Annotated in this window: 50 protein-coding genes and 2 pseudogenes (2 of these 52 cut by a window edge); 29 read left to right on the forward strand and 23 right to left on the reverse strand. The window is 43.8% G+C overall.

Going from position 1 to position 57,671, the window contains the following annotated elements; translation table 11 throughout:
- Together ACE1OE_RS19595 and ACE1OE_RS19600 are read right to left on the reverse strand one after the other, a co-directional pair.
- Positions 1–1,447: the 5' portion of an ABC transporter substrate-binding protein gene (locus tag ACE1OE_RS19595; RefSeq protein ID WP_449212034.1), read on the reverse strand. 152 nt of this gene lie to the left of the window's left edge; only the first 1,447 of its 1,599 coding nucleotides appear in the window; it begins with the start codon at positions 1,445–1,447; its stop codon lies beyond the left edge, outside the window.
- 705 nt (positions 1,448–2,152) lie between these two features.
- Positions 2,153–3,247 (reverse strand): DUF3179 domain-containing (seleno)protein, encoded by a 1,095-nt coding sequence (locus ACE1OE_RS19600; protein ID WP_449212035.1) that lies wholly within the window; start codon positions 3,245–3,247, stop codon positions 2,153–2,155.
- A gap of 168 nt (positions 3,248–3,415) precedes the next feature.
- Here ACE1OE_RS19600 and ACE1OE_RS19605 point away from each other — a divergent pair.
- Positions 3,416–3,740, forward strand: a pseudogene (locus ACE1OE_RS19605) (HD domain-containing phosphohydrolase); the annotation flags it as partial.
- A 282-nt stretch (positions 3,741–4,022) separates the two neighbouring features.
- Here the strand turns inward: ACE1OE_RS19605 and ACE1OE_RS19610 are convergent.
- From ACE1OE_RS19610 to ACE1OE_RS19620, 3 genes are all read right to left on the reverse strand, one after another.
- Positions 4,023–4,751 carry a 3-oxoacid CoA-transferase subunit B gene (locus tag ACE1OE_RS19610; protein ID WP_449212036.1) on the reverse strand — a complete coding sequence of 243 codons (729 nt, stop codon included), beginning with the start codon at positions 4,749–4,751 and terminating at the stop codon, positions 4,023–4,025.
- Entirely contained in the window at positions 4,751–5,407 is a 657-nt protein-coding gene (locus ACE1OE_RS19615) for a CoA transferase subunit A (protein ID WP_449212037.1), read from the reverse strand. The genes ACE1OE_RS19610 and ACE1OE_RS19615 overlap by 1 nt, the downstream gene beginning before the upstream one ends.
- Positions 5,408–5,504: 97 nt before the next feature.
- On the reverse strand, positions 5,505–6,716 hold the full coding sequence (locus tag ACE1OE_RS19620) for an acetyl-CoA C-acetyltransferase (protein ID WP_449212038.1): 1,212 nt from the start codon (positions 6,714–6,716) through the stop codon (positions 5,505–5,507).
- 202 nt (positions 6,717–6,918) lie between these two features.
- Between ACE1OE_RS19620 and ACE1OE_RS19625 the strand changes: the two genes are divergently transcribed.
- The 3 genes from ACE1OE_RS19625 to ACE1OE_RS19635 are packed head-to-tail and all read left to right on the forward strand — an operon-like array spanning position 6,919 to position 8,731.
- A complete protein-coding gene (locus tag ACE1OE_RS19625; protein WP_449212039.1) occupies positions 6,919–7,809 on the forward strand; it encodes a TIM barrel protein in 891 nt (296 codons plus the stop codon).
- Complete coding sequence (locus ACE1OE_RS19630) at positions 7,809–7,997, forward strand: hypothetical protein (protein WP_449212040.1); 189 nt, start codon at positions 7,809–7,811, stop codon at positions 7,995–7,997. The genes ACE1OE_RS19625 and ACE1OE_RS19630 overlap by 1 nt, the downstream gene beginning before the upstream one ends.
- A complete protein-coding gene (locus ACE1OE_RS19635; protein WP_449212041.1) occupies positions 7,985–8,731 on the forward strand; it encodes a sulfite exporter TauE/SafE family protein in 747 nt (248 codons plus the stop codon). Before ACE1OE_RS19630 ends, ACE1OE_RS19635 begins: the two co-directional genes overlap by 13 nt.
- Positions 8,732–8,777: 46 nt before the next feature.
- Here the strand turns inward: ACE1OE_RS19635 and ACE1OE_RS19640 are convergent, their stop codons facing one another.
- The gene (locus ACE1OE_RS19640; RefSeq protein ID WP_449212042.1) at positions 8,778–9,410 is read right to left on the reverse strand and encodes a GyrI-like domain-containing protein; all 633 of its coding nucleotides are present in this window, start codon (positions 9,408–9,410) and stop codon (positions 8,778–8,780) included.
- Between the two features lie 248 nt (positions 9,411–9,658).
- Here ACE1OE_RS19640 and ACE1OE_RS19645 point away from each other — a divergent pair, with 248 nt between their 5' ends.
- Positions 9,659–10,018 (forward strand): DUF4870 family protein, encoded by a 360-nt coding sequence (locus tag ACE1OE_RS19645; protein ID WP_372061174.1) that lies wholly within the window; start codon positions 9,659–9,661, stop codon positions 10,016–10,018.
- Between the two features lie 175 nt (positions 10,019–10,193).
- On the opposite strand, the gene ACE1OE_RS19650 is transcribed toward ACE1OE_RS19645, so the two are convergent.
- Both ACE1OE_RS19650 and ACE1OE_RS19655 read right to left on the reverse strand, forming a co-directional pair.
- Positions 10,194–10,817, reverse strand: coding sequence for an HAD family hydrolase (locus ACE1OE_RS19650; RefSeq protein WP_449212043.1), 624 nt, complete (start codon positions 10,815–10,817; stop codon positions 10,194–10,196).
- Positions 10,818–11,004: 187 nt separating this feature from the next.
- The gene (locus ACE1OE_RS19655) at positions 11,005–11,814 is read right to left on the reverse strand and encodes a sulfite exporter TauE/SafE family protein (RefSeq protein ID WP_449212044.1); all 810 of its coding nucleotides are present in this window, start codon (positions 11,812–11,814) and stop codon (positions 11,005–11,007) included.
- Positions 11,815–12,157: 343 nt separating this feature from the next.
- On the opposite strand from ACE1OE_RS19655, the pseudogene ACE1OE_RS19660 reads away from it, so the two are divergent.
- Together ACE1OE_RS19660 and ACE1OE_RS19665 are read left to right on the forward strand one after the other, a co-directional pair.
- Positions 12,158–12,550, forward strand: a pseudogene (locus tag ACE1OE_RS19660) (Crp/Fnr family transcriptional regulator); the annotation flags it as partial.
- Positions 12,551–12,663: 113 nt separating this feature from the next.
- Complete coding sequence (locus tag ACE1OE_RS19665) at positions 12,664–13,974, forward strand: anaerobic sulfatase maturase (protein ID WP_449212045.1); 1,311 nt, start codon at positions 12,664–12,666, stop codon at positions 13,972–13,974.
- Positions 13,975–14,083: 109 nt separating this feature from the next.
- Here the strand turns inward: ACE1OE_RS19665 and ACE1OE_RS19670 are convergent, their stop codons facing one another.
- Complete coding sequence (locus tag ACE1OE_RS19670; protein WP_449212046.1) at positions 14,084–15,181, reverse strand: porin; 1,098 nt, start codon at positions 15,179–15,181, stop codon at positions 14,084–14,086.
- Between the two features lie 485 nt (positions 15,182–15,666).
- Between ACE1OE_RS19670 and ACE1OE_RS19675 the strand changes: the two genes are divergently transcribed.
- The 9 genes from ACE1OE_RS19675 to ACE1OE_RS19715 are packed head-to-tail and all read left to right on the forward strand — an operon-like array spanning position 15,667 to position 28,301.
- Positions 15,667–16,827 carry an ABC transporter ATP-binding protein gene (locus tag ACE1OE_RS19675; RefSeq protein ID WP_449212047.1) on the forward strand — a complete coding sequence of 387 codons (1,161 nt, stop codon included), beginning with the start codon at positions 15,667–15,669 and terminating at the stop codon, positions 16,825–16,827.
- Complete coding sequence (locus ACE1OE_RS19680) at positions 16,824–20,174, forward strand: cellobiose phosphorylase (RefSeq protein WP_449212048.1); 3,351 nt, start codon at positions 16,824–16,826, stop codon at positions 20,172–20,174. The genes ACE1OE_RS19675 and ACE1OE_RS19680 overlap by 4 nt, the downstream gene beginning before the upstream one ends.
- A 51-nt stretch (positions 20,175–20,225) precedes the next feature.
- Positions 20,226–21,209: a LacI family DNA-binding transcriptional regulator gene (locus ACE1OE_RS19685; protein ID WP_449212049.1), complete on the forward strand. Its 984-nt coding sequence runs from the start codon at positions 20,226–20,228 to the stop codon at positions 21,207–21,209.
- Between the two features lie 10 nt (positions 21,210–21,219).
- Positions 21,220–22,473, forward strand: a complete 1,254-nt coding sequence (locus tag ACE1OE_RS19690) for an extracellular solute-binding protein (RefSeq protein ID WP_449212050.1) — start codon at positions 21,220–21,222, stop codon at positions 22,471–22,473.
- 9 nt (positions 22,474–22,482) lie between these two features.
- Positions 22,483–23,364, forward strand: a complete 882-nt coding sequence (locus tag ACE1OE_RS19695) for a carbohydrate ABC transporter permease (RefSeq protein ID WP_449212051.1) — start codon at positions 22,483–22,485, stop codon at positions 23,362–23,364.
- Positions 23,364–24,182, forward strand: a complete 819-nt coding sequence (locus ACE1OE_RS19700; RefSeq protein WP_102532318.1) for a carbohydrate ABC transporter permease — start codon at positions 23,364–23,366, stop codon at positions 24,180–24,182. The genes ACE1OE_RS19695 and ACE1OE_RS19700 overlap by 1 nt, the downstream gene beginning before the upstream one ends.
- On the forward strand, positions 24,182–24,667 hold the full coding sequence (locus ACE1OE_RS19705) for a hypothetical protein (RefSeq protein ID WP_449212052.1): 486 nt from the start codon (positions 24,182–24,184) through the stop codon (positions 24,665–24,667). The genes ACE1OE_RS19700 and ACE1OE_RS19705 overlap by 1 nt, the downstream gene beginning before the upstream one ends.
- Positions 24,664–26,847 carry a glycoside hydrolase family 3 N-terminal domain-containing protein gene (locus ACE1OE_RS19710; protein ID WP_449212053.1) on the forward strand — a complete coding sequence of 728 codons (2,184 nt, stop codon included), beginning with the start codon at positions 24,664–24,666 and terminating at the stop codon, positions 26,845–26,847. The genes ACE1OE_RS19705 and ACE1OE_RS19710 overlap by 4 nt, the downstream gene beginning before the upstream one ends.
- On the forward strand, positions 26,844–28,301 hold the full coding sequence (locus tag ACE1OE_RS19715; RefSeq protein ID WP_449212054.1) for a sulfatase-like hydrolase/transferase: 1,458 nt from the start codon (positions 26,844–26,846) through the stop codon (positions 28,299–28,301). The genes ACE1OE_RS19710 and ACE1OE_RS19715 overlap by 4 nt, the downstream gene beginning before the upstream one ends.
- 71 nt (positions 28,302–28,372) lie before the next feature.
- Here ACE1OE_RS19715 and hutH read toward each other — a convergent pair whose 3' ends face one another.
- The 5 genes from hutH to hutC form a co-directional block, all read right to left on the reverse strand.
- Positions 28,373–29,905, reverse strand: a complete 1,533-nt coding sequence (gene hutH, locus ACE1OE_RS19720; RefSeq protein ID WP_449212055.1) for a histidine ammonia-lyase — start codon at positions 29,903–29,905, stop codon at positions 28,373–28,375.
- 10 nt (positions 29,906–29,915) lie between these two features.
- Complete coding sequence (gene hutU / locus ACE1OE_RS19725) at positions 29,916–31,610, reverse strand: urocanate hydratase (protein ID WP_449212056.1); 1,695 nt, start codon at positions 31,608–31,610, stop codon at positions 29,916–29,918.
- An 84-nt stretch (positions 31,611–31,694) separates the two neighbouring features.
- Entirely contained in the window at positions 31,695–32,780 is a 1,086-nt protein-coding gene (gene hutG / locus ACE1OE_RS19730; protein WP_449212057.1) for a formimidoylglutamase, read from the reverse strand.
- Positions 32,770–33,990: an imidazolonepropionase gene (hutI, locus tag ACE1OE_RS19735; RefSeq protein ID WP_449212058.1), complete on the reverse strand. Its 1,221-nt coding sequence runs from the start codon at positions 33,988–33,990 to the stop codon at positions 32,770–32,772. Before hutI ends, hutG begins: the two co-directional genes overlap by 11 nt.
- 192 nt (positions 33,991–34,182) lie before the next feature.
- The gene (hutC, locus tag ACE1OE_RS19740) at positions 34,183–34,893 is read right to left on the reverse strand and encodes a histidine utilization repressor (protein ID WP_102532391.1); all 711 of its coding nucleotides are present in this window, start codon (positions 34,891–34,893) and stop codon (positions 34,183–34,185) included.
- A 369-nt stretch (positions 34,894–35,262) separates the two neighbouring features.
- On the opposite strand from hutC, the gene ACE1OE_RS19745 reads away from it, so the two are divergent.
- Together ACE1OE_RS19745 and ACE1OE_RS19750 are read left to right on the forward strand one after the other, a co-directional pair.
- The gene (locus tag ACE1OE_RS19745; RefSeq protein ID WP_102532390.1) at positions 35,263–35,877 is read left to right on the forward strand and encodes a fumarylacetoacetate hydrolase family protein; all 615 of its coding nucleotides are present in this window, start codon (positions 35,263–35,265) and stop codon (positions 35,875–35,877) included.
- Between the two features lie 225 nt (positions 35,878–36,102).
- Positions 36,103–36,369 carry a DUF5062 family protein gene (locus tag ACE1OE_RS19750; RefSeq protein ID WP_102532389.1) on the forward strand — a complete coding sequence of 89 codons (267 nt, stop codon included), beginning with the start codon at positions 36,103–36,105 and terminating at the stop codon, positions 36,367–36,369.
- A 7-nt stretch (positions 36,370–36,376) separates the two neighbouring features.
- On the opposite strand, the gene ACE1OE_RS19755 is transcribed toward ACE1OE_RS19750, so the two are convergent.
- From ACE1OE_RS19755 to ACE1OE_RS19770, 4 genes are all read right to left on the reverse strand, one after another.
- Positions 36,377–37,249, reverse strand: coding sequence for a DMT family transporter (locus tag ACE1OE_RS19755; protein WP_372061178.1), 873 nt, complete (start codon positions 37,247–37,249; stop codon positions 36,377–36,379).
- Positions 37,250–37,487: 238 nt separating this feature from the next.
- Entirely contained in the window at positions 37,488–38,063 is a 576-nt protein-coding gene (locus ACE1OE_RS19760; RefSeq protein ID WP_449212059.1) for a hypothetical protein, read from the reverse strand.
- A gap of 247 nt (positions 38,064–38,310) precedes the next feature.
- Positions 38,311–39,081: a glutathione S-transferase family protein gene (locus ACE1OE_RS19765; protein WP_449212060.1), complete on the reverse strand. Its 771-nt coding sequence runs from the start codon at positions 39,079–39,081 to the stop codon at positions 38,311–38,313.
- Positions 39,082–39,479: 398 nt separating this feature from the next.
- Positions 39,480–41,558 carry a DUF4962 domain-containing protein gene (locus ACE1OE_RS19770; protein ID WP_449212061.1) on the reverse strand — a complete coding sequence of 693 codons (2,079 nt, stop codon included), beginning with the start codon at positions 41,556–41,558 and terminating at the stop codon, positions 39,480–39,482.
- A 533-nt stretch (positions 41,559–42,091) separates the two neighbouring features.
- Between ACE1OE_RS19770 and coxB the strand changes: the two genes are divergently transcribed.
- The 4 genes from coxB to ACE1OE_RS19790 all read left to right on the forward strand — a co-directional run bounded on the left by coxB (position 42,092) and on the right by ACE1OE_RS19790 (position 46,542).
- Positions 42,092–43,264, forward strand: coding sequence for a cytochrome c oxidase subunit II (gene coxB / locus ACE1OE_RS19775; RefSeq protein WP_449212062.1), 1,173 nt, complete (start codon positions 42,092–42,094; stop codon positions 43,262–43,264).
- A gap of 5 nt (positions 43,265–43,269) precedes the next feature.
- Positions 43,270–44,940 (forward strand): cytochrome c oxidase subunit I, encoded by a 1,671-nt coding sequence (ctaD, locus tag ACE1OE_RS19780; RefSeq protein ID WP_449212079.1) that lies wholly within the window; start codon positions 43,270–43,272, stop codon positions 44,938–44,940.
- Positions 44,941–45,035: 95 nt separating this feature from the next.
- Positions 45,036–45,668, forward strand: a complete 633-nt coding sequence (locus tag ACE1OE_RS19785; protein ID WP_372061183.1) for a cytochrome c oxidase assembly protein — start codon at positions 45,036–45,038, stop codon at positions 45,666–45,668.
- The gene (locus ACE1OE_RS19790; protein WP_449212063.1) at positions 45,661–46,542 is read left to right on the forward strand and encodes a cytochrome c oxidase subunit 3; all 882 of its coding nucleotides are present in this window, start codon (positions 45,661–45,663) and stop codon (positions 46,540–46,542) included. The genes ACE1OE_RS19785 and ACE1OE_RS19790 overlap by 8 nt, the downstream gene beginning before the upstream one ends.
- A 37-nt stretch (positions 46,543–46,579) precedes the next feature.
- Here the strand turns inward: ACE1OE_RS19790 and ACE1OE_RS19795 are convergent, their stop codons facing one another.
- Complete coding sequence (locus ACE1OE_RS19795) at positions 46,580–46,804, reverse strand: DUF2909 family protein (RefSeq protein ID WP_102532382.1); 225 nt, start codon at positions 46,802–46,804, stop codon at positions 46,580–46,582.
- A gap of 49 nt (positions 46,805–46,853) precedes the next feature.
- On the opposite strand from ACE1OE_RS19795, the gene ACE1OE_RS19800 reads away from it, so the two are divergent.
- The 5 genes from ACE1OE_RS19800 to ACE1OE_RS19820 all read left to right on the forward strand — a co-directional run bounded on the left by ACE1OE_RS19800 (position 46,854) and on the right by ACE1OE_RS19820 (position 51,360).
- The gene (locus ACE1OE_RS19800; protein WP_449212064.1) at positions 46,854–47,600 is read left to right on the forward strand and encodes an SURF1 family protein; all 747 of its coding nucleotides are present in this window, start codon (positions 46,854–46,856) and stop codon (positions 47,598–47,600) included.
- Positions 47,601–47,650: 50 nt separating this feature from the next.
- Positions 47,651–48,217, forward strand: a complete 567-nt coding sequence (locus tag ACE1OE_RS19805) for a hypothetical protein (RefSeq protein WP_449212080.1) — start codon at positions 47,651–47,653, stop codon at positions 48,215–48,217.
- 94 nt (positions 48,218–48,311) lie between these two features.
- Entirely contained in the window at positions 48,312–49,643 is a 1,332-nt protein-coding gene (locus ACE1OE_RS19810; RefSeq protein ID WP_449212065.1) for a COX15/CtaA family protein, read from the forward strand.
- Positions 49,640–50,563 (forward strand): heme o synthase, encoded by a 924-nt coding sequence (gene cyoE, locus ACE1OE_RS19815; RefSeq protein WP_449212066.1) that lies wholly within the window; start codon positions 49,640–49,642, stop codon positions 50,561–50,563. Before ACE1OE_RS19810 ends, cyoE begins: the two co-directional genes overlap by 4 nt.
- A 179-nt stretch (positions 50,564–50,742) precedes the next feature.
- Positions 50,743–51,360, forward strand: coding sequence for an HAD family hydrolase (locus ACE1OE_RS19820; protein WP_449212067.1), 618 nt, complete (start codon positions 50,743–50,745; stop codon positions 51,358–51,360).
- 25 nt (positions 51,361–51,385) lie between these two features.
- Here ACE1OE_RS19820 and ACE1OE_RS19825 read toward each other — a convergent pair whose 3' ends face one another.
- The 4 genes from ACE1OE_RS19825 to ACE1OE_RS19840 all read right to left on the reverse strand — a co-directional run bounded on the left by ACE1OE_RS19825 (position 51,386) and on the right by ACE1OE_RS19840 (position 54,750).
- Entirely contained in the window at positions 51,386–52,222 is an 837-nt protein-coding gene (locus ACE1OE_RS19825) for an amino acid ABC transporter permease (protein WP_449212081.1), read from the reverse strand.
- A gap of 129 nt (positions 52,223–52,351) precedes the next feature.
- Positions 52,352–53,176 (reverse strand): transporter substrate-binding domain-containing protein, encoded by an 825-nt coding sequence (locus tag ACE1OE_RS19830; protein WP_449212068.1) that lies wholly within the window; start codon positions 53,174–53,176, stop codon positions 52,352–52,354.
- A 27-nt stretch (positions 53,177–53,203) separates the two neighbouring features.
- The gene (locus ACE1OE_RS19835; RefSeq protein WP_102532392.1) at positions 53,204–53,998 is read right to left on the reverse strand and encodes an amino acid ABC transporter permease; all 795 of its coding nucleotides are present in this window, start codon (positions 53,996–53,998) and stop codon (positions 53,204–53,206) included.
- 29 nt (positions 53,999–54,027) lie between these two features.
- Positions 54,028–54,750 (reverse strand): amino acid ABC transporter ATP-binding protein, encoded by a 723-nt coding sequence (locus tag ACE1OE_RS19840; RefSeq protein ID WP_449212069.1) that lies wholly within the window; start codon positions 54,748–54,750, stop codon positions 54,028–54,030.
- 300 nt (positions 54,751–55,050) lie between these two features.
- On the opposite strand from ACE1OE_RS19840, the gene hcp reads away from it, so the two are divergent.
- The gene (gene hcp, locus ACE1OE_RS19845) at positions 55,051–56,712 is read left to right on the forward strand and encodes a hydroxylamine reductase (protein ID WP_102532376.1); all 1,662 of its coding nucleotides are present in this window, start codon (positions 55,051–55,053) and stop codon (positions 56,710–56,712) included.
- A gap of 59 nt (positions 56,713–56,771) precedes the next feature.
- Positions 56,772–57,671 carry the 5' portion of a 2Fe-2S iron-sulfur cluster-binding protein gene (locus ACE1OE_RS19850; protein ID WP_449212070.1) on the forward strand. Its footprint extends 123 nt past the window's final position, so only the first 900 of its 1,023 coding nucleotides appear in the window; it begins with the start codon at positions 56,772–56,774; its stop codon lies beyond the right edge, outside the window.

The following is a 57,671-nucleotide window of genomic DNA, read 5'->3' on the forward strand; positions in this document are numbered from 1 at the left end:
TTAGTTCATACGACGTCTTAGGATCCGGCGAGAGGATGAGCGCTTCCATCGCTTGGTCCACTTCAGAATTGTGCCAATTCATGGCACCCCAATCACCACCTCCATGGGTAAAGTCGTTATTCATAATAGATAGAGGGTCGCCGGTTGTACCAAAGTTTCTAGCGATTAAAGCCACTTCTAAGGAATCATCATTGTGACCTGCTGGAATCATGCTTGAGTTAGTGACGTCAATTTTAAGCTTCACACCCAGTTTCGCCCATTGTGCTTGGATTGCTGTGGCAACGGCTGTTAACTCTGGACGATCTGCATACGTCATCATGGTGAGTGTAAATGGCATACCATTACGCTCTAGTAAGCCGGATGCATTACGCGTCCAACCTAAGCCAGCGAGCAGTTCATTGGCTTTATTTAAACTGTATTCATCGCGATCTGCCTCTTCTATATGCCACTGTGACAAAGCACTTGGCATAATTTGAACCGTTTCCGAATTGTTGGCATCGAGCACATTGCTGGCGATGGAAGAGCGATCGATTGCCAGGCTAAGCGCTTTGCGAGCGGCAATAGAGTCAAGACATGGGTGACTAGAGTTAAGCTTAACCATCAATGTACGAGGCATTATCGTGCTATGCAACACAGCTTCATCGCTCTCTTGTTGCCCAAGCATGGAAGCACCAAGGGTAAATACGATATCCGCTTCACCCGATTTTGCTTGTAAAATGCGGCTTTCAACACGATGGCCCGTTAGGTAAGTCGCATATTTGATCGTTGGCTTGTGTCCCCAATAGTCGTTGAACTTCTTAACGGTCAGCTTATGAGGCGGCGCGAACTCAGCCACCTGATACGGTCCCGAGCCGTACAATGTGCCAATAGCGCCATTGATTTTATAGGAATCGGGCGAGAGGATAGCCGTGGAATAGTGCGTTAATAGTGATGTGAAGGCCGTATATGGCTTTGCTAATGTTATTTGGACTTCATTGTTACTGACGGCGGAAATATTGGTTATCTCCGCCGTATTTAATACGCCATGCTTACGTTGGGCAAATTTTAAAGAATTTACAACCGCTTCAGCATCCATCTCTTGTCCGTCATGGAATTTTACGCCGCTTCGTAAAGTAAACCGCCAGATTAGATTATCGTCACTGCTCTGCCAGTTTGATGCGAGTCCTGCGATAATCGCTCCCTTGTCATTGATGTTAAGCAGTGTTTCGAGCACTTGCATTCTGGTGTAGATATAACCATGCAGAGATGGGTCGATAGAGGTGAATTCCCAAGGTCCACTGATAGCGAGCGTGTTTTTTTTTGAGGAGTCACTTAGATCGAATTCTGGTTTGTTCTCGCTGGTTGCTATGATTGCAGCCAGTGCTAAAGCAGCAGAAACGACAACTAATATGGTACGGCGTACACGTTGCTGTTTTTTTATCGAGTAAGCTGAAGATATGTGGTTCATAACCGACCCTTAATGGTTAAATTGATTCTGATATAGTGACAATGGCAAACTTGATAAAATGACGTTTAGTAACACCATGACTTCATTGGTATTAGGTTAATAATAGTTAAAGTGCATAGAGCAATGCTTAATAGGCACTCTTATAACGTTTATTATTCTGATCATTAAATATTCGATAGTGAGATAGGAAATCTGTTCATAATGTCATTTAGTTGCTCTGGTTGGCTGCTATTATAAGGATCAAGCGCTAGTCTCATAAAACCTACTGTTCGGAAGTTCAGAACTATTCCAATTTAATTCGCGAGACTCACGTTATAAAGCTCATGTTGTGATAAAAAACTTGTCTTTAGTCTGGTTAACCTTGAGGAGTAACGTAAGGGAATAGGTTTGTTTTTCAAGGGTAGAGTAATGGGGGGCGGTGAAGGTTTACCGCGAGTCACCGTGGTAGCGCGTGTGTGGGTTGTCGTGGCGATGATAATGAATTTGATGGTAGCGGCGTCACTGCCAACCTGTTTTAATTAAAATGGCCACAGAACAGGCGTTGTTTAGCTTGATCATGGTCTCTCAGCAGTTGAATAAATACATCGGCAGAGTCGTTTTAGCTTCTTTTATGATGATCATTTATAGGTAACCCACCCCCTTCTCAATATTATTTATTGAGAAGGGGGTGGGTTTACACTCATGGGTTATTACGAATATGTGTTGTTACGAATTTTCTCTATCAGTCGTTAATATGCGAGTTTGTGGGAAAAACTGGGTCCAAATACCATAGTGAACGCCGTTATGTGTGGCAACTTGTGTTCCAGTTTCATCTATGATTCGAACAACATGACCATCTGTATCGATAGTGAGCAGCTCCTCGCCTAAATAAAATTCAAAGCCGTCATTAACTCGTGCAAAGTTTGGGTCTATTGCGATTTGTTCAACGCCATTATCATAGCCAAAAATCTCTAACTTCGGGTTGAGACGTACATCCTCAAGGTTTAATGTGTCAAAGATGAAATCTGGATTATCAATGTTTCGTTGGTTCTTGAGTGGTTTTTCAAACAGGCCAAGAATGACACTATCAATCATCCGTTCCATGCCATATATGTACACCATTGCGTCGGGGTACATCTCTTTTGCTTGGCTCCAATCCATTTGTGTGTTTGGATGCACGTTTGTGTTGTGATCAGTGAACTCAGACTGCATGGTTATTTGTTGAATCGCCGTGCCATTATTGACGTCTTTAAAGATCAAGTTGTTATGTGTTTGCCCAAGAACTTGAAAGTCTGAATCACCAAGTCCGTAGTCTGTTTCAACGACCATAGGTAAGTTCGAGAGACCACAGTAAGTGACCGCGTATTCGGTACCACCAGACTCCCAGCCAGCAACATGTGGTACTTGCAGGTGATAGCGAGGGAAAATACGGGTCTCACCATTAATTTGGGTCACATAAACCCTAGGGTCTTCTTCCGGGATGACTTTGTCTGCATGTTCTACCGAGTAAAAATTAGCGCTGAACTGTTCGGTCGGAAACGCTGTTGGCATGGCGTAAGATTGAGCCCAGAATGTAAATGCTACACCAGCGGTCGCCGCATACATCCAAATGGGTTTCCAGAATTTTCCTTTAACGTTTATTAGCCATAATCCGGCAAGAGCCAGAGTTTGTGCTAACCAAAATACTTCCATATATCGATAGTAGTTAAGTACCCAGTCACGAGGGACATCAAGTTGTTGCCCAGGTTCAGTCATAAGTACCGCACAATAGATAGCAATACAAGCTAGTACTAGTGCGTATAGATTAAATAGTATTCTCATTGATTGACCTAATCTTCTTATATGGTTTGGTGGTGATAATCGTAACAACTATGTCTTGCGGTATGTATGGAGCAGGCTTTAGATAATACATAAGTGAAATTTATGCATAGGTGGTTACTGTAGCGCTAACGATAATAATGGTGACTTATACTGGCGGGCATTGTTATCACTGGTGAGCGTTGTTATCGCGTACCTGAATTAGGCATGATGTTAGACGAGGCGGCAGAGGTGTCTGACCTTGCGAGCTTTGCTTAGTTCAAATTCAATAATGACGATGAAAAGCGAGAGTTTCGAATCGTGGCATGGCTGCATGATTACGGCAAAATCACCACACCGGAACATATTGTCGATAAAGGGAGCAAGCTTGAAGCGAATTACCACCGTATTCATGAGGTTTGTACACGATTCGAGGTACTGTGGTGATGCTGAAATCATCGCCCTACAAAAACGATTAGACGGTAATCACAGCGCGGAGCTCATTGACTCTGAGTTGCTTGGACTTCACAAAACGCGTCTGACGTAACGAGATCGGGGTGCTAATAGGCTCTCGTAAAGTCTGGCTAATCCAGCTTTCGAACGGGTATGCCTATCATTGGTGATTCATATTCCGTTAGCAGCACGAAGGGCTATAATTCAAATAAAAAAGCCCATACCCCTTAACGAAAAAGGGTACGGGCAGCTATGGCGTGGAGCGTCATAGTAATTTACAGCGGGGTAAAGTTTAAAGCGGGACAAACAAGCCTTTTGTGACGTAGTTACTTGTAAAACTGAACTATTACGCCGGAAGCCGCATAATTTTTAATGGTTTGGGAATAACCAGTGCCGCTTCCGTAGCTCGTTGTACTTCTTCAGGTGTATATCCTGGCGCGATTTCGGTTAAGGTCATCTCTGAACCGTGAATAATTATGACGCCCATCTCTGTCACAACCATATCAACTTGGTTTAGCGCGGTTAACGGTAGTGAGCAGGCTTTTAAAAGCTTGTGCCTGCCTTTGGCGGTGTGTTCCATCGCCACAATCACTTTTTTGGCTCCGACCACTAAATCCATCGCCCCGCCCATTCCTGGTACCATTTTTCCCGGTATGATCCAGTTGGCGAGGTTGCCTTGCTCATCGACTTGTAGCGCGCCTAAGACCGTGACATCGACATGGCCACCGCGAATGATAGTAAAAGAATCCGCACTATCAAAGTAACTAGCACCAAGGCGAGCCGTAATCGGTTGACCGCCAGCATTGACGAGATCGGCGTCAGCATTACTGTCGTCGGCAATGGCATCGATGCCGAGTAAGCCATTTTCTGACTGCAGAATGAGTTCGACATCAGAATTAATATCATTAGCCACTAAAGAGGGCAGGCCAATACCGAGGTTAACAATGTCACCATCATGCAATTCTTGAGCAACACGCCATGCAATGTTGCGACGTATTACTGCTTTATCCGTTATTTTGCTGGCCAAAGGTGTATCGCCATAAACTGGGTGAGGTGTACAGAACGTCGTGGTCATTATTTTGCCTCCTTTTGATAAACATGATCGACGTAGAGCCCAGAGGTGTGAACGGACTCTGGCTCAATGCCACCGAGCGGGACAAGGGTTTCTGCTTCAACAATCACGAGATCGGCAGCCGTCGCCATTAATGGGTTGAAGTTCTGGGTGGTTTTTTTATAAAACACATTGCCTTTTTCATCGACAATTGAGCCACGTATAAACGCAAGGTCAGCACGAAGCGGCTTTTCTAACAAATAGTCTTTGCCATCAATGGTGATCACTTGTTTCCCTTCTGCCACCATGGTGCCCAGCCCCGTTGGGGTTAGAATACCACCCAGTCCAGCACCGCCAGCACGAATACGTTCCGCTAATGTACCTTGAGGAACCAGTTCAACATCCAATGTCCCTGCGTTCATTTGGTTGCCAGTTTCTGGGTTGGTTCCTATGTGAGAGGCAAACAGCTTCTGAATGCGTTTTTCGGCAATTAAGCGACCTGAGCCAGAGGTTTGCGTGCCAGTATCTGTTGAAATGAGCGTGATATCTTTGATGTTGTGCTCAAGTAATAGGTCGATAAGGCCTTCTGGCGCGCCATTGGCCATAAAGCCACCGATCATAATGGTCATTCCGTCATGCAGTTTTTCGGCAATGTCGTTGGCGGTGATTTTCTTTCTCATAATTTGCCCTTATACAGAGTTGGCTTAGCGCTAGACGTTGTTAGCTTAATTTCTTGTTATCGCTTTATTTTTATTTGCTGGGTTAAGAAGTGGATCGCTAGGCTGCACATCGCTTAACGATCACGGCGGTTCCCATTCCGCCGCCAATACAAAGTGACGCAAGTCCATAGTCTTTGTCTTGACGTTCTAGCTCATACACAAGGCTCACTAAAATTCGGATACCGGAGGCGCCGAGTGGGTGGCCTAATGCAATAGCGCCGCCATTGTGGTTGGTACGATCGAGAATCCAGTTTGGGTCGACATTGTGTTGTTCGGCCAGCTGCTTCGTCACGCCTAGCGCCTGGGCTGCAAAGGCTTCATTGAGTTCAAATACCTCAATGTCTTGCAGTGATAAGGAGGTTTTTTCCAATGCATTGGCAATCGCGGGAACCGGCCCTAATCCCATCACATCGGGAGAGAGTCCAGCCTGAGCATAGCTAACAATTTCGGCCATCGGTTGCAGTTGATAGCGTTCTACGGCCGATTTAGAGGCCAAAATAATAGCCGCTGCACCATCATTTATGCCTGAAGCGTTACCCGCGGTAACCGTGCCTTCTTTCTTAAACGCAGGACGCAAGCGAGCGAGGCTTTCTGATGTTGTGTCGGTTTTTGGGTACTCATCGAGTTCTACCGAATACTGCTTGCGACGTAATGACACGTCGATAGGTTCTATTTCTGAGCGAAAACCGTGCGTTTCCAATGCGGCTGCCGCTTTTAACTGGCTATTAAGTGCGAATGCATCTTGCTCTTCACGAGTGATGGACAATGACTCGGCAATGTTCTCGGCGGTGATGCCCATATGGTAATGGTTAAACGCATCGGTTAAGCCGTCGGTAATGATACTGTCTTCTAGAGCAATGCTGCCCATACGAACGCCACTTCTGACTTGATGGGTTTGTACAAACGGCGCTTGAGACATGCTCTCCATACCGCAAGCGACCACAATCTCAGCGTCACCGGCCTTGATATGACTGGCCGCGTCCATAACGGTTTTCATACCACTCCCACAAATCATATTTAGGGTGTAGGCCGGTACAGTGTCTGGAATCCCAGCTTGAATTGCCGCTTGACGACCAGGGCCCATTCCAATACCAGCGCTAAGTACATTGCCGACAATGACTTCGTCAATCAGGGTTGGGTTGATATGACACTGGCTAAGCGCGCCCTTAATTGCAGTGGCACCCAATAAGGGGGCAGAAACGGGAGATAGGGCGCCGTTGAAACTGCCGATAGGCGTTCGTTTTGCTGCGACAATGTAGATAGGTTCCATGCTTAAATCCTGTATCAATGCACGCCGATATTAGCGATGACTTTCTAGTGATGAATCCATTCTAAAAGACACTGAGAAAGAGGTGTTATAGCCATTGTCAGAAACGCGGTTTGCATAAATGCAAGACAGGAAATGAGGTTATTGGCGTATATTATTTGAGCGTTAGGACGGCTTGTTAAGTGAATCAAAAAGGAGGAATGTCATGAAGAATCTCATCGCGTGTGCACCCTGTTGTTGGGGCGTCGAGTCACCCAATCATGCTCATAATCCGAATTGGCAAACCGTCGTTACGGAAAGCCAGGCCGCTGGGTATCAAGGGCTAGAGTTAGGGCCATTCGGTTATATGCCGCTTGAAGGCGATATCGTGAGTACGGCAATGCAGAGACACGAGTTGGTCATTTGCGCGGGTACGATCTTTGAGCCGCTTTCCTCACTGGATCATAAAGAGACCATATTGAGCCGGACGCATGATTTATGCGCAATGCTAAAGCGTGTCGGAAGCAAGAAAGTGGTGGTGATTGATTGCGTGAATGAGGTTCGCAGTGCCTGTGCAGGGCTGAGTGATGAGGCTCCACGGCTTGATGACGAGCATTGGAGTATTATGATGCAGACGATTCGTGAGATCGCCGTGATTGCCGCTCATTATGGGGTTCGACCTGTCGTTCATCCACACGCTGGTGGCTACATTGAGTATCAAGATGAAATTGACAAAATGTTGAGTGACCTGACTCACCGAGAGGTGGGGCTTTGTTTAGATACCGGACACTTACATTATGCCGGTATGGACCCCGCTCAAAGCCTCGTTGACTACGCATCTCGCTTAGAATACGTGCATTTTAAAGACATTAATCAGGCGGTGTTCTCTGACGTTATTGAGAAAAAAGTGGGTTTTTGGCAAGCGTGCGCACAGGGGGTGATGTGCCCGATTGGTGAAGGGGTGATCGATTACGCTGCTGTGTATTCGGCGCTGGCTCAGGTTGGCTACTCTGACTGGATTACCATCGAGCAAGAACGCGACCCGCAACATGCTGACGGTACATTAGCCGATATTAAGCAAAGCCGTCAGTTTTTGAGTCAAAAAGGATTTGGCTAATGATTGTAGTACTTGGTGGGAAGGGTGCTGGGTTAGCTCTGCAGGTAGACGGACTGACAGGATGCGCCATAAATGGGCATGACTTGCAAGGCTATGCTTTACAAGGTAATGGCTTACGAAGAGATGTATTACGACAACATAATTTACGTGAACATAGCGTCCAAAGGTGCGACCTATGTTGTTCGTAACCGATCCGTGGTTTTACTTAACGGCGATCCCGGCGGTTGTTATCTATGGAATTGGTAAGGGAGGGCTGGGTGGCGCTCTGGGTATTATTGCGGTGCCTTTGATGGCGATGACCATCGCCCCGACGCAAGCGGCTGCTATTTTGTTGCCGATATTGTGTGTAATGGATGTGTTTGCGGTAAAACATCATTACCGTAACGCCGATTATTCGGTTATTAAACGTATGCTGCCGGGCGCGGTTTTGGGTGTTGTGCTGGCGGGGCTGTTTTTGAGTATTACGCCGGAAAATGGACTCAAGTTACTCATCGGTGTACTTTCTTTATTGTTTTGTGGTCAGTATCTGTTGGTGGGAGAGAAAGACCAAAAACCAGCTGGAACATTAAGTGCGTGGTTTTGGAGCACGTTGAGTGGGTTCTCTAGCACGGCAATTCATGCCGGAGGAGGACCCGCCAGTATCTATATGTTGCCGTTGAAACTGGATAAGGTGGTGTTGGTTGCCACGATGGCAGTGCTGTTTGGTTTGGTCAATCTAGTCAAACTAGTGCCCTATGCCGCGCTGGGGGAGTTCGACACCACTAACTTAATGACGGCGCTGGTTTTAATGCCTCTCGCCCCTGTTGGCGTTAAGCTAGGGGTCTGGTTGCTGCATAGAGTCAGTCAGCTGTGGGTGTATCGTTTGTGCTATGTATTTTTGTTTATTTCTGGATTAAAGCTGACGATTGATGGGCTTGTATAAAGCCCATATTATCTCGTTGCGGCTTTGGTGTTGATGTACTCATTAATTAATGGGCTTGAAATCGCAGGACGGTTTTGTATTTTTCAGGTGATACTTTCCGTGCATCAGACAAGTAAATTTCTCGGTGTACTTTGGAGATTCGAGTGAGCCCTTGAGCCTTGGCGAATTTTTCCATTTCATCAAAACTGACCGGTTCATTTTCAAATGGCCCCAAATGCAGCATTTGAACGCAAAGACCTTCTGAGCACGTTTCGAATTCGACACGATCGAGCGCAGGATTGGGTTTTTTCTGCTTAGCGATAGTGAGCATTTGCTGAAAATATGGCGTATCAACGAAACTTGGTTGGCGAATCATAAGCTGATACACCAAGTCGTCTTTGTTGATCGTACCATCGAAATCTTGCTTCGCTTGATCGTTAATATCCCATATCCCTTCAAGCGGGTAAACAGTGAAATCTACATACCCTTCGGGCTTCGGTTCTTTGCTTTTGAGTTGCATCTTAATAGCGTATGCAACAGAGTATAAGGCAGCAACGCAAGCCGAAAACTCATCACTATTTGGGTTACCTTGCCCCTTAATAGTCAAAAATTTGAACTCAGGAACAGTGACGATTTCGGGTGTGTTTTTAGGAAGGTAAAGCGACTTTTCTTTTTTACGCCACTCATGTTTTTCGGACATAATGACTCCAATGGAACATGATTAATAATGCAATTACAAAGGATGATTGTAGCGCATTAAACAAAGTCATTGGTATTGTTCTTATGTTGTCGAAGAATAATCGAGGTGAACAGGGACAATATTGATACTTTTGCTATTAATCACGATGCAAGGATGCGTGCCTTATCTCATGTTAACGTGTTCAAACATTTAGCAAATTATGATTAGATAGGAACAGAACTCAATCATTACAATATAAGGATTTATTGATGACGGATACACCAGTTTCTCCACCACCCATGGGCTTAAATGCTGCGGAACAAAGCGCGAAAAACCACGCCATCATTGCCTATGCACTGATGTTACTTGGTTTCTTTACAGGTATCAGCTTCCTTGCGGGCGGAATATGGGGTTTTGTGAAAAAAGCAGATGCACAGAATACCCGCTTCTACGACCATTATGAAAACATCACTAAGACATTTATCATTTCAATCGTACTCAGCATTGTTGGCGCAATGACGCTGGTTTTTGTCGTGGGTTATTTCATTTTAATCGGCGTCGCGATCTACACACTGTTTATGTTGGTCAAAGGTTTAGCCCGCGTCACATCAGACAAAAGCTTTCATTAAGCGTTAACGAAAAGATAGAACAAACAATAAGGGTGCGTATCTTTATTGTTTGTTCTCAACCACCTTGAACCGTTGTCATCTTTGTACTCTCTGCTCACGTCTACCACTGAGACAGCGCCCTTACTTCGGCTTTCTTATCTCAATGACCGTCGGCCAGGATTGTTGACGAGAATGATTACTCAATCACCTTGAGTAACTGTGACATATGCTGGATATGCACTGAGCCAAATACCTCTATGTCTTCGAGGTGCGGGGCGTAGTAAACGCTTGTCATTCCGGCTCGATGTGTGGCTTGTAAGCCAACTAGGCTATCTTCAACAACACAACACGCTTCGGGCTCAACGCCCATCGTTTGTGCTGCATGCAAAAATAAATCAGGATCTGGTTTCCAAGAGCCGACTTCATGTGCACTGAATATGGTGTTGTCAAAGTATTTCATTAGCCCTGTGACATTGAGTGCATGCTCGATCTTTGCGCGTGGTGCGGATGATGCGATGCAAAACGGTAGGGTGAGAGACTCCAACACCTCAGCAACCCCATCATTAGCGGTTAATTGCTGGTCAAAGAGATCACTGACCTTAAGGCGATATTGGGTCTCAAATGAGTCTGGAAACGTCAACTGGCTTTCGGATTGAATACTGGTGAGGATCTCTGTGAATTTGACCCCACGGTAGTGTTCGATGAGATAGTCTGCACTGTAGTTTAAACCTACCTCAGCGAGTTGGCGCTCTAAGGCCAGATTACAAAGACGTTCGCTGTCGACTAAGGTACCGTCACAATCAAAAATAATAAGCTGCATAGTATTGTATTATATCCCTTTTTAGCTATTACATGCATTTTGTACTGCTAATACAAACATAATACAGTTACTGATCGATGTTGAAGTTTTCTTTAATAAAACTTGTGATATTGAGCCTGTCGTTACGTTACAACCCCAAAGGATATGCCTCCTTACTCATCTATTATTGATAAGCATGGCAAACAAGTTAAACAAATATAGTGAGTGCTAAGCTACAACAAATGACGGACATTGTAATGAAGTAGATCACGTTTTCTGAAAGGCGTCCTAGGAGTCGAGTTGCGACAGGAACACCGAAAAATGACCCTGCAACAAATAAAATGGCAGTGACAAAATCTGCCTGCCCACCTCGTGCATAACTGAGAGCGGCAATCGACGATAAGAAAAGTGCCAACACAACGGAGGAGCCTATGGCCCGCTTAATGTCGACTTTCAGAATAGTGTTTAGTACTGGTAGTAACAGTATTCCACCACCAACTCCTGTTGAGCCTAAAACAGATCCACATACCATTCCTGATATCAGCGTGGTTGTTTTGCTTGCAGGTGAATGTGTTTCACTACGAATATTACATTGCCTCAGTTTTATAATAATGGAGGTTAATGCGCCAACCATTACACAAATCACTAACCCGCTGACGATGTTTTGTGTTGTTTGTTCATGCATGGGGTGGTTACTAAAATAGATAACAACTTGGGTAGCGATGAAAGTGAGCGGTACGGCTCCCAAAAACAGATACGTTACTGCTTGCCATGATACGTTTTGGGCACGGATGTGAGAGTAGGAGGCATTGATTTTAACAAGGGCGGAGATAATACTTGCAGTGCCAACAGCGAGCACAGTGTGCATTTCACAAAATACCTGTAATAGAGGTATCAATAGTACCCCCCCACCAACGCCTGTTAGCCCAAGAAACAGACCAAATATGGCCCCCAATAACACTTTTAATGCGATGGCATCTGCGATAGATACTTCTATTAATAAATCAATTAACGACATAAATAAAACCTAAAGTGTGCTGATTATCACCCACGTGACCATTGACCAATTCCGTGTATTGTTTTTCACTAATGGTTGGTCAATTTACTTTAAATGATTCATTTGGATTTAGTTTATAGCGATGATCATATTTTGATGAGCTTCTTTCATGTATGGTTTATCTGCCTGCCCAATGGATGACACAATAACGATGCTGAACGAAATTCATACAAACTTACATCATTTCTTAGAACCAGTAGTATTGGAAAAGTGACAAGTCGTTTACCATAATGGATGGGCTGAATACGGGTTTTACTACGTTCAGGTTGGATTGTTTGGACTCTATTAGGTCTCTGAAGCGGGCAAGGAAAGTTTGTTGCGAATTTATGGGCCAGGATCATTCTTTGGCTATCGCGGTTTATTTACTCAACAAAAATACCTCGCTACGGTGAAGACTATGTTAGATAGCCATGTACTCAAGATTAATGTAAACATCTTTAAAGCTCGTGTTTGCTTTTCACCCAATCCTGCACGTTATTTAATGAAAAGCATGTGTACGGAACGTGGTGAGGCTGAAAAGAGTTTGATGCAATACACTGCATTTAGTTCAAAAAAGAGAATTTTAGACGCTTTGTTTCATTTGTTTACTCTATACCCAAGTTACCCTTGGACATATCGCGCGATTGGTGAGTTCCGTGGGACAGATTCCAGTACTGTTAATCGATATTGTAAGTATCTAAAAATCTTGGGGCGTTAGATAACGAGAGTCATTGCTCCAGAACATTTAACATGAGTATCGTAGATTACTATCGGCAAATGCTGTTGTATGCCGCTCCGTTACCGTTAAGCCCCGAGTCACAGGATAAAAATATGGAAAAAAATCTTGCTTGCCACGTTATGGCAAAACCTTCGGGTTCTATTTGTAATATTGATTGCAAGTATTGTTTCTACTTAGAAAAGGACAAGCTCTACCCAGAAAGAAATGAAAACTGGAGAATGAGTGATGACACACTAGAGCTATTTATTCAGCAGTATATTGAAACACAACCAGGGCAGCAGGTTCAGTTTGCATGGCAAGGTGGTGAACCCACTCTGCTTGGGATTGATTTCTATCGCAAAGTAGTCGAATTAGCCGAACGGTATCGGCAAGGTAAAGAAATACATCACGCTTTTCAAACCAATGGCATTTTACTCAATGATGAGTGGTGTCAGTTTTTCAAAGAGCACCAGTTTTTAGTCGGTGTCTCAATCGATGGTCCAGAAGACTTACACGACCAGTACCGAGTGACTCGATCCGAGAAAGGGACTCATCGTAAGGTAATGGAAAGTATAGAGTGTTTAAAGAAGCATAAAGTTGAATTTAACACGTTAGCAGTAATTAATGCCCATAACGCTAAGCATCCACTTAGGGTTTATCAGTTTCTCAAACAAATTGGCTCAAATTACTTGCAGTTTATTCCATTGGTAGAACGCAAGGTTTGCCAATCAACGTCAATCAGAGATGCGCTAGCAAGCCCTGGAGAGCCAATGGCTACAATGACGGAGTGGTCAGTTAGTGCGCAGCAATATGGCAGTTTTCTTAATAAGATTTTTGATTATTGGATTCAGCATGACGTAGGGAAGACGTTTGTCCAAACGTTCGATTCAACGTTGGCATCTTGGCTAGGTCAGCCTTCAGGGGTTTGTATCTCCTCAGAAACATGCGGGCATGCTTTCGCATTAGAGGCAAATGGGGATTTGTATCAATGTGACCACTATGTTTATCCAGAATATCAGCTTGGTAATATTCATGACACGCCAATTAGAATTATGAACCAAAGTGAAGAAGCTATTGCTTTCGGACAAGACAAGCACGATAAACTCAACCGTGATTGCAAGCAATGCACCTACCGTTTTGCTTGCCACGGAGGGTGCCCGAAACATCGCTTTGAGCGCTCACCTAATGGGCTTCCTAATCATAATTACTTGTGTGAGGGATATTATGCGTTCTTCAAACACACACAAAAGCCCATGAGTATGATGGCAGATCTTCTTCGTCATCAACGTCCTGCTGCGGAAGTGATGCATTATATGGCCAAAGAAAAACAACGAGCCCATAGTGTAGGGAAGACTGAAAGTATTGGACGGAATGCCCTTTGCCCGTGTGGTAGTGACAAGAAGTTTAAAAGGTGCTGCGGTTAACTCGAGTGAGTTATTTTGCGCATTAATACAATGATAAAATGAGTTAGTGTCATTGTATTAATGCAATGACACTAACACACGGTAGAAGTAACCAATATTCTAGAGATAACTAGAAGTTAACGTTTGCTCTAAAAAATAGCATGTCGCCGTCATTCGCTAGTCCTTTGTATTCACTGACCAGCTCAATGTTTTTATTTAGAAAATAAGAAACGCCCAATGTATACCAGTCATCTCTTTCTTGCTGAATACAGTCGCTGTATGCCGAGTTAACTCCATTATATGTCGTCGATATACCAAGATTTTGAGTGATATCGTAAGCGAGCCCCAATGCATAGCCGTCAGTTTTGCAAGTTTGACCTAAGTTATTGTCCGCTGTATGAGTAGCGACTGCATATTTTGCCGCGGTGGTGAGTCTAGAAAACTGGCTCACAACGCCGACTGTGGCGGCTTTTTTGGTATTTAGAAGATAATCATAATCACTGTCTTCTTGATAAGAGTCTGTGTTTCTCATATCGGCATATGCGCCGCCAATAATTATATTTCCAAGTGTAATTGAACCACCGAGACCCCATGAATTGGTTTCTTCATCATATGAACCTCCAATATCGAAGAAATCATAGCTGTACATGTGGTTCAATAGATTGTCTTTACAAGCAAGCTCATCCATTTCAGCCTCTAAACCATGTTCCTTGGCGATATCACCAAAGCCGATATAAACATCGACAGTACCACATTGTCGACCATAGGTAGTGACGCCTAAATCAGTTCTTAATCCAAATTGAAATCTGTCGACATCAGTATTCGTATCACCAAAGGCTTTCCCGTTAATTTTGTCTAACCCACCAAATCCGTAGCGTGCTTCCGCTCCAATAAGAAATGAAAAATAGTCGCTTAATAAAAACTCGAAATCAGCGCCAATTTTAAATAAATTCCACCATTGCACATTACCCGCATCATTGTTTATTAGGACATCGCCTCCTAGCCGAGCACTCGCATAGGCAGAACCTTTGACGACGTCCTCATCGAGCAATGGGTAATAGTTGTTAGGCAAGGGTGCGGTGGAAGACAGATCCGACAGGTCGGTGCTTATGGACGTCAAGTCACTGGGGGTTATAGGCACTGAACTTTCAGGACTGCCTTCTTCAGAAAATGTGTTGTGAGATAAGAGGCTGGATATCATTAGAATTAACAATTTTTTCTTTTTCATGTTCTACCTGTACTTAATGAAGCTATTTATTAGTAATTGATATCAATAGAATTGAAAATGGCTTTTTCATCAAATAGGTGTTTATTTTGTTATGGAGTGAAAGGTGAAAAAAATTATTAATTTCGATTATTATGATGATATTAATCTCTGAATGTGATTTATATCAATAAAGTTGTTTGTTATTTATAATGAGAGTTGTGAAGGCTTGCTTGGTGTGATTGCAAATAGTTACATCTGCTTTCAAAATGTAACACTCTCTGTATTTATGGGATTTAATAATTACGTTTACTAAAGTTATCTTCTTGAGTGCTGGTTTTTTTGTGACGCCGATCTATTTATTTAGTTTTAATAATCGAAATAATCGAAATATGACACTTTTTATTCGACGAAATTCCATACTATAGGATAAGAGCATTGAGTAAGTTTACTCTTGTTTTAAAATTCACCACATCAAAATTAATTATTCGAATTAGTGGGATTTCTAAATGGCGAGTGTGAAACTAGATAGAATAAATAAGGTGTACGATAATGGATTCCATGCGATTCATGATGTCTCTGTAGACATTGAAGATGGCGAATTCATGGTGCTCGTAGGGCCTTCAGGGTGCGCTAAATCGACTATGTTAAGGATGGTTGCTGGTCTTGAAGATATTACAGATGGAACGCTTTCTATTGGTGACAAAGTGGTTAATCAGTTATCACCAAAAGATAGAGGCATTGCCATGGTATTTCAAAACTATGCACTCTATCCCCATATGACAGTTTATCAAAATATGGCATTTGGTTTAGAAACCGCAAAAAAACCTAGAGCAGAGATAGACGCACGAGTGAGAGAGGCTGCGGAACTATTAGAAATTTCGGAACTTTTAGATAGAAAACCAGGGCAAATGTCTGGTGGGCAGTGCCAGCGCGTTGCTGTTGGAAGAGCAATGGTTCGGAAGCCTGAGGTATTCTTGTTCGATGAGCCATTATCAAATTTAGATGCGAAATTAAGAGTAGCGATGAGGATGCGAATAACACGTTTGCATCAAGAACTGAGAGACAGTGGAAAGCCCGCTACCATGATTTATGTCACTCATGATCAAGTAGAAGCAATGACAATGGGTGATCGTGTATGTATCTTGAATAAAGGTCGAATCATGCAGTTAGATCGGCCTATGAATTTATACCATAACCCCAAAAATAAGTTTGTTGCTGAGTTTATTGGATCACCGGCAATGAATGTCATTGAAGGGAAATTGAAGTTTATTAATGGTAATTTCTTATTTTTAAAAAATGACTGTGAAGTATTGTTAGATGATCGAGCGCAAAATGTACTCCATGCTTTAAATGATGACGGTAAAACTATTTATTTTGGTATTAGACCTGAACATATCGATATAAATAGAGAGTGTGATGATGAATATAGAATACCAGTAATAGTTGAAGCCGTCGAAAGATTAGGTTCAGAGTTGTTATATCACCTGAGGCTTTATTCCCATGTTCTCGTGTGTAAGGTACCATTCTCAATGACTGAGTTTAAAAAAGGTCAGACAGTGCATATCAGATTTAATGTTGATGAGTCACATATATTTTCAAATGATACAGATGATAAAGCCAATCTATATTTTGATATTAACAAAGAAATTATTGAGAGAAATCAATGAGTGTTAAATTAGAACAAAAATCAAAAGTTGAAAATAAAAATTTTATTGCTGACCTTACACAATCACATTTAATAAAAAAGCTCTCATTTGCTGATATTCAGGTTTCTTTGTTTGATACACCTGAAGGTGAGGCTGCGCTCAGTGGAATATTTATTAGGGTAAAACAAAGGGATGGCTCATATAAAATAATATCCGCGATGAGCCACGTTGATACTCTATTCTGTCAAGTCGCTGATACTTATATGTGGAAAACCCAATGTTTTGGGCTTGAAGTTGATGTTAGCTTACATGCTAATACAAACAACTCGACGTACTACTATACGGTTGAAGTCTCCAATACTAGTGATGACGTCATAGAATTTGATGTTACCTATGGTCAAGATTTGGGCCTAGCGTCCGAAGACATGATTAAAACCAATGAAGCGTATTGCAGCCAATACTTAGATCATAGTGCGATACTTTCAACTAATGGCTGGGTTTTAAGTAGTCGTCAGAACATCCCTCAAAATGGCAAAAACCCAGCCATTCAGATTGGCTGTTTTTCGGACACCACAAGTTACTGTACTGATGCGTTTCAGTTCTTTGGCACGACATTCAAAAGTGATGGTACGATTGCTGGATTACAAACTGATCAGTTGCCGAGTGAAGTTTACCAATATGAGATGGCCTACATTGCCATTCAGACATCAAAACACCAGTTAGCGCCCAAAACTAAGTTTGTTACAGGTTTTTACGGGGCGTTCATGGACGATTTACCCACTAGAAATCGTGTTGTTCAGGATGATTTAATCATCGTTGACGACGTGCTAAATGAAGTGTCGGTTGACGCTAATCACTATCGTAGAACAGGGTATCGAGACAGTCTTGTTATTGTTGGTGAAACAATGACGAGCAAAGAAATTAATCAATGGTTTTCAGTTAAGAAAGAATTTGAAGAACATCAAGATGGCGAGTTACTGTCATTTTTTGACGCAGAGGGTGGCTATGTCACGCTAAAGCAAAAAGAATTGCTATTAGAAAGGCCAACAGGCCATATTGTTCTTTCAGGGCAGGATTACAATCACGAACAAGAAGTGATGTGTTCGACGCATTATATGTATGGTGTATTTAACTCCCAACTATGCATTGGTAATACGTCTTTTCAAAAACTGCTGAGTGTAAGTCGAAATTCGTTGAATTTTTTTAAGAACTCTGGCCAGCGCATAAAGGTAGAGATAGACGGTGAGTACCAAACATTAGGTATGTGTTCAGCGTTTCACGTAACAAGAACTTCTTCTCGTTGGATCTACAAGTTGAAAGGTGGATGGATCGTAGTTCAGTCTTATACCTCAAGTCGAGAATGTAAACTGCAGCTTGAGATCGAGACTATTGGGTTCGAAGAAGCTTTGAATGTAGATGTCAGTCATCATCTGGTTTTTGGGAATAATGAAGGTGAAAGCCGCATCGGTGTTCAGACAAATGCAAATTTACAATCCGTGATCTACGGCCACAATGAACTCATTGATGAAGTTAACCCGAGTTTGTCATATAAAATTTCTAGTAGTAATGGTTTTTCATCGGTTGAAAAACACTTAGATGCTCAACAAAATAATGTTGAATACCTGCATTACTTGGGAAAAGTCTACAACAAAGAGACGCTTCTAATTGAAGCAAACAAGGATTTGGACTTAGCGCCTGTCTTTATGTCCTTTAATGAAGAGTTAGTAATGGCAGAAGGTGCACTGAACGCACTGACTAATGATTTTAATGTTTGCTTTGAGAATCAATACGAAAACAGTCAAAAACTCAATAAAACACTGCACTGGTATACACATAATGCACTTGTTCACTATAACTCGCCTCATGGGTTAGAGCAGTATTCGGGAGCGGCTTGGGGAACCCGTGATGCTTCTCAGGGGCCATTTGAGTTTTTTATGAGCTTAGGTCGTTTTGATACAGCGAAAAGTATCCTACAAAAAATTTATTCACATCAATATATTGAGTCAGGGACATGGCCGCAATGGTTTATGTATGACAAGTATAAGTCGGTGCAGCTAGAAGAGTCTCACGGTGATGTAGTAGTTTGGCCTCTGAAAGCTTTGACAGATTACATTGCAACGACGGGTGATATTTCTATCTTAGAAATGAAGGTTCCGTTCAGTTCTTGTGTTGCCCCACACGATCATGTGAAGCTGCATAGTACATTGATTTCGCATGTAGAAATGCAAATCAAGAATCTCGAATCGAACATGATTAATGGCACTCACTTGTCGAGCTACGGTGGTGGAGACTGGGATGACACCCTTCAACCAGCGAACCAAAGCTTAAAAGAAAATATGGTAAGTGGTTGGACGATACCATTGACCATTCAGACGTTATCTCGCTTTGTTACTAGCGTGAGAGATTATCCTATCTACCAAGATATTTGTGAAAAAATACAAGGTATGCTCAAAGGGATGAAGCAAGATTTTACTCAGTATTTGGTAAAGGAAGATATTGTAGCTGGGTTTATTCATGTAGAAGATATTAAAAACAATAGAATTAACTATTTGTTGCATCCTAGAGATAATAGTACGGGTATTACTTACCGCTTATTACCAGCAAATCGTTCGATCATCGCAGAATTACTTTCTGTCGAACAAGCAGAGTATAACCTTTCATTGATCAAAGATAAGTTACTTTATCCGGATGGGGTTCGTCTCATGGACAAAATGGCTAAATATGAAGGTGGCCAGCAAACGTACTTTAAAAGAGCTGAGCTTGCTGCCAATTTGGGAAGGGAAGTTGGGCTGAACTATGTACATGCTCATATTCGTTTTATTGAAGCACTTTGCAAACTTGGCAAAGCGGAAGAGCTCTACGATAACCTTTACAAAATTTTGCCAATCGGTATTCAGCAAGAGATTCCGGGTGCTCGTTTAAGGCAGTCAAACGCTTATTTTTCGAGTTCGGATGCTGACTTTAACAACCGTTACGACGCTTATGATGGGTTTGATGGCTTAAAAACGGGAGAAGTCGGTGTCAAAGGCGGTTGGAGAATTTATTCAAGTGGCCCAGGGATATATATCAATCAAGTTATTTCGAATGTTCTTGGCATCAAGTATGAAAATGGTGACCTAGTTTTAGATCCTGTGATCAGTAAGCAGTTAGGAAATGTGGTTGTGAACTTTGCTATCTACGGATTGCCAGTGAGCATAAAAATAGTACCACTATACGATGAGTATAGTCCTAAAAAAATCACAGTTAATGGTCGTTCTGTTGAGTTTACCACCATGGCTAACAAATATCGTTCTGGTGGGGCTCTAATTGATAAGTCCATATTAGATAGCTTATCTAAGGACTACAACACGATATCAATTACCATATAATTTAACGAGGGGATATTTAACTATCCCCTCTCCATGATTACGGTTTTATGTATGAAAACTACGATTAAAGATGTGGCTAAAAGTGCAAATGTGTCGATCTCTACGGTGTCTTATGCATTAAATGGTGGAAGCAAAGTAAAGCAAGATACAAGAAATAGAATAATTAACGCGGCTGATGAACTAGGTTATTGGCCTGAAAGGGTTAAAAAATTAGTAGAGAAAAATAACAATAAGTGTATTGGACTGTTTTTCAACTCCTGGTATGGACCGGTTTACAGCCAAGTTGTAAAAGGTATAGAAAATTACTTACACAAGAAAGGTTATGACGTAATGGCATTAAGTTTGTCTTCGTCTGACGAAGATGTGGTAAAACGTTACCTTGATAATAAGAAAATTGATGGAGCAATAATTCTATCTCATGAAATATCATCAGATATCATTGAGCGCTGTGCTAGTGCAGAAATGCCAATCGTCGTACTTGATCGAGAAATAAGTGCAGAATATGTATATTCGCTGCTTATTGACAATTTTGGTGGAGCATTTTTAGCAGTAAAAGAATTGATCAATAATGGTGATGAAGACGTGTATTTCTTTTCAGGGCCAGACAATTCTTATGATAACGAAAAACGTTACTCTGGATATGTATCGGCATTAGGTTTTTTTAATGTTGACATTGACCCTTCCAGAGTTATTAAAGCCGACTTTAATGATGAAGTCGCGTACGAAAAGGCAATGGATTTATTTTCTAAATGCATTCCTAAAGCGATATTTTCAGCGAATGATGAAATGGCGATTGGTATAATAAGAGCAGCTCATAAGAAAAACATCATGATACCCAAGGACATGAGAGTGATTGGATTTGATGATATTCAAATGGCTAACTTAATGGTGCCAAGATTAACGACAGTTAGCCATGAGAAGTTTAATATGGGTATCCAAGCCGCAACATTAGTCCTTGATGCAATAAACGGCGTTGAAGATTTGGATAATATGCGGATGCTTCAAGCTAAATTAGTTAGAAGAGAAACATTTTAAGGTGATGAGCATGAATAAATGGTTTTCTGTAATAGCACTAGTCACTAGCTGCACGGCTTGGTCTAGTGAAAAAGTAAGAATTGACATCATGGTTCCGTCTGCAGGGGATTACATTAGTTTCTTTAATGATGTGGCTATTCCAGAGTTTAATGAACGTTATCCTGATGTTAATGTTGTAGTTAGCAATGATATGAATATTGATACCCGAATTGCGGCAGGAGATACACCAAATTTATATACCGGTGTGTTTGGGTATCAGCCTGCGAAATTAGCAAAGCTTGGCCTCCTTGTTTCTTATCAGTCATTTGATGACTTTGATGAGCTTACAGAAAGGATATCATCTAATTTTCTAATAAAAAATTTCGGACGGAATTTTTATGTACCTTGGAATGCAACTACGCAGTTGATGATATATAACAAGAATTTATTTCTGGAAGCTGGATTAGACCCTGATTCACCACCAAAAACTTGGGATGAATATATTGAGGTGTCTAGTAAAATATCCCAGCTCCCCAATAGAACTGATGGTACCCCCGTGTATGGTTCTGCTCTCTGGAATGAAAAGTTGTCGGCAGGGGATTGGTATTGGGGGATGTTGAGTCAGATCTATTATAATTTTAACGAAGGAAAGTATGGTTTATTAAATAAATATGGAACTTCGATTGAATTTGATAAGAAAGATGCGAACTTTGAAAAGTTCCTCGAGACAATGAAAGCGCTACAGCAATCCGCTCCAGTTACAATGGAGAAAACCTTCTTCTCACGGACGATTGGCATGTGGCCTCAGTATGGTTTTGGGTGGAAAAACCTGTTGGACTCTGCGGCGGGCAGTCCAATGATTATTGGTGAGGATGTTGGGCTAGCACCGATACCAACGATGTCGGAAGGGTCACCTCATTATTCAACATTAGATGGTCGAGCATTAATGATATTTAAAGGGAGTGAACAGCAAGAGTATTATTCATGGGAGTTAGTCAAGATGCTAATGGAAGATGATATGAATCACAAAGCGAACATACACCTTGGCCAGCTCCCCGTGTTAAAAACGTTATTAGGCCGGGATTACTATCAGCGACCAGATGTTAAACCTTTTATTGACCAATTAAAATACACCAAAATAAGCGAGCCATTTATTCAAGCTGGCGATGTAGCAGGTATTATTTTAGATACATATATAAAGGTCGTACTAAATGACCAACTCACGCCTCAAGAGGGTGTAGAAACATCGATCAAAAAATCGAATGATTTGTTGATTAGGAAATAGAGGTATATCATGAACTATATAAAAAATCATATTTATAGCTACGTTTTTATGCTGCCTTGGGTGCTTTTCTTTACTGTTTTTTTGGTATACCCGTTGTTTCTATCGTTTGAGAGTAGCTTCTTGAGCATTAATATTTTAAATCCTGAAGAAACGAAATTTGTTGGTCTTGGTAACTGGAAAGCAGTATTCGTTGACCATCTATTCTGGAAATCTCTATTTAATGTTTTGTTTAACCAGGTTATTTTTGTATCGCTGAGTTTTGTTGTGGCATTGTCACTAGCCCTGCTGTTGAATGAGGTTAAGTACTTTGCAAGTGTATTTAGGACGGTAATGTTTATACCGGTTATTACCTCAATTACGGTTGCTATGATCACATTTGACTTTGTATCTGGTCCTGGCGGGCCGATCCAAAGCGCAATGATGCAAATCGGTATTATTTCTGAGCCGATATTTTGGAAGTTTGATGAGTGGTTACCAATGCCTGTCATTGCTGTCTTCAGTTCATGGAAGTGGTTTGGTATTCAGATGATTATTTTCTTAGGTGGCATCGCAAGTATTAATAAATCTTTATACGAAGCAGCGGATATTGATGGTGCATCTTGGTGGAGGAAAACAACAAAAATCACAATTCCAATGATCAAAAACCAGATTGTTTTTGTTATGACGATAAATATCATCAATGGCCTACAGATGTTCACTGAAATATTTATGAACTTTGATTTGAAAGGGGGACCTTACCAATCCGCTTTGACACCAGTAGTTTATCTATATGATACCGGATTTGCTCAAATGGAAATGGGGATGGCCTCAACCATTGGTTTATTGCTCGCTGGTATAATTTATACACTTACTATGCTACAACTGAAAATTACCGCTAAGGACTCAAACTGATGAAGATTAATAATAATCAAATACTGGTTTTCGGTTTGTTAACGTTTGCTAGTATTATTGTATTGTATCCTTTCTTTTATATGATTATGAATTCATTTAAAGAAGGAGTAGATATTTTACATTATCCAACAGCACTTCCTAAAAGCATTTCATTTTCTGGCTATTGGGACGTGATACAAGAAATTAATCTAGGGAGGATATTCTTTAATACTATTTTTGTATCTATATCAGTCACTTTTCTAAACACTATTTTTTCTGCAATGGTCGCTTATGCAATAGTTAAAACCAAATTGCCTAGTCGAGAGTTATGGCTGAAAATAATTTTGGCATCAATGATGATTCCCGCAATTTTGTTTACTATACCAACTTATATGATGATGTATGATTGGGGGTGGATAAATACATACCGTGTTCTTATTATTCCTTCTGCAATCAGTGCATATAATATTTTCTTGATGGTTCAGTTTATGAAGCAAGTTGATAATGCATACTTGGAAGCAGCACGAATAGACGGTGCATCAGAATTTCGGATATTTAGAAAAGTTATACTTCCAATGATTAAGCCTGCTCTGGCAACGGTAGGTGTTCTGACGTTTATGAACGCGTGGAACGATTTTATGAATCCACTGTTATATGTGAGAGATGATTCACTAATGACATTGCAGCTAGCACTATATAATTTTCAAACTGAAGTGCCAGGAGCAAATCTTGAACAATTATGGGCAATGACAACAATGATTGCACTGCCAGTGGTTATCGTGTTTTTCTTCTTGCAGAATAACTTTGTTAAAGCATTTACAGGTGTGGGGGTTAAATAGTGAATATTATTAAGAGAATTTCTTTTCTATTTTTGTTTATCTCTATTGCATACATGCTTTCGTACGCAAAAGTATATTTACAAAGTGAGAGTTACTACAATTTCGCTCTTGAGAGTGAACATTCAAATAATCTTATTGAGGCACTTAAGGGTGTTGATAAACTCGAGTTAAGGCAGGGTGAATCTTATTACGGTGGCTATCAGCAAGTAATAGAATCTTGGGAAAATAGCAGTTTTGCACCTAAACCTAGTATTTACTATCAGGCATTAGAAAAACCATCGATTATTTTAAATGAAATGTCAGATGATGTGCTAAAAAGCTTTGTCGAATTGTATATTGAACTGGATAACAAATACGTAATGGATGCTGTTTTGATTATGCATGCTAGGGCTAGTGCACAAAATGACATGGATGAGGTTGAAAGGACCACTCAGTTGCTAAATGAAGCCTTTAATTACCAAACGCTCACAGAGGACTCGAAATGAACACATTATCTTATAAAAACGTTGAACTATCGACCGAAGAGCGCGTCTCCAATCTTGTTGGGTTGATGACACTAGAAGAAAAAATAGGCCAGCTCTGTCAGTCACCAATGCTGGACTATGATACAAAAAAAGATGCTTATCTCACTGAAGTAAAAGCGGGAATGGTAGGGTCTAGGATTCTTGCTGATACTGCGTGGGCAGGTAACGCGCCTGGTGAGTCGGTTGACCCTCATCAGATAAATGAAATACAGCGTGTTGCTGTTGAGCAGAGTCGACTCGGAATTCCCATTATCTTTGCTCGAGACGTGATTTATGGTCAATCTACAGTGTTACCGATTCCGCTTGCGCAATCCTGTTCTTGGAATGAAACGTTGGTGACCGAGGCGTATCAATACATTGCATGTGAGGCTTCAGCACTTGGGATCCATTGGACATTTGCACCTATGATGGATGTAGTGAGAGATCCTCGATGGGGTCGAGTGATAGAAAGCTTTGGTGAAGACCCGTATATCAATGGGCTGATGGCAGCAGCGGTAATCAAAGGATTTCAAGGTGATGATCTATCAGCTCCTACAAGTATGGTTGCATGCGCGAAGCATTTTGTTGGATACGGTGCCTCAGAAAGTGGTTGCGATTATGACACAACAGAGCTGTCTGAAAACTCGCTAGCAAATACTTACTTACCACCTTTTACTGCCGCTATTAACGCTGGCGTACGTACATTTATGTCTGGTTTTAATGATTTAGGGGGGACACCGGTCACCGCGTCAAAGCCGCTGATTTCAGGTTGGTTAAAAGACCAAAGTGGCTTTGATGGGTTTGTCGTCAGTGACTGGGGCTCCATTTCTGACCTTCATCATTTTGGGGTGGCAAAAAATGAAATTCATGCGGCTACATTGGCACTAGACGCCGGTGTTGATATGGCAATGACCTCTGAAGCATATAGGGGCAAACTAGATAAAGCACTCGAGAAAGGTGCGCTTAACATTGAGCAACTTGACCAAGCCGTCACTCGTGTCTTGCGAGTGAAAGTAGAAAGTGGTTTGTTTGAGCGCCCCTATGTTGATGTAGATAAAAGCCAAAGCGTCCAGCGCCTGCAAAGCCATATCGATAAGGCGACGGAGTTAGCGACTCAAAGTATGGTGTTACTTCGTAACAATGATCAAACGTTGCCACTGAAGCGAGCGGGGCACACTTATGCGGTTATTGGCCCTCATGCACATACTAAGCGCCAGCACCTTGGCTCTTGGTGTTTAGATGGTAATAAAGATGATGTAGTGTCGATTTATGAAGGTGTCACCAGCCTAGTTGGCATTGATAGCGTGTTAACTGAATACTCAGGCCTTTGTGATGAGTGGTTAGAATGTGCACATCGTGCTGATGCTGTGATCTTATGTGTTGGAGAGAGCCATCGTAGTACTGGTGAAGCTAGAAATTTAGCGGAGCTTGCACTTCCAGCTGGTCAAGAAGAGATGATCAAAGCAGTCGCGAAGTCAGGTAAACCAATGATTGTTGTTCAATGCGGCGGTCGTCCTATTCCCTCGGAAAGCATTCAACGCTTTGCCGATGCTCACCTTCTTGCATGGCAAGGTGGGACCGAAACGGGTAATTCAGTTGCTGCACTTTTGTTTGGAGATGCATCACCAAGTGGCAAGCTGACGATGACGATTCCTAAGTCTACGGGTCAGATCCCAATTTATTACAACAAGAAACCGCTTGGGAAAATGCGTGATTACGCTGAATACCGCGGGTATAAAGATGTTGATATGGAGCCATTATATCCATTCGGTTATGGGCTGACCTATGCCTCGTTTGAATATGAAAAATTATGTGTAAAGTCCACGTCCGAAGAGACGATTAGCGTTACCTTTACGCTCCGTAATACTTCGCAAGTAATTGGGACGGAAATCTGTCAGCTTTATATGACACGGGACTATTCGACAACTACTAGGCCAACTAAATCGTTGCTAGCATTTAGGCGAGTAGAACTGCAGCCCGGGCAAACGGAAGTTGTGACTCTTGATATTAACATTGAGCAGCTAGGTTACTTTGAAACATTAAATGATTATAAAAACCCAGCATCGGACATCACATTCTGGGTTGGTTCAAATTCTAAAGAGTTAGCTTCGATAAAAGTGTCCGAATCTGACCTTTACCAAGATAAGGTGACAACTAAATGAGTGTAAATCGTAAGCCTAATATTTTAGTTTTTTTGAGCGATCAACATAACGGTATGTACCTAGGTACTAGCCCCCATGCGAAGCAAGAACAAGTTGAAACCCCGACACTTGACTCTATGGCTGCAGAAGGGACTCATTTTACGAATGCATATACGCCTAATCCATTGTGTGTCCCTGCGCGTCTATCAATGTTAACGGGTAAGTATTCAAGTCAGACTGGCACATTTAGCAACCTTTGTTCTGTTGCCGAAGATCAGGCGACGTTTGTTCATTCACTTGGTGCAGAAGGCTACGAGACCGTACTGTGTGGGCGCATGCATTTTTTAGGACACAATCAAAGGCACGGCTTTAGTAAGCGCATTTTAGGTGACTTCTTACCTTCAATGTGGGCATGGTCTCGTCAAGATTGGTTAGATAATGAAATTGGCGACTTTGCCGATTCGTTAACAATCCCAGGCGCTTTAGACGTTGCTAAAGGTGGAATCTCCCCCATTCTTGAATATGATAAGCAGGTGATTCGAACCGCCCTCGATTACCTTGGACAGGATCACGATAAACCACAGCTTTTAGTGGTCGGGACATACGGTCCACATTGTAGCTATGTCTGTCCACCTGACTTATTTGAAAAGTATCGGGCTCGGGTGAAATTGCCAGTTTCATTTTGTTCTAGTGAACATGAAACAGACAATATGACGGATCATTTTAAAAATACAATCAGCGAATCAAAAGCCCTAGATATTCGAGCCGCTTATTGTGGGATGGTCGAACAAATTGATACGCAAGTCGGGATGATAAAAAAAGCGTTTGACGAATATTGCCAAAGACAAGGTGAAGACAATCTATTTATTTACACTTCTGATCACGGTGATCAAATGGGTGAAAAAGAAATATATGGTAAGCATACCTTTTTTGAAGGCTCTGCCAAAGTGCCTATGATTGTAACAGGGACCAATGTACAACAAGGTGATATAACAGCACCGGTTAGCTTAATTGATATTGGCCCAACGCTATGCGATATCATAGGAGCTCAACCCCCTTCTAGGCAAGATGGTCAAAGCTGGTCGAGTGCGATTTATGAAGGGTGTCTAGATGATAATCGCTATGTCATTAGTGAGCTCATTGATAACGAAAGCGATGGTACTCCAGTTATTGCGCGAATGGTTAGAAAAGCGAAATTCAAGTTAATTCGTTATCACGGGAAATCACACCAAGATATGTTGTTTAATGTCGAGGATGATCCTTATGAACTTGAAAATTTAGCGGATCAACAACCCGAGACTGTAAAAGAATTAGTGGAACTCATATACCAAAACTGGTCCGTTGATAAAGCGGTTGATTTGCATAATTCAAAAATGGAAGACAATGCATTGTTGACTCGTTGGGGGCAGAAGCAGAACTTTAAGTGTTCAGAGGACGATGATTACGTCATGGTTCCTGAATTTGCCAAGAGCTAGGTGATATTGGCTTTGTAAGCCTGTTAGGGTCTTGAGTTTGTTCAAGACCCTGTTTAATTAAGCAATACAGATTACATGCTCGGCAAAATATGCTCAGGCATTAACTGGTTGTGTAACCCAAGCTTGATGATTTCGTTGGCTTTTGCGATATCAGGTGCAAAGTAGCGGTCTTTATCGTAAAACGCGACAGATTCTCTTAACTGCTGTTTGCCTTGTTCAATTCTTGGTGATGAGGTTAATGGTGCTCTAAAGTCCAACCCTTGCGCCGCCGCTAAGTATTCAACGGCGAGAATACCTCGTGTGTTTTCGGCCATGTAGCGAAGGCGTCGTGCAGCAAAGGTTGCCATCGATACATGATCCTCTTGGTTTGCAGAGGTTGGAAGGCTGTCCACGGATGCTGGGTGGGCCAGGGATTTGTTTTCACTGGCTAATGCGGCAGACGTGACTTGTGCAATCATAAATCCTGAGTTTACGCCGCCGTTATCAACTAAAAACGGTGGCAGTTTACTTAGTGCGTTATCAATGAGCAGTGCCATTCGACGTTCAGACAAACTGCCAATTTCTGCAATCGCTAAGGCCAGGTTGTCAGCCGCCATAGCAACGGGCTCAGCATGGAAGTTACCGCCAGAAATAATGTCGCCGTCTTCAGCAAAAACAAGCGGGTTGTCAGAAACGGCATTCGCTTCTACTTGTAGGGTTTCTGCTGAATTGCGAATCTGTTGTAAGCATGCTCCCATGACTTGTGGTTGGCAGCGCAGTGAATAAGGATCTTGTACCTTTTCACAGCATTGATGAGATTCACCAATGTCACTGGAGGTATCCAACAAATGGCGATAGGCGAGGGCAGCATCCATTTGTGCTCGATGTCCTCTTACGCGATGGATGCGAGGGTCAAAGGGACGTCGGCTGCCGAGTGCTGCTTCGACTGACATGGCACCGCATAACGTTGCGGACGCAAATAGATCTTCGGCTACAAACAAACCTTCCAACGCAAAGGCAGTAGACGCTTGAGTACCGTTGAGAAGGGCGAGGCCCTCTTTAGGCGCGAGGGTGATAGGCGTTAACCCTGCAATCTGCAACGCCTCAAGACCACTGATGATTTTCCCGTTATGTCTGGCTTCGCCTTCACCGAGCAAAACCGTACTCATATGAGCAAGCGGAGCAAGGTCGCCGGAAGCGCCAACAGAGCCTTTTTGTGGCACGCACGGGTAAACCTGTGAGTTGACTAATTCGATCAGCGCTTGGATGACATGCAATCGGATACCCGAATAACCTCGCGCTAAGCTATTTATTTTTAGTACCATCATGAGCCGTATGGTTTCGTCACTCATGAGCTTACCAATGCCTGCCGCATGAGAGAGCACGATACTTTTTTGAAGGACTTCTAAATCTTCAGGCTCAATGCGAGTATTGGCCAGTAACCCAAAGCCTGTGTTAATGCCATACACGGTACGATCTTCGGCGATCACCTGTTCCACGACTCGGGTGCTGGCTTCTATAGCATCAAAAGCACGAGGGTCGAGTGATAAGTTAACCGGTGAGCGGCTGATTTGGCGCAGTTGTTTCAGTGTCAGGTGACCCGGTTCTAGAACGAGATTCAGCATAGTATTTTCCTTAACCATGGTCGTGATAAGTGGTGGTATTAAGCATTGGGAGATCCAAGGCTTGTTCGGCTGCGCATTGCTTGGCAATGTCATAACCCGCATCCGCATGGCGCATCACACCAGTTGCAGGGTCGTTGTGAAGCACACGGCCGATTCTGCGTGATGCATCGTCACTGCCATCACAGCAAATAACCATGCCACTGTGCTGCGAGAATCCCATTCCAACACCGCCACCATGATGGAGCGACACCCAGGTAGCGCCACCTGCGGTATTGAGGAGTGCGTTCAGTAAAGGCCAATCAGAAACCGCATCGGAACCGTCCATCATGCCTTCCGTTTCACGGTTAGGACTGGCGACAGAGCCAGAATCGAGGTGGTCTCTGCCGATGACGACAGGTGCAGACAACTCACCACTTTTGACCATCTCGTTGAATGCCTGCCCAAGACGTTCGCGGTCTTTCAATCCAACCCAGCAGATCCTAGCGGGTAAACCTTGGAACTGAATGCGTTCTCTGGCCATGTCTAACCAATTGTGCAGGTGTGGATTGTCGGGAATGAGTTCTTTTACTTTTTGGTCTGTTTTATAAATATCTTCTGGATCGCCAGATAGGGCGGCCCAACGGAATGGACCAATGCCTTCACAAAATAGCGGTCGAATGTAAGCCGGGACAAATCCTGGGAAATCAAAGGCATTATCGACGCCTTCTTCTAGCGCCATTTGGCGGATGTTGTTGCCATAGTCGGTGGCGATGGCGCCTTTATCTTGCATGGCTAAAATGGCACGAACCTGCACAGCCATCGAGACTTTTGCCGCTTTCACTACGCTATCTGGGTTGTTCTCTCGTTGTGTCTTCGCTTGCGCCATTGTCCAGCCTTGAGGTAAGTAGCCATTTAATGGGTCATGCGCTGAGGTTTGGTCGGTGACCACATCTGGGGTAATGTTTTTGTCGACCATTTCGGCATAGACATCGGCGGCGTTACCCAGCAAACCAACAGAAATAGGGGTGTCGCTTTGCTTAATGATCGCGAGTGCTTCTTCGAGGGAGTGGGCTTTGGTATCGACATAGCGCGTCTTGAGGCGGTAGTCGATACGCGATTCATCGCATTCAACGGCAATCATCGAAAACCCCGCCATGGTGGCAGCAAGCGGTTGTGCGCCACCCATCCCACCCAGTCCACCGGTCAGTATCCATTTATCACTAGGGTCACCATTGAAATGCTGCTTAGCCATCGCGACGAAGGTTTCATAGGTACCTTGCACAATGCCCTGAGAACCAATGTAAATCCATGAGCCCGCTGTCATTTGCCCATACATCATCAGGCCTTCTTTATCGAGATCATTAAAGTGCTCCCACGTGGCCCAGTGGGGGACTAAATTGGAATTGGCGATGAGGACCCGAGGGGCATCCTTATGGGTGGGAAATACACCAACCGGCTTTCCCGATTGAACGAGCAGTGTTTGATCATCTTCGAGACGTGTTAAGACCTCAACGATCTTATCGTAACAGGCCCAGTCCCTTGCGGCGCGGCCAATGCCACCATAGACCACGAGGGAGTGGGGATGCTCAGCGACTTCGGCATCGAGGTTGTTCATGAGCATACGGAGCGGTGCTTCTGTAAGCCAAGACTTGGTCGTGAGTGTCGTACCTCGAGGCGCTCGAATAGAACGAGTGGTATCTAAGCGAGAATTACAGTGGTGAGTCATGGTGTTTTCCTTTTGCTTAGCCATCCCTTGTTAGCATGGTTGCTAATCGTTTTTAGTTGGTAGATAGCGTGTAAAGTTATTGGGTTATTGGGTTATTGGGTTCGCCTTTTTGGCTTGGGTTAGCCGAGACATGACCTGCCAGATTAAGCGGGCAGCAAGCCTCGCGGTTTGACCATCGATGTCAAATTCAGGGTTATATTCAGCGATATCCGCAACACGGATCTTGTCTCCTTGCTGCAATATGGCGTTGAAGTAGGGATAAAAAGTGTCGAGCGAGATCCCCAATGCGGCAGGCGCGCTAACACCTGGAGCATGGGCGGCGTTGAAGACATCTAAGTCAATGGTTAAGTACAGGTGGTCGACGCTATCCATGAAGCACTCTAGGGTATCTAAGTGCGCCTCTTTTGCTCCGATGAGTAGGTCATCATCCAAGAGCGTCGTGACGCTGAGTTGTTCGGCTCTATCAAATAAGGCTTGTGTATTACTGGCTTTGCTGACGCCAATACACATATATTGGAATGCTAAACCTTCTGACTGACAATAATCGGCAATTTGGGAAAATGGCGTGCCTGAACTCGGTTGTAAAGGGTGACCGTGGCAGCCACTCTCATCGGATTGGTATGATCTCAAATCGAAATGCGCATCAAAGTTAATGATGCCGATACGTGGCGCTGTCTCATGTTGTTTGAGATGCTGAGCAAGCCCTAAAAATGATGCCCATGCGATTTCATGCCCGCCACCTAACACCACGATCGGTGCGTGAGGCAATTCGCGCGTAATGAGGTTGGCAGTGAGCGCTTGGTTGTATTCTAAAGTACCTTGTGTGGTGTCGACGTTGCCTAAGTCATATACACCATCTTGGCCGTGCCATGCGAGGTTACATAATGTCTGGCGAATGAGGTCTGGTCCTTGATGAGCGCCAATTCTGCCTTTATTTCGTTTCACACCCTCGTCAGTGCCAAAACCTAAAAGTGCCAAGGGCGATGACGCTTTTGAGCGATGCCCATTCGTTATCTCGGCCAGTGTTGTGATGGGGGTCATGACATGATGCAATCGATAGCGCCGTTCGCCATCTTCTTGATCATCGCGACCTTGCCAAACAAAAGTGTGTTTGGTTTGTTCATTGATCGCGGTAGCGGCTTTTGTGTCGTTTCGGGGATCAACTGACATTTTCAACGACTCCTTTGACAATACGATGCTTAAGCTCACCCATGCCGACTTGGTAACTTAATTCACTTGGGTGTGTGATATCCCAAACGACCAAATCGGCCGCATAGCCCACTCGAATTTGACCAAGAGAATCTTGCAATCCAATCGCTTGTGCCGCGTGGCAGGTTACTGCTCGCAAGGCTTCTTCAGGGGTCAGACGAAACAAGGTACACGCCATATTCATCATTAATCGAAGATCGGCAAAAGGCGAGGTGCCTGGGTTGAGATCTGAACCAAGTGCCATCGGTACTTGGTGGGCTCTGAGTGCGTGAATCGGGGGCAGTTGTGTTTCGCGTAAGAAGTAAAAGGCACCAGGGAGTAACGTCGCCACTGTGCCACTTTTTGCCATGGCTCGAATGCCCGTTTCGTCAAGGTATTCAATATGGTCTGCCGATTGGGCATGATATTGAGCTGCGAGCGTTGTACCCCCTAAATTACTGAGCTGTTCGGTATGACCTTTTATGGCTAAGCCGTGCTGTGCCGCCGCTTTGAAGACTTGTTCTGTTTGTTGCAAGTTAAAGCCAATGGATTCACAAAATACGTCCACGGCATCGGCGAGCTGGTGCTCGGCAACATAAGGGATAATGGTGTTGGCAACATAGTGAATATAACCGTCAGCGTCATCGAGGTATTCCTTTGGAACGGCATGAGCAGCCAGCAGTGTCGTGGTGATGTTGACACGGCGGTGTTGTTCAAGTGATTTCGCTGCCGTGAGCATTTTGACTTCATCTTCTAGGGTTAGGCCATAACCTGATTTGATTTCTACGGTGGTGCAGCCACTGTTTATTAGGCTGTCTAGGCGAGGAAGTGCCAGTGTAATAAGGTCTTCTAAACTGGCTGAGCGTGTTGCCATCACTGTGCTATTTATCCCACCACCTCGCTTGGCAATGGTCTCGTATGACTCGCCATTTAAACGCGCTTCAAATTCTTCTGCGCGGCTACCAGCAAAGACAAGATGAGTGTGCGGGTCAATGAAACCAGGTGTAACGAGCGCCCCCTTACAATCTAAAATAGGGTAATTTGGATAAGCAGCGCTGCCGAGCTCGATGGTCGGGATAATTTGTGTGATATCCCCATCTTTGATGATGACTGTACACGGGGACGTTGGAGTATATCCGCTGTTACCTTTCTCCATGGTAACCAGTTTGGCATTGAGTAAAATTACGTTCATAACACTCGCTCTTTATTGTATATACAAATGTTTAGTTTAAACTATACAATTGATCAAGAGGATCGCTATGGAAACGTGATCGATGAGTAATTATTGAGCAAAAAGTGGTGATAAAGGATGCGGTAGGTATGACTGAATCCTCTTTTGAAGATCCAGCGGGGTTGGCTGAAAAATAGACGGTTGAAGCTTGTTCTAGCGAGTGATTTTAGAGCTCAGTTGATAGCGGCTACCGGGGTGATAAAGTAAGGCGCTGCTGATTAGCTTGTCGCCACTCCACGTTCTTCGATGCAGTAATAAGCAGGGCTCATGCGCACTCATATCGAGTAAAGCAGCAAGGCTCGGCTCACAAATGATAGCTTCAACGGTATGTTCAACCGCTGTCATTGGGCAATTCTTAGTAAGGTATTCGTTTGGAGTCGTTTTAGTAAAGTCTTGTTGATGGTACTGAGGGGCGTATTTGGCGTTGACCCAACGACATTCTAACTGAATAGGTTGATGGTCTTCTTTATGCAGTATTTCGCTGTAGAACACGTCATTATGTAACATGATGCCCAGTTTTACTGCTATGTCTTGATTCGCTTGTATGGCCTCATGACGTATGACTTCATTGGAGTAGCGCTTTCCTCGCTGAACCACTTCTTCGGCAATGTTTCGAGTATCGAGTAATGGTGATTCAGCTTTGTGAGAGGGCGCTTTTACAAAAGTACCCAGCCTCGGCTTTCGTTCCAATTTTCCTTCACCGACGAGGTCGCGGATCGCTTTGTTCACCGTCATTCGGCTGACGGAAAATTGTTTGGTCAGTTCCATTTCGGTCGTGATCTGTTGACCAATAGGCCAGTGGCCGCTCTCGATGTTTTTCTCGATGAAACGCTTGATTTGAATATAAAGAGGCTCTGACGGCATACAATGAGTTTTTATTTTTTATAATTGAATATACAAATGGTTATGTAAAAAGTACGAAATTGCAAGAAAGAAAGGCTTTTGGTGCGAGATATTCCAGAAATGAAGCAAAATTGTGGAGCGAGGGCTTGGTATATGTGGCTATGTGATGATCTGGCTCATTAATAAGAGGGGAGTTCGGACTAAAGAAAAAGAGCGCTGGATGTGAGAAATCGATCTTTACCTCAACTTTAAAAAAATAATGACAGAACCATCAAGTTGTCATGCATCTTCCGTTATTATACTGCGCTAGGCTTGTACGCTTGGTTAGTCAGTAATAAACGGATACTGGTTATCCTAGTGAAGATTGGTTTGAGAATCTAAGGAAGGGCAATGAAGACGGTTTTGGTTGACGATGAACAGTTTGCGCCATCAAAGGTACTGTGTGTTGGGCGCAATTATGTTGAGCATATTGAAGAACTTGGTAACGAAATACCAGAAAACATGGTGGTGTTTAACAAGCCAAACTCGAGTATTGCAACTGAACTGCATTCCTACCTTGATGAACCCCTGCATTATGAGGCTGAGATTTGTCTACTTGTTAAAAACAACACGTTTTACGGTGTTGGTTTTGGGCTTGATTTGACTAAGCGTGCGTTGCAATCACGACTAAAAGCAAAGGGACTGCCATGGGAGCGAGCAAAAGCATTTCATCACTCAGCGAAGTTTAGTCGCTTTGTCTCGTTGCAAGGTATCGATATGGATGAACTTGAAGTTGAGCTGTTTATTAATAGCATGCGGATGCAGCTTGGCGGAACAAAACAAATGATTTACAAACCTGACGTAATTTTGGGTGAGTTGTTATCGTACACAGACTTAGAGGACGGCGATATTGTCATGACCGGTACACCAAAGGGCGTCGGTGAAATTATGGCAGGGGATCGTTTTCTTGGTCGTATTAAGCACGGCGATGCCACCTTGATCGAAATTGAGTGGGTGGCGGTGTAACGGCTTTGCTAAAGCTCTCGGCTTGGTGCCTGCGTGGCTACTTCTGCGTTTTTTACCCGTAACCCTGCAGAGCTAGGGGGCTATAAGTCAATTGGTTCATCCTTTTATAGGATAATTTACAAAACCAGAAAATTAAGTCTCGGAATTGCTACTGACTTAAAAGCGAAACGTTGAGTTTTTGATTTATAATCATCGAATAATGCATTTATGACAGATGGTGAATTAATGTCAAAAACAACGAAGATTGAAAACGAAGATAAACTGTTCAAAAAAGCATTAGAGGTTGGCGCTAAGATTGCAAAAATGCAAGGCTATCAACTCTCCAACCAAGGTACGACCCAAGCAATGAAGGCGAAAGCTATTTACTTGTTTTTAGTCGAAGTTAAACAAATCACGCCACTTCCTGCCGATAAGTCCGATCTTAAGAATATTAAAAAGCGATTAGCGCTATGGCTTCATAGCGCTTTGCCAGACGATGACCCGCTAAAATAACGTTAACTTATTCTTTTACCGGTTGCTGTTGCTTGGCAGGTAGCCATTTCCGCCACTGAATGGGCATGATTGGGATCACAATCAAGCCAATGCCAAGCAGCGTCAGTAAATCTGGTATCTCGTCAAACCACAATACGCCAAACAACGTCACGAACACCAAACCCGAATATTCGGCCAACGCAATTTGGTTCGCTGGGGCTTTCTTATAAGCGATCACGACTAACGCGTGATAACCAAGAACGAATAGGTTGATCGCCATGATCCAGCCGACGTGTCGCCATTCGATGTCTGTCCATTGAGGCATAGCGAGCACGAGTGCAAGTGGCAGAGTCATCAATCCGGTCCAAAAAAGCGTAGCGATAATATGTTGGTCGTGAGGAAGGCGCTTAATCAGAATGTTACCCACGCCCATTGCCAATGCGCTGCCTAAGCCCGCGATGGCAGCCCAATGAAACTGCTCGGGGCGCAGTACGATCAAAACCCCGATAAAGCCAATCAACGTGGCGAGAATTTTGGTTGAGTTGGGTTTTTCTTTCAATAACACAACAGATAACGGTAGCATCAGAATAGGACCGACATAAAACATCGCATTTGCGGTGGCGAGTGTTAAATGCGTGATGGCAATCATGGCACAACCGCTGCCAATAAGAATGAATTGAGCCCGTAGAAAATTGATCCTACATCCGCCCTGCATTCGAGTGTCACGAGGCAGTTTCAACCAAAATGGCAATAAAAGAAGCACGCTTAATAACTGGCGAATAAAGACGTATTGAAACGTAGGTACTTCACCATTCAATACCTTCAATGAGACATCTGAAAATGAGGCCAGCAAGTTGGCGAGCACGAGCAATAGGATAGCTTGGTTTGTGATTTTATTCATGGAGACGTGGCTAAAGGCTAATTTGTCATACAATAAGCCGCACATCATACATGAGTATTCTAAGAAAGCAGCACCTGACAAAAGGATTCGACGTTAAATTATCATTGATTGGGAATAAGACAGGTTGGTTGTCCCTGAGGGCGGGTTATGGCAGCGTATGATTCTGGCTTAGGATAATGCGGCCTTGATGCGTTATCTAAGCCAGGTTCTTATTCGAATACGGCGTTATTAAGGTATATTAAGGTTTGTTACTCAATGTCTCAGTAATGTCTTTGTTGACCGAGGCTCGAATTACGCGAGCTGTCACCGTTGCCGACGCGCCGCCATCAGACAAAACATGGAGAGAAAAGTCTGGATGAAGATCTTGTGAAGTCCCTTCTGCAGCGAGGGTTCCAGCCGATGCTTCTGCGCCTAGCTCAAATCGCCATTCACCATTTTTCCAATCATCAACTAGGTCTTGTTTGTTGAGTATTATCAGTGCTTTAAATGAGCGAGCACCCCAGCCGGCACCAAAGTCGAGCCTCTGAATAGTAAAATAAATACGTTGCTCTTGGTCCTTTATGACTAATACGCCCTTTCCACCACCCGCACCAAAGAAAGGTATCTTGGTCACTTTCATGTTGGCAACACCATAGGCCAATGAAGAGTCAATTTGTCCCTTTAACCCTGGTTCATCGGCTAGAAAACCATCGATGGCGGTGCTAGCCATAGTATCAAGCTCGGCGCGCTGCTCGGCTGCCTCGTCATGCGTTAACGACGAACAACCAGAAAGAATGAGCAGTGAGCTTATTAAAAGAAGTTGACCGAATTTCATCAATTATCCCAAGTAGTAAAATCAGATCCAACGAGTTTGCGTTGGTGGAGTATGGCTTATGCTGTGAAAGAGAACATGCTTTGTTTTTACTCATAACGAATACAGTAAAATTACGTTCACTTGATCCCACCTTAATATGCGTATCATGAGCGCACATCAGCAGGGGGCGCTACCTTACCAATAAGAGAGGGTAAGGTAAACGCTAAACATTATGAGTATAAATCTGATATACAAAAGATAGACGATATTATTTGGTCATGTCGGGTAGCCAGTCCAAAACAGCTCGTTTAAAGCTAGGGCGTTTCATAATGGCGTTTTTCCAATTATCCAGATTCTGGTAGTTCTCAAATGGAAACTTAGCGGCATTTAAGACAATTAATTGCGGTATCCATGCGATGTCAGCTAGTGAGAAGCTATCACCAGCAAGCCAGTCGTGGGTTTTTAATCTGGCATCCATTTTTCGGAAACAGTCGTCAATGATGGATGTTGCATCGGCAATATCTTTCTCAGTAAAGCCTTCGTGAGAGTTAAATCGCTCGTGAAACTCAAGTAATGCCATATCAAAAGTCTGATTTTTACGATATTCAGCCATGGTTGAGTCAGAACGTTTCATGGCGCCGCTGGCACCGAGGTGACTATACATGTACGTCTTGATGGAAAGATGATTATCTCTTGCTAAGTACATCCATTCATACATTTCTTTTTGCTCGGTCTCTGACTCAGGACGAAGAGAGTTAGGGATATAGTTTGAATCTAAGTAATCGATAATGTCAGATGAATCAATGATGACTACGCCATCATCAATAAGAGTCGGGACAACAGCGTTAGGATTAATTCCGATGTACTCGGGAGTCAACTGTTCACCTTTTTGCAAGTCAATAAGATGGCTTGTCCAAGGGAGGCCTTTTTCTTCAAGAGCGATTCTTACTCGCATCGCACAATTGGAAAAACCGGTATGGTAAACATGTAAGCCTTTAAGTTGCTCAACGGTGGTGTTAGTTGGTTTGATAATTCCCATCTTAGTTACCTCATAAAGTGACGGCGTAAAAGCTAAAGTTGAGTGCATTTCGTCATATTCGACGAGAACAATACTCTCGCTCTTATGTTGATAATATCAACTATATTGCCATTCGTTGATAGTGTCAACTATATTGAGGTCTGTAATGGCGATGTATTTCGGTTTTTTGTTATTTTTAACTATTAAACAGATACTTATGGCTAGGCTGTACTTTTAGAGGGGGACGTAGGTGAAACAGGTCGCTATATTCATTGAATATTAAGCGTCAAGTATTGAGAAATGTTGACAAAAGAAACAAGGTTTTTTAATTGAAAGAGCACTATCTAGTATGCATGTGGGTATAAAAAAGCCCTAGATTTAATCTAGGGCTGTTGTGTGACTTAATTCAGAACAACGAACTATAGTTCGATAGTTACTGTCTCACCATCAACGGTCAGTTCAAGTGTGTTACCAACAAGCTTGTGAGAAACCTCAACTTGCTCGCCGTTGTTCTTGTTAGGTACAAGAAGCGACAAGATGTTGTGCTCTTTTGCTGTTTTGAATTCCACTTCTACGTGACGGTGAATTTCTAGGTCTTTAAATTCATACTCGTCAACTTCACCAAAGCCTTCAACGTTCTTAACAGAAAGAATGTTGTCTGATGCTTCGTTAATGAAGTTCACATCTAAGTGTGCAACCTCACCACGAATCGTGAACGACTTATCCGCGACTTCATTGGTGAACGTTGTGTGCATTAGCCAAGTCATGTCTTTCTCTTCAGAAAGTGTTGCCTTGTCCTGCATTACAAATACTTTACCAGCTACGAACCAGATCTTACGTTTATACGATTCGATCTCTGGAACGAAGAATTTGTATGAAGCCGTCGCGTCACCTTCAACCATTTTGACATCTGATTCAGTGTCGAAATCGGTGATGTTGCCGCCAGCTTCAATACAGTAGCTATCTTGGTGACCTTCAAACTTGGTGTTCTTGTTCTCACCGTATTGACCTTTACCACCAAATAGCGGTAGGTTTTTAGAGAACGTGTGACGACGCCATTTAGTATGCATGTCAACACCGAAACCACCGTAGTAACCAGTAATCGAAGCTAATGTTTCACCAAATGCGTGTAATGTGAACGCATTTTGGTCAGCGTGCGAGTGGCTGATAGAGCCAAACGGGCTGCACTTGAAGACCATGTGGATGTGCTCATCGCGCTCGGTCATCTTATTGTGGAAAGCAGCCCAACCAGTGATTGGGAATACTTTTAGCAGTGGATCGTTTGACGGTGCTTTTTCTTCTGGTGCATCCCATAAGATGTTGAAACGAAGATCGTCATAACCAAAGTCCCACCAACCGTAGTTGTAGAATTTAGTGTGCGCTTCAGTATCACGGCCTTTAAGTTGGTTGTAGTACCAAACATACTCTGGCTTTTGGTTAACACCTGCGTAGTGCTTGATGTTGTAGGCCAGTTTTAGACCAGGGAAATCACCGATAGATGATTGGTCACAGAAGCTCGCACGCTTTGAGTGAACAGGCATGCAGTAAAGTGGGAAATCACCTGTGTTTTCGTAGAATGTTTTGTTGAACATGTCTACACCAGCGTAAGCTTTTAATAGGTCAAAAGCTTCACCTAGGAACGCAGTTTGCGTGTTCCAGTAGTCAGGACCTTCTGCCCAACCACCATCTTCACCACCCCATGGTGGGTAGTGTACTGCGTAGTACTCTAACGCGTAGGCAATGTACTCACCAGCTTTCGGGTGGTCGTGGTACAAGGCGATACATGTTGGAATGATAGCTGACGAAATCGAACGTACACCGTGGCTGTTAAGCGGGTTGTTGAGCAGGTCAACGGTTACTTTTAGGTGGTGCATGATTTCATCGAGACGAACAACGAGTGCTTCGCGAACGATTGCACGTTCTTCGTCTGTGAAATGAGCATGTAGCCAGTCATAGCCCCAAGCCATTGCTGCGATTACACGGAATGCAGCTTCATCGTTGTAACCACGAGAAGTAACACCATCTGGATCGTACGTTGCAAGCTTCAAAGTCCATGCTTTTGCTTTTGCAATAAGCGCTTCATCTTCTTTAACGATACCTGCGATAGAAAGGTTACGAGTCGCATTCATTGCCATTTGGCAATCTACGTACATTTGACGCCAGTAAGGACGCCACAATGATGCTTTGCCTACGGTTTCTTCTGGGTAAGCTTGTGGCTCTTCGTACGGTGCCGTTTCTAGGAACTTCACTGTTGAATTATTGAAGAAGTCATCAAACATACAGAAAGATTCATCTTGCTGAACTTTCGATTTGAATTCGGCTAGGTCTTTACCTTGAACCAAAAGGCGAGGGCGCGCTTCAGATAAGGTGTCTAGGAAAGATAAATCAAAGTCACGTTTTTGTACTTCGATTGGAAGCAAGTCTACAAGGTTACCCGCTGAAGTGTCGTTTTCTAGCTTCATGGCCTTGATTGCGTCGAATGATTTCTCGTTGCTCATACGAACTCTCTTATAAATAAGTAGTGTTAAGAGGAATAAAACTAATACGACATATTGTCATACAATAAGAGGATATTTCCAACCATCGATTAATGAATTTTTACTCATTTTGTGAGGTAAGACAAACTACGGTCATTTGATTGGTCGGTTCCTCCCTCATTTTTAGAACTTAATTTATCGTTTTGTCAAAATCTACTGAGAGTACGACCTGAAGCGATCACAAAAAAAACGCTTTGATTTTTCTCCTTGCGGATCTTGAGTTCTCTAACTAGCCTTTTAATTAACAAAAATATAACAATTGCTTGCGTTATATTTATTGAAATCAAACTTAATAAGTAAGTGGTTCGTTGTTGGTATTGACCGTTTACCTGTGTGGTTTGTTTAGGCCAATGAGGCTGTCTTGTTTCATTATTTTAGTGGAACGTTGATTACATTTACCATCCTAACCAGTTTGATCACTGCTTGGACGTGCTTGGTGAATGCCAAAGGGGAACCACATCCGGACAGATGTGGACAGGCAAAGGAGAAATCTTTTGAAGAGATTGCTGCCCATTTGCTCGTGGATTGGTTTGGCGACATTGCTCGTTAGCCAATCAGTGAGTGCTGAATCGAACAACTACAACCTCACACGAGGCGTAACCGATATCAGTAACAAGGTCTATGACCTACACATGCTGATCTTTTATATTTGTTGCGCTATCGCATTTCTCGTCTTTGGTGTGATGTTTTATTCCATTATCAAACACCGAAAATCCAAAGGCGCTGTCGCCGCCAATTTCCACGAGAGCACCAAGGTAGAGATCTTATGGACCGTGATTCCGGTCATTATCTTGATCGCTATGGCGATACCCGCCACCAAAACCTTGATTGCGATGGAAGACACCTCTAAGTCTGATTTAACTATCAAAATCACAGGTTCGCAGTGGAAATGGCATTACGAATATTTTGGTGAGGACGTGGGCTTTTATTCACTGCTTGCGACAAGCCAAAAACAAATCGATGGCATCGAAGAAAAAGGGGCGCATTACTTGTTAGAAGTCGACAATGCGCTTGTCCTACCCATTAATCAAAAAATACGCTTTCTAATGACGTCTGATGATGTCATCCATTCATGGTGGGTACCGGATTTTGCGGTTAAAAAAGACACCATTCCCGGCTTTATTAATGAAGCGTGGACAAAAATTGATGAGCCTGGTGTGTATCGTGGGCAATGTGCAGAGTTGTGCGGTAAAGCGCATGGTTTTATGCCTATCGTCGTGCACGCGATGGAGCAGTCTGATTACGATAATTGGCTCGCAGGCAAGAAAGAAGAAATGGCCTTAGCGCAAGCTGAAGCAGCTAAGTCGTTGGACGCGACACTCTCAATGGACGAGCTAATGGGGCTAGGTGAACAGATTTACAGCGCCCGTTGTGCGGTATGCCATCAAGTAAATGGTTTGGGCATTACGGGTGCTTTTCCTGCTATAGCCGGCAGTCCAGTCGCCACCACAGGAGAGATATCAACCCACCTTTCTAAGGTGGTTGATGGCGTGAACGGCACGGCAATGCAATCTTTTGCGAATCAATTGACTGACAAAGAAATTGCCGCGGTCGTGACCTACCAACGAAACGCTTGGGGTAACGACACTGGAGATATCATACAAGCATCAGACGTAAACGCATACAAAACTCAAGGAATGGAGCCCGCTAGCTCCGAGGAGCAGTGATGAAGATGGATCCTATTGATAAGATAAAATCGTCAGCTGCTACCGATGCTGATATTAGCAGAGCCGACAGCACCAGCGCGACAGGTGGCGTGCTAGGTGGGGAAAGCGGACACCACGATGACAACGACCATCATCATACGCCAACGGGCTGGGCTCGGTGGGTCTATTCCACTAACCACAAAGACATAGGGACATTGTACCTATGGTTTAGCTTTATTATGTTCTTAACTGGCGGCGCGATGGCAATGGTGATTCGTGCCGAATTGTTCCAGCCAGGTTTGCAACTGATTGAGCCACACTTTTTTAACCAAATGACGACGGTCCATGGTCTTGTGATGGTCTTTGGTGCTGTGATGCCAGCGTTTACTGGGCTGGCAAACTGGATGATTCCAATGATGATTGGCGCGCCAGATATGGCCTTACCTCGCATGAATAACCTAAGCTTTTGGATTCTGCCTTTCGCCTTTCTCATTTTGTTGTCGTCATTATTTATGCCCGGTGGTGGCCCTGATTTTGGCTGGACGTTCTACGCACCGTTATCGACTACTTATGGTCCTGACAGTACTGCGTTATTTGTTTTCTCAGTACATATCATGGGTATCAGTTCAATTATGGGAGCGATCAACGTCATCGTTACCATCTTTAATATGCGCGCGCCAGGCATGAAACTAATGAAGATGCCGCTGTTTGTCTGGACTTGGCTCATTACCGCTTTCTTACTTATTGCGGTTATGCCGGTACTTGCTGGCGCGGTGACCATGGTCTTAACCGATAAATACTTCGGGACCAGCTTCTTTGATGCCGCGGGGGGAGGGGATCCCGTGATGTTCCAACACATCTTCTGGTTCTTCGGTCACCCCGAGGTGTACATCATGATTTTGCCTTCTTTTGGCATTATCTCTGCCATTGTCCCTGCGTTCAGTGGTAAGAAGTTGTTTGGTTACCATTCTATGGTCTACGCGACCTGCAGTATCGCCTTGTTGTCATTTTTAGTCTGGGCACACCACATGTTCACCACCGGAATGCCAGTGTTTGCCGAACTGTTCTTTATGTATTGCACCATGCTGATAGCGGTGCCAACAGGCGTCAAAGTGTTCAACTGGGTCGCGACAATGTGGCGAGGGGCACTGACCTTTGAAACCCCAATGTTGTTTGCAATTGCATTCATTATTTTATTTACCATTGGTGGATTCTCGGGATTGATGCTCGCGATTGTCCCTGCTGACTTCCAGTACCACGATACCTATTTTGTTGTGGCGCATTTCCACTATGTACTTGTCACTGGCGCGGTCTTCTCAATCATGGCGGCGGCCTACTACTGGTTGCCAAAATGGACCGGTCATATGTATGACCAAAGGTTGAGCTTGTGGCATTTTTGGTGCTCGGTGATTTCAGTCAATGTGTTGTTTTTCCCTATGCACTTTTTAGGATTGGCGGGGATGCCTCGACGTATTCCAGATTACGCCATTCAGTTTGCCGACGTTAATCAAATCGTCTCGATAGGTGGCTTTGCCTTTGGCTTATCACAGCTCATATTTTTGTGGTTGGTGATTAAGTGTATTCGTGGTGGCGAGCCTGCGGCAGCGAAACCGTGGGACCGTGCTGAAGGATTGGAATGGACCGTGCCAAGCCCAGCGCCTCACCATACCTTCACCACACCTCCGCGAGTGGATTAGATGCTCATTATGATAAGACATTCATGTTAGTAAGATACTGATGCTAGTCAGGCACCGATATTAGTCAGTGACAAACGTTAAAAACGGAGAACGCTATGGAGAGCAAATCAACACCATCAAATAAAAAACTGACCGGATGGCTGTGTGTCGCCGTGGTTGGTATGTTTGGTTTTGGCTTTGCTCTGGTTCCGTTATACGACGTGATGTGTGATGTATTAGGAATAAACGGAAAAACGAATACCGTATCAGCGGTTCAACCCGTCGGTATGCAGGTGGATGAATCTCGAAAGATTCGCGTTGAGTTCATGGCTCACATTAATCCAGATATGCCGTGGAGCTTCGCGCCTCAGAAAGTCTCCATGGATGTTCACCCCGGAGAAGTGATTCAAACGGCGTACCTGGCAACGAATAACACTAGTCAATCATTAGTTGGGCAAGCCGTACCTTCGGTATCGCCGGGCACGGGCGCAGTGTATTTCAATAAAATTGAATGCTTCTGTTTTAACCAACAGCCACTTGATGCTAATGCAAATGCAGAAATGCCCCTCATCTTTTACATCGAACCCGACGTGCCAGAGTCTATTCATACTCTGACTTTGTCATACACGCTTTATAACATTACAAGTAGTGTCTCATCAGATGCCACGACAACCACCAATGTGCAGAACACCGTCAGTCGTAGTCAAGGTAGCAAAAGCGCACTTAACAGGGAGTTAAGCAATGAGTAAACCTCAATCTTATTACGTACCAGCGCAAAGCAGTTGGCCCATTGTCGGCGCTATTGCTTTGTTCCTTGTCGCCGTTGGCGCAGGTTTGACTGTGCAAAACTTAGAAGTCGGTGGGGCGGGCAGTACCATTGGTAAAGTGGTACTGGTATTGGGCTTTGTTGTGTTGCTTTATATGCTGTCAGGCTGGTTTAGCAACGTGGTGACGGAATCGCTGGCCGGTCTTTATTCAGACCAAATTACTCGCTCGTTTAAGCAAGGTATGAGCTGGTTTATTTTTTCTGAGGTGATGTTCTTTGGTGCCTTTTTTGGGGCGTTGTTCTATGCACGAATGATTTCGGTTCCTTGGCTGGGAGGCGCAGATAATAACGTAATGACGCATGAGGTGTTGTGGCCGGCATTTGAAGCAATGTGGCCACTAACGACAACGCCAGATGGTACGACGACGCAAGCGATGCCTTGGCAAGGACTCCCACTCAAAAACACCATCCTACTATTGTTGTCTTCTATCACTCTGCATATGGCGCATGTCAGTTTGGAGAAAGACAAACGCACTGCACTCATTGTTTGGTTAGAAATTACGATAATTCTAGCGGTGTGTTTTTTGTATTTTCAGGTGGTGGAATACGCGCACGCTTATCAAGATATGGGGCTCACTCTTCAATCCGGTGTCTACGGTAACACCTTCTTCATGTTAACCGGATTCCATGGGTTGCATGTGTGCCTTGGCACGATATTTTTAATTGTGTTGCTGTTTAGGATAGCGAAAGACCACTTTACTCCGAAAGACCATTTTGCGTTCCAAGCGGGGAGTTGGTATTGGCATTTTGTTGATGTGGTTTGGTTGTGTCTGTTTGTATTTGTCTATGTGTTGTAAATGAGTATGAGTGACAAGCGTACAGACAAGCCAGCGATTAATAGGGCCTAGCATTAGGAACAAGAATGCCACTAGTCAGGGCAATGATTAACAACAAGACCACGATGGCAGAAAACAGTACTCGTCGTCCTAGGTAGTAGCTCATCGGTTTTTCAGAGGTTGAATCGTCTTTTACCATTCGAATTAGAGCAAGGGCCAAGTTGAAAATAATGAAGAGCAGTAGCAGTACCAGAACAATTTTAAAGACTAACGGGGTCAACATAGGTTCTCCTCAACCAAAGCGTGCAGCCTCGGGCTGGTTTTGGGCGGCTTTGAGTTTAACTGTGGTTGTGTTTTCTGTATTGGTCAAATTGGGTTTATGGCAATGGGACAGAGGGTTAGAAAAACAGAACATTGAACGGATGTTAGAAGAGAGAGAGCAACAGCAAGTGGTTGAGTTATCAAGCTTGGTTATTCCCAACGCCAGTCAACAAAACGAGGCTGACTATTTGAGGTGGCTCGGCATGCCAATTGTCGCGAAGCTACGGCCACAGCCGATCTTGTTCTTCTTAGATAATCAAACCGTCGACGGTAAGGTCGGCTATTTAGTCTATCAACTCATGCACAGTGAACTAGGTAGAAGCGTCTTGTTCGAAATTGGTTTCACTCCAGTGATTGGAGGAAGAGAAGTGCTTCCAGCAGTTAATCCTGTCACGCAACCTATGTCAGTCACTGGTCGCCTTTATCAAAAACAACCGAACCCGTTGGGGAATAAATTGTATTTGGAAGCATTCCAACCATCTCCTATCGAAGGTTTGGGCACCGTGCTGACCTACAGGGTTCAAAATTTAAATCTGACGGCTATTTATGACGTGGTTGAACAACCACTATTGAGTTGGGTCATACAACCAACCGATGGTTCTACGGATTATGTTCATCCTTGGAAACCTATCTCAATGAATGCTAACAAGCACTTTGGATACTCATTGCAATGGTTTTCGATGGCAGCGGTGTTCGCCAGTATCATGATATTCGTTGCTTTCAAAGTCTTTAAGTCATCTCGCAAGGAGGCGCCATGAGCCAAGAAACGACATTAAAGAATCGCCCAGACAATAAGCTTGGTAACGATATGGGGTCTCCCAACACTGATCCTGTTCGTCCCTCTCCGTGGAAAGGACGCTTGACCTTAGTAATCTTGACACTCTTTTTTGCGCTGCCGTTTATTTTCGCCAAAACAATCTTGAGTAACCATTGGTATCAATCAGGGGCGACAAATCATGGTGCCCTCATAGAACCGCGTATGACATTCACGGACCTTGGCCTAATTAATCCACTGCAACAGGAAAGCTGGCAGCTTGGTTATGTGATGCCTTCTGTTTGTGGTGATGCCTGTCAAAACCGCTTGTATGTCATGGGGCAAACCTATATTGCGCTGGGAAAATATAAAGAGCGAGTCACCCCTGTGGTTTATGTTTTGCCGGGTCAGGCGATTCCAGATCTGCCTTCCTCGGTTATGCGAATCGAAGTGAATCCGCAATTTGTCAGTGTGGTGCCAAAAGAAGGGTACGTTATTGTCGATACGCTCGGACAGATGGTGATGTCTTTTGCCCCTGTAGATAGCGAATACCAAGCCGCGAACAGTAAAGGGCTGTTGTCTGATTTACGTAAAATGCTCAAATTATCCAGAGTAGGATAAAGAATCACCTCCAAAAAACTGAGTATGTTGTAGGCGGACGAATGAGAACAGACAACCAGTAAGCGCCGTCAATCTATGGAAGAAAGGAGTCGCTATGAACTTGATGAACACGATTAAATTAAGTTTGCTGCTTACGATTATTGTTATTGCAATGGGTGCGTATACCCGTCTAGCTGATGCAGGGCTAGGTTGCCCAGATTGGCCTGGTTGTTATGGTCATCTTACCGTGCCGACTCACAAGGTGGATGTTCAGGTTGCCAATACGCTTTATCCAGAGCGGGCTGTTGAACAAAGCAAGGCATGGCTGGAGATGATTCACCGATATCTCGCGGGCGCATTAGGGCTCTTTGTGTTTATGATTACAGCGATAGCGCTCTCAAAAGAAAGGGCTAAACTTGGTGTCGTTTTACCGTTGGCGTTGTCAATTATTATTGTTTTTCAAGCGGCGCTCGGCATGTGGACGGTCACACTAAAATTGATGCCTATTGTTGTGATGGGACACTTACTTGGTGGGTTTACCATGTTCTCACTCTTGTTTGTTAGCTACCTTCGATTGCGACCTCGTGTCACTTTACGAAGGGAGAACATACAACCGCCAGAAACCGCGGCATTACTACCAGGTCGAAAGGTCTTCCAACCCAAGGTTGTAAAGACGCCGAATGAACATGGTAAGGATGACCGTGATGTTCATGATAATCGTAATGATAGAAGTCGTGGCGAAAGCGCAAGTAACGGCGGGGATAAGCCTGATCGATATAGCCCCCATGTTAGTCGGCCTGATCGATATTCGATTGACGTAAATTCACGTCAGTCACCGCTAAGCGCTGCCACCTCAGTGGTTCCAAAAACGCTTAAAATGTTGGCTGGTTTTGCATTAGTCGTGACCATTATTCAGATTATGTTGGGGGGCTGGACATCATCCAATTACGCGGCAGTGGTGTGCACGAGCTTACCGATTTGTGAAGGGCAATGGTTTGATTCGTTAGATTTTGTCACCGCTTTTACGCCGCTGCACCTTGGCGTGGATAGCTATGAATTCGGCATTTTAGATTATGCGGCCAGAATGACCATTCATGTCACTCATCGTCTCGGCGCCATCGTGGTTGCATTTACCGTGGGCATGTTGGCTTTTAAATTAATGCAACAAGAGCCCGCAGTGTTCAAGCAATTGGGGCGCGGTTTGGGGATAGTTTTAGCCGCACAGTTGGCCCTTGGTATCAGTAATGTTGTCTTTCATTTACCTCTGGGTATTGCGGTGCTGCATAACCTAGGGGCGGCAATCCTTTTACTTACCTTGATTAAAACAAATTACGTTATTCGTACGGCTGTAATGACTCAAATTGAAAAGCCTGTATTCACCGTTGTTGAATCTAAATATGCAATGACACAAGCAAAAGCGTCTGGAGACAAGGAGAACACTCTATGAGTAAATCAACCATAGCATCGAATAATATTCGTATCGAGCAGGGCGCAGCTAATCATAAGGCCCATTGGCGGGTATATTTGACGTTGACTAAACCCAAAGTGGTGGCGTTAATGATTCTTACCGCATTAGTAGGAATGTGCCTCGCAGTGCCTGGCGTATTGCCATTACAACAGACGGTGATGGGGCTGATAGGGATTGCCTTGATGGCGGGCTCTGCGGCGGCGTTCAATCATTTGATTGACCGAAGAATCGACGGCATCATGGCGCGAACACACAAACGACCTTTGCCTTCAGGCGACTTGAGTGTAGCGAAAGTGTTTGCCTTTGCAGCAGGCATCGGTCTGGTTGGATTCGTGATTCTAGCGACAACGGTCAACTGGTTAACCGCTTGGTTAACGTTTGCGAGTTTACTGGGATATGCGGTGGTGTATACCTTGTATTTAAAGCGCGCAACACCACAAAATATTGTTATTGCGGGCATTGCTGGTGCCATGCCACCGCTGCTTGGTTGGACGGCCGTGACAGGAGAGCTTCATGCAAACGCTTGGTTGTTGGTGATGATCATCTTCATTTGGACGCCACCTCATTTTTGGGCATTGGCTATCCATAGAAAAGACGATTACGCCAAAGCGGATATCCCAATGCTGCCAGTGACGCATGGCGTCGAATATACTAAAACGTCGATTCTACTGTATACCATTTTACTGGCGTTGGTGTGCTTGATGCCAGCATTGGTTGGTATGACAGGGTTACTGTATTTAGTAGGCTCAACCTGCCTTAGTGCTGGGTTTATATACTATGCATGGAAACTTAAATATGCCTCAGATGACAAAACGGCGATGGATACCTTCAAATTTTCTATCATTCACCTAATGGTATTGTTTGTTATATTGTTGGTCGATCACTATTTACCCATATAGATCGACGATGAGGTGTATAAGCGCGCAGAGTGGCGCTTGGGTGAGGGGCATAAAGCGCGTTTATTTTGATAAAAAAAGGTGCTCAAACAATGCCGTATGTAGCGGTTTTTTATTCATTGTTCCGTCATAGTAGAAGAACATCATTTGTTCGTGGATGCTAGATTTTCATAGGAGTCAGAATGCGGAGCAATGAAATCAAAAATGTCGTCTTTGATGTAGGTAATGTGATCGTGCGTTGGGCGCCAGAAGAGATTGTGAGATTGACGTTTGGTAACACAGAGCCACACGCTGAACGTGCAAAAACTATTTTTCAATCTGATATCTGGAGCGCGTTGAATAAAGGATTACTGACGGAACAAGAGGCTTCAGCACGTTATATTACCGAGCAAGGACTGTCGGCAGAAGAATGCGACCAATTATTTTATTACGTGAAACACACTCAGTTGGTGTTGCATGGTTCAGTGAATTTGATTGAAAGAGTGAAACACGCTGGGTATGGCGTGTATGCACTTACTGACAATGTGGTGGAAATTGTTGACTATCTCAAAACCAATTATGATTTTTGGTCATTATTTGATGGTGCAACGGTGTCTGCGGAAGTTGGGCTGCTAAAACCGCAAGCTGCAATCTACCAATCGTTATTAAGTGACCATAACTTGAAAGCATCAGAGTCAGTTTTCATTGATGATATGCCTTACAACGTTGAGGGCGCTGAAGCGGTGGGTATGCATGCGGTACAATTTACCAATTCCACACAATGTGAATGTGCATTGAAAGATCTAGGGCTAATATTTTAGCCGCTTTTAATTCGCGGCTCGTTGTTTACTTTTGGTTTCGCTGCTCAATTTTTCTAAATAATATTGACAGTGAAAAACACAGCAGGAAGTAACACAATCCAACGATGAGCCAAATTTCGAATATTAAGCCTGATGAATTGGCCATCTCCGTCCCAACAAATGTCATTTCTTGTATGGAAATTAACGATACGATAGAGGTGTCTTTAACCAAAGAAATAGCTTGTCCCGCCAATGCCGGGCTTATTAATGTCAGTACTTGTGGGGCAATCACGTCCTTATATTGGCTCCAAGTTGATAGCCCTAATGTGTTGCCCGCTTCCCACTGCCCATTGGGTATGGAAGACAGCCCTGATCGGACGATTTCTGCGACGTAAGCCGAAGACAATAACCCAATGCAAATTACGCCAGACAACAGGTTTTCCCACAAAGCACTTGGACCAAACAAAAAAGACTGCACCGCGTTGATGGAGCCAGAGTACTCGCGTAATAGTGATGTTAATCCGAGTAGCGGTATCAACTGATTTGATACAAAAAAGTAGAAAATAAAAATGAAAACCAGTGGCGGTATATTTCTGATCAGCTGAATAAACAGATTAGCAGGAATGCTACACAGCTTAATAGCAGAGTGCTTGGCAAGCCCTAGCAGCGTACCGAGCGATAGTGCGAGCGCCATTCCCCAAAAGCTCAACCTTAGTGTTGATATGAAGCCTTGAACGAAGTAGGGCAGACTGCCGTCGGCTCTGGGTGTGAAGATAAGTGCCAAGGCCTCAGCCCAGCGCCACTGGTAATGAATTCCGATTGACGAACGATAACCAAGCCAAACTACGCCAATGATTAATAACGCGATAAGCGTTAAATCCATAGTATTCGGACGCCACCAGCGTGATACACGTTGATGTCGCTGTTGAGAGTTAGCAGTATCCACTTCGCCTGCCGATCTCTCGTCGCGATATAGCTTAGACATTGGTCGATCGTTCGTTTTTGTCATAGGTTACTGCCCACTTGCGACCTGATTTTGCCAATCGAGTGTGGAGAACCAGTACTCATAGCGTTCATTTAACCACCCATCCTCTGTGCGAGCTTGGATCCATTCATTGAAAAAGGCGTTTTTGTCCGTCTCGCCAAGTCGCACAGCAAAGGCTTCGTTGCCTTTTGAGAGCCTGTCTTCAAATGGGATGAACAAGGCGTCGGCGTGTTTTACCGCTTCATGCTCTGGTTTTGGGCTTGAGGCAATAACCGCATGGGCGTTGCCATTTAATACTTCCTGAAAAGCTTGTGCATCGTCATCAAACTGAAGGATTTTAGCTTTCGGGAAGGTTTCACGAGCGACCTGAACGGTAAAGGCACCACGTCGAGCCGCTATTTTGATGCGACGGGAGTCAAAGTCTTCGATAGATGAAAAATCGCCAGCCAGTTTTTTGCTTGCGGCAATTTGTACACCAGAATGGGAGTAAGGTTCTGTAAATAAGACGCTTTTTGAACGTTCAGGCGTAATCGACAACCCACCAATGATGACATCAAATTTTTGTGATAACAGCGCAGGAATGATGCCGTCCCAGGCTGTTGGGACAAATTCAACCTTCCATCCTGAATCGGCGGCTAGTCTTCTGGCGACGTCGATTTCAAAGCCAACGAGGTCACCTTGTTTATCTCGCATAGCCCAAGGTACAAATGTGGACATCCCCACACGTAATGTGCCTCGTTCATTAATTTTATCAAGGTTGGGCGTTTCAGTCGCGTTAGCGCCAAGTGACACAGCCAGCCCCAATACAATTGCGGTTGCTGCGCTAATGATGTTTCTAAATTTCCCTTTCATAATGTCGCTCCTTAAGAACAATTGAGATTAGGTGTGTTTTTCTGTGCTAAGCCGATGTTCTAGCCAAGCGGATAAGGCGGATAATGAGAGTGTCAGTACTAAATAAATAGCAGCCACAGTGAACCAAATTTCAAATGGCATCGCGGTTTCTGAGACAATGTTTCGTCCTTCAGTGGTGAGATCGAAAATGGCCATTACGCTCACTATAGATGAGTTTTTGACGAGTGATACCACCTCGTTAGTCAATGGTGGGAGAGTGCGCCTGATGACTTGAGGAAGGATCACATCATAGTAGGTATAGAATGGCGAAAGGCCAATCGTTCGGCAGGCTTCTCTTTGTCCTTTTGGAATATTGATGAGACCGGCTCTTAAGATTTCAGCCGTGTAAGCACCTTGAAATAACGCTAAGGCGAACACAGCGGTAGCAAATCGATCGAGACCAATTATAGGACCGAAAACGAAATACAGCAGGTAAATTTGTACCAATAATGGTGTGTTACGGATGCCTTCAACATAACAGTGGGCGATGCCTCGTCCTATTATGGAGTTAGACAGCTTTAGCAGCGCCGTTGCGAGTCCGAAGATTAACGTAAAGGCAATGGCAACAGTGCTAATTTTGATGGTGACAATCAACCCTTCTAGTAATTCAGCTGGCCACCATTGACCATCTTCATAAAAGGCTAAGTAATCGGGAATACGTTCCCATTGCCAGCGATAACCCATGTTCTGAGCGCCACTGTCGAGTAACCAAACCAGAGCAATGATGACCACCGCAATTTGCAGCGCAGCAGACACAACAGGTCTTAGTATTTTGGCAAGCATTGGAATTGTTAACGAGATTTTGGCCACCATCAATGGTTTAGTATCTTATCTAAGAACGCTTTTGTGCGTGGGTGCTGAGGGGAGTCAAAAATGGTTTGCGGAGAGGCCGATTCGATGATGCATCCCTCATCCATAAATATCACCTTGTCCGCCACACGTTTAGCAAAGCCCATTTCATGTGTCACGCATAACATAGTCATCCCTTCCTCTGCTAATTCAATCATGACATTGAGCACTTCACTGATCATTTCTGGGTCAAGTGCTGAAGTCGGCTCGTCAAAGAGCAAAATCGTGGGTTTCATGCATAGGGAACGAGCAATCGCGACTCGTTGCTGTTGACCGCCAGACAGCTGTGCAGGGTATTTGTTGGCTTGTTCGGCTATTTTTACTCGGGTCAGCATTTCCAGAGCTCGTTCGTTGGCTTCCTTTTTCGTCAACTTTAATGTTCGAATGGGGGCCAACGTTAAGTTTTCAAGTACGGTAAGGTGTGGAAATAGGTTGAAATGTTGAAAAACCATACCAATCTGACCTGGTAAGATATGTTTAGAATGGTTGGGTTGATCTAAGACGCTGATCTGGCCTGAATTATGCTGCTCCAAGCCGTTAATACAGCGAATTAGCGTTGACTTTCCTGAGCCCGATGGCCCACAAATGACAACAATTTCGCCTTGTTTAACCGTGAGGCTTACAGCGTTAAGCGCTTGAAACCCACCAAACCATTTATCGACATTATCAAAGACTACTGCGTTCACTAAAAAGCCATTTTTTTTGTTATTTCTCCATACCTTATCAACAACGGTATCCTGCCTCAACACTAATAAAGCGTGCTTGCATATCGATATGAGTCATAATGACACTTACGTGTTATAAAAAACCCAGCATGCCGTAGTCTTAATGACACAATTTAAATGTGGGTTTAATGTTAAATGCCATTAATTACAACTGGTTATGAAATTTTAGTTTTTGGCATGGTTAGTGCAATTAAGCTTGAGTTAATAAATGGCTTTGACAATGTATCAAAGCAAGGAATTTAAAACACTGGAGTTCTTTATATGTTCTGTATTCAATGCGAGCAAACTATCCAAACCCCTGTTTCAAAGGGGTGTTCTTACTCTCAAGGTATGTGTGGAAAAACGTCAGAGGTTTCTGATCTACAAGATGTACTGGTTTACGCCTTACAAGGGGTTTCTTTTTGGGCAGAGCAAGGCCGTAACGTTGGCATTATTGACCACGAGATTGATCAATGGGCACCTCGTGCATTCTTCGCAACATTGACCAATGTTAACTTTGACCCTGAGCGTATTATTGAACTCGCAAACCTAGCGGCTACTTATAAATCACGCCTACAAGAGCAAGTGACGGCGGCTGCAACGCTTCAAGATATCAAATTAGACACCTTGTCTGCGGCTGCTCAGTTTGATCTTCCAACATCAAAAGAAGCGTTGCTAGCATTCGCGCCGACAGCAGCAGTAAACCGTGGTCACGATAGCCTACATGAAGATGTCATTGGGTTGCGTTTATTGTGCTTATATGGATTAAAAGGTGCAGCGGCTTATTTAGAGCACGCGCGAGTATTATCTCAAACTGATGAAACCGTGTACGCTGAATATCACCAGATCATGTCTTGGTTAGGTACAGACCCAACAGAGCTTGAGGCGTTACTAAATACCTCTATGCAAATTGGTTTGATGAATTACAAAATCATGGAGATGCTGGATAAGGGTGAAACGGATACCTTTGGTCATCCTGAGCCAAGTCAGGTCAATGTCAAAACGGTCCAAGGTAAATGCATTTTGGTCTCAGGGCATGACCTTCATGACCTAGAGAAAATCCTTCAGCAGACCGAAGGCAAAGGCATTAACGTTTACACCAATGGTGAAATGCTGCCAGCACATGCTTACCCTGAATTGAAAAAGTACCCTCATCTAGTGGGTAACTATGGTAGCGCTTGGCAAAATCAACAAAAAGAGTTTGCTAACTTCCCTGGCGCGATTGTTATGACGTCAAACTGTTTGCTAAACCCAGATGTAGGTCAATATGCTGACCGCTTGTTTACTCGTAGCATCGTAGGATGGCCAGGTGTTGTCCACCTTGAAGGTGATGATTTCGGTGCGGTTATTGAGTGTGCATTAGCGCGTGAAGGCTTTAAGCACAACGAGATTGAACATATGATCACTGTTGGGTTTGGTCGTAATGCATTGATGCAGGCAGCACCAGCGGTTGTCGAGCAGGTAAAGGCCGGCGCGATTAAGCACTTCTTCCTAGTTGGCGGTTGTGACGGGGATAAATCTGAGCGTAGTTACTACACAGATTTCACGGCTCAAGCACCAGACGATAGCGTTATTTTGACGTTGGCGTGTGGTAAATTCCGTTTCAATAAGAATGAATTTGGCGACATTAATGGCATTCCTCGTCTACTGGACGTTGGTCAATGTAATGATGCATATTCTGCCATTCAACTTGCCCTCGCACTGGCGCAAGAATTTGATTGCGGAATCAATGAATTACCACTGACACTTGTGTTGTCGTGGTTTGAGCAAAAAGCCATTGTTATCCTGTTAACTCTATTCGCACTGGGTGTGAAGGGAATCTACACTGGCCCAACAGCGCCTGCGTTCCTAACCGATAACCTTCTGAAAATCATGCAAGAGAAGTTTGATATGCGCGGTATTACAACCGTTGAAGAAGACTTGAAAACTATCTTGGCAGCTTAATCATTAGGTAAAAGAAATGGCGCCCGTCTGGCGCCGTTTCTATTTAGAGGAAACGTAATATGGCATGGTCTAATTCACAATCGATTGCGCTAACGTGCACTAAAAAATGGTTTGAGACGCCGGATTCGGTTTCGTTCGAACTTTCTTCTCCTGCCCAAGAAGTAGACTTTAGATTCAAATCAGGGCAATTTTCTTCATTGGGTTTTGATATTGCTGGTAAGAAGGCTTATCGCGCTTATTCAATAAGCTCAATGCCAGGGGAAAACTCGCTCAAATTTACCGTCAAGCGGGTTAAGGGTGGCCAAGTTTCCAATCACATCGTTGATGACCTTGAGCTAGGCGAGCATGTAGACGTGCAAGCCCCGCTGGGAAGCTTCAATAATATTGACTGCCTACCTAAAGCTAAGGTGCTGATGGTCAGTGCAGGCTGTGGCATTACCCCTGTTATGTCGATGGTGGATGACTGGTTATCAAAATCTACCGATGTTGATATTGAATTTTTGCATCTTGCTAAAAGCAAACAAGACGCCATTTATTTCGACAGGCTTACAGAGCTAAGCAAGCACACGGATAATTTCACACTCAAAATGTTGCTAGAAGACAATTCGGGTACTGACTTTCCACAAGGCTTGATCAGTTTGGATTGGCTCACAAAGCTGGTGGCTGATTTTCATGAGCGAACCATCTATTTATGTGGCCCAACTGGCTTCATGGAAGTGGTGAAGTCGGCATTGGAACAGGCGCATTTTGATATGTCGCAGTTCTATCAAGAAAGCTTTACGCCTGTCTCCAATACTCAAACGGTTGAAGACAACAGTACCGTTCAGGTGGTAGTCCCTGATTTTGGCGTTGAGTTAGAAGCCGCATCGGGCAGCTCACTTCTAGAAGCGTTAGAAAAAGGGGGCGTTCCAGTCATTGCCGCCTGCCGAAGTGGGATCTGCGGTTCGTGTAAGTGCAAA

This window comes from Vibrio sp. E150_011 (assembly GCF_053544015.1).

What these genes read in the sequence shown, in the direction of transcription:
- ACE1OE_RS19600 (WP_449212035.1), bottom strand. Translation starts at nt 3,247, where the DNA reads ATGAGAATACTATTTAATCTATACGCACTAGTACTAGCTTGTATTGCT.
- ACE1OE_RS19610 (WP_449212036.1), bottom strand. Translation starts at nt 4,751, where the DNA reads ATGACCACGACGTTCTGTACACCTCACCCAGTTTATGGCGATACACCT.
- ACE1OE_RS19615 (WP_449212037.1), bottom strand. Translation starts at nt 5,407, where the DNA reads ATGAGAAAGAAAATCACCGCCAACGACATTGCCGAAAAACTGCATGAC.
- ACE1OE_RS19620 (WP_449212038.1), bottom strand. Translation starts at nt 6,716, where the DNA reads ATGGAACCTATCTACATTGTCGCAGCAAAACGAACGCCTATCGGCAGT.
- ACE1OE_RS19625 (WP_449212039.1), top strand. Translation starts at nt 6,919, where the DNA reads ATGAAGAATCTCATCGCGTGTGCACCCTGTTGTTGGGGCGTCGAGTCA.
- ACE1OE_RS19630 (WP_449212040.1), top strand. Translation starts at nt 7,809, where the DNA reads ATGATTGTAGTACTTGGTGGGAAGGGTGCTGGGTTAGCTCTGCAGGTA.
- ACE1OE_RS19635 (WP_449212041.1), top strand. Translation starts at nt 7,985, where the DNA reads ATGTTGTTCGTAACCGATCCGTGGTTTTACTTAACGGCGATCCCGGCG.
- ACE1OE_RS19640 (WP_449212042.1), bottom strand. Translation starts at nt 9,410, where the DNA reads ATGTCCGAAAAACATGAGTGGCGTAAAAAAGAAAAGTCGCTTTACCTT.
- ACE1OE_RS19645 (WP_372061174.1), top strand. Translation starts at nt 9,659, where the DNA reads ATGACGGATACACCAGTTTCTCCACCACCCATGGGCTTAAATGCTGCG.
- ACE1OE_RS19650 (WP_449212043.1), bottom strand. Translation starts at nt 10,817, where the DNA reads ATGCAGCTTATTATTTTTGATTGTGACGGTACCTTAGTCGACAGCGAA.
- ACE1OE_RS19655 (WP_449212044.1), bottom strand. Translation starts at nt 11,814, where the DNA reads ATGTCGTTAATTGATTTATTAATAGAAGTATCTATCGCAGATGCCATC.
- ACE1OE_RS19665 (WP_449212045.1), top strand. Translation starts at nt 12,664, where the DNA reads ATGGAAAAAAATCTTGCTTGCCACGTTATGGCAAAACCTTCGGGTTCT.
- ACE1OE_RS19670 (WP_449212046.1), bottom strand. Translation starts at nt 15,181, where the DNA reads ATGAAAAAGAAAAAATTGTTAATTCTAATGATATCCAGCCTCTTATCT.
- ACE1OE_RS19675 (WP_449212047.1), top strand. Translation starts at nt 15,667, where the DNA reads ATGGCGAGTGTGAAACTAGATAGAATAAATAAGGTGTACGATAATGGA.
- ACE1OE_RS19680 (WP_449212048.1), top strand. Translation starts at nt 16,824, where the DNA reads ATGAGTGTTAAATTAGAACAAAAATCAAAAGTTGAAAATAAAAATTTT.
- ACE1OE_RS19685 (WP_449212049.1), top strand. Translation starts at nt 20,226, where the DNA reads ATGAAAACTACGATTAAAGATGTGGCTAAAAGTGCAAATGTGTCGATC.
- ACE1OE_RS19690 (WP_449212050.1), top strand. Translation starts at nt 21,220, where the DNA reads ATGAATAAATGGTTTTCTGTAATAGCACTAGTCACTAGCTGCACGGCT.
- ACE1OE_RS19695 (WP_449212051.1), top strand. Translation starts at nt 22,483, where the DNA reads ATGAACTATATAAAAAATCATATTTATAGCTACGTTTTTATGCTGCCT.
- ACE1OE_RS19700 (WP_102532318.1), top strand. Translation starts at nt 23,364, where the DNA reads ATGAAGATTAATAATAATCAAATACTGGTTTTCGGTTTGTTAACGTTT.
- ACE1OE_RS19710 (WP_449212053.1), top strand. Translation starts at nt 24,664, where the DNA reads ATGAACACATTATCTTATAAAAACGTTGAACTATCGACCGAAGAGCGC.
- ACE1OE_RS19715 (WP_449212054.1), top strand. Translation starts at nt 26,844, where the DNA reads ATGAGTGTAAATCGTAAGCCTAATATTTTAGTTTTTTTGAGCGATCAA.
- hutH (WP_449212055.1), bottom strand. Translation starts at nt 29,905, where the DNA reads ATGCTGAATCTCGTTCTAGAACCGGGTCACCTGACACTGAAACAACTG.
- hutU (WP_449212056.1), bottom strand. Translation starts at nt 31,610, where the DNA reads ATGACTCACCACTGTAATTCTCGCTTAGATACCACTCGTTCTATTCGA.
- hutG (WP_449212057.1), bottom strand. Translation starts at nt 32,780, where the DNA reads ATGTCAGTTGATCCCCGAAACGACACAAAAGCCGCTACCGCGATCAAT.
- hutI (WP_449212058.1), bottom strand. Translation starts at nt 33,990, where the DNA reads ATGAACGTAATTTTACTCAATGCCAAACTGGTTACCATGGAGAAAGGT.
- hutC (WP_102532391.1), bottom strand. Translation starts at nt 34,893, where the DNA reads ATGCCGTCAGAGCCTCTTTATATTCAAATCAAGCGTTTCATCGAGAAA.
- ACE1OE_RS19745 (WP_102532390.1), top strand. Translation starts at nt 35,263, where the DNA reads ATGAAGACGGTTTTGGTTGACGATGAACAGTTTGCGCCATCAAAGGTA.
- ACE1OE_RS19750 (WP_102532389.1), top strand. Translation starts at nt 36,103, where the DNA reads ATGTCAAAAACAACGAAGATTGAAAACGAAGATAAACTGTTCAAAAAA.
- ACE1OE_RS19755 (WP_372061178.1), bottom strand. Translation starts at nt 37,249, where the DNA reads ATGAATAAAATCACAAACCAAGCTATCCTATTGCTCGTGCTCGCCAAC.
- ACE1OE_RS19760 (WP_449212059.1), bottom strand. Translation starts at nt 38,063, where the DNA reads ATGAAATTCGGTCAACTTCTTTTAATAAGCTCACTGCTCATTCTTTCT.
- ACE1OE_RS19765 (WP_449212060.1), bottom strand. Translation starts at nt 39,081, where the DNA reads ATGGGAATTATCAAACCAACTAACACCACCGTTGAGCAACTTAAAGGC.
- ACE1OE_RS19770 (WP_449212061.1), bottom strand. Translation starts at nt 41,558, where the DNA reads ATGAGCAACGAGAAATCATTCGACGCAATCAAGGCCATGAAGCTAGAA.
- ctaD (WP_449212079.1), top strand. Translation starts at nt 43,270, where the DNA reads ATGGATCCTATTGATAAGATAAAATCGTCAGCTGCTACCGATGCTGAT.
- ACE1OE_RS19785 (WP_372061183.1), top strand. Translation starts at nt 45,036, where the DNA reads ATGGAGAGCAAATCAACACCATCAAATAAAAAACTGACCGGATGGCTG.
- ACE1OE_RS19790 (WP_449212063.1), top strand. Translation starts at nt 45,661, where the DNA reads ATGAGTAAACCTCAATCTTATTACGTACCAGCGCAAAGCAGTTGGCCC.
- ACE1OE_RS19795 (WP_102532382.1), bottom strand. Translation starts at nt 46,804, where the DNA reads ATGTTGACCCCGTTAGTCTTTAAAATTGTTCTGGTACTGCTACTGCTC.
- ACE1OE_RS19805 (WP_449212080.1), top strand. Translation starts at nt 47,651, where the DNA reads ATGGGGTCTCCCAACACTGATCCTGTTCGTCCCTCTCCGTGGAAAGGA.
- ACE1OE_RS19810 (WP_449212065.1), top strand. Translation starts at nt 48,312, where the DNA reads ATGAACTTGATGAACACGATTAAATTAAGTTTGCTGCTTACGATTATT.
- cyoE (WP_449212066.1), top strand. Translation starts at nt 49,640, where the DNA reads ATGAGTAAATCAACCATAGCATCGAATAATATTCGTATCGAGCAGGGC.
- ACE1OE_RS19820 (WP_449212067.1), top strand. Translation starts at nt 50,743, where the DNA reads ATGCGGAGCAATGAAATCAAAAATGTCGTCTTTGATGTAGGTAATGTG.
- ACE1OE_RS19825 (WP_449212081.1), bottom strand. Translation starts at nt 52,222, where the DNA reads ATGGATTTAACGCTTATCGCGTTATTAATCATTGGCGTAGTTTGGCTT.
- ACE1OE_RS19830 (WP_449212068.1), bottom strand. Translation starts at nt 53,176, where the DNA reads ATGAAAGGGAAATTTAGAAACATCATTAGCGCAGCAACCGCAATTGTA.
- ACE1OE_RS19835 (WP_102532392.1), bottom strand. Translation starts at nt 53,998, where the DNA reads ATGCTTGCCAAAATACTAAGACCTGTTGTGTCTGCTGCGCTGCAAATT.
- hcp (WP_102532376.1), top strand. Translation starts at nt 55,051, where the DNA reads ATGTTCTGTATTCAATGCGAGCAAACTATCCAAACCCCTGTTTCAAAG.